The organism is Haemophilus sp. SZY H56, from assembly GCF_054332415.1.
The window spans coordinates 1-57,671 of record NZ_JBTGNX010000014.1; the positions used below are offsets into that span (position 1 = coordinate 1).

The 57,671-nt window shown below is 39.2% G+C and carries 58 protein-coding genes and 3 pseudogenes (1 of these 61 running past the window's edge); 24 read left to right on the forward strand and 37 right to left on the reverse strand.

The features are described from left to right. Window positions 1–111: 111 nt before the first annotated feature. Together bamC and dapA are read right to left on the reverse strand one after the other, a co-directional pair. Window positions 112–1,113: an outer membrane protein assembly factor BamC gene (gene bamC, locus ACXVWP_RS09650; RefSeq protein ID WP_289901593.1), complete on the reverse strand. Its 1,002-nt coding sequence runs from the start codon at window positions 1,111–1,113 to the stop codon at window positions 112–114. Window positions 1,114–1,215: 102 nt separating this feature from the next. Then, window positions 1,216–2,112, reverse strand: a complete 897-nt coding sequence (dapA, locus tag ACXVWP_RS09655) for a 4-hydroxy-tetrahydrodipicolinate synthase (RefSeq protein WP_297569038.1) — start codon at window positions 2,110–2,112, stop codon at window positions 1,216–1,218. Between the two features lie 116 nt (window positions 2,113–2,228). Here dapA and bcp point away from each other — a divergent pair, with 116 nt between their 5' ends. From bcp to ACXVWP_RS09675, 4 genes are all read left to right on the forward strand, one after another. After that, window positions 2,229–2,696 carry a thioredoxin-dependent thiol peroxidase gene (bcp, locus tag ACXVWP_RS09660; RefSeq protein WP_289901595.1) on the forward strand — a complete coding sequence of 156 codons (468 nt, stop codon included), beginning with the start codon at window positions 2,229–2,231 and terminating at the stop codon, window positions 2,694–2,696. A 177-nt stretch (window positions 2,697–2,873) separates the two neighbouring features. Beyond that, window positions 2,874–3,326 carry a TonB-system energizer ExbB gene (exbB, locus tag ACXVWP_RS09665; protein WP_297569041.1) on the forward strand — a complete coding sequence of 151 codons (453 nt, stop codon included), beginning with the start codon at window positions 2,874–2,876 and terminating at the stop codon, window positions 3,324–3,326. Window positions 3,327–3,328: 2 nt separating this feature from the next. Continuing rightward, entirely contained in the window at window positions 3,329–3,805 is a 477-nt protein-coding gene (exbD, locus tag ACXVWP_RS09670) for a TonB system transport protein ExbD (protein WP_014064738.1), read from the forward strand. After that, entirely contained in the window at window positions 3,802–4,602 is an 801-nt protein-coding gene (locus ACXVWP_RS09675) for an energy transducer TonB family protein (RefSeq protein WP_297569045.1), read from the forward strand. The genes exbD and ACXVWP_RS09675 overlap by 4 nt, the downstream gene beginning before the upstream one ends. A gap of 46 nt (window positions 4,603–4,648) precedes the next feature. Here ACXVWP_RS09675 and fis read toward each other — a convergent pair whose 3' ends face one another. The 15 genes and pseudogenes from fis to menB form a co-directional block, all read right to left on the reverse strand. Continuing rightward, the gene (fis, locus tag ACXVWP_RS09680; RefSeq protein ID WP_005696908.1) at window positions 4,649–4,948 is read right to left on the reverse strand and encodes a DNA-binding transcriptional regulator Fis; all 300 of its coding nucleotides are present in this window, start codon (window positions 4,946–4,948) and stop codon (window positions 4,649–4,651) included. Beyond that, entirely contained in the window at window positions 4,942–5,922 is a 981-nt protein-coding gene (gene dusB / locus ACXVWP_RS09685) for a tRNA dihydrouridine synthase DusB (RefSeq protein WP_049368236.1), read from the reverse strand. Before dusB ends, fis begins: the two co-directional genes overlap by 7 nt. Before the next feature lie 164 nt (window positions 5,923–6,086). Continuing rightward, the gene (locus ACXVWP_RS09690) at window positions 6,087–7,100 is read right to left on the reverse strand and encodes an acyltransferase family protein (RefSeq protein ID WP_289901599.1); all 1,014 of its coding nucleotides are present in this window, start codon (window positions 7,098–7,100) and stop codon (window positions 6,087–6,089) included. A gap of 20 nt (window positions 7,101–7,120) precedes the next feature. Then, window positions 7,121–8,023 carry a 50S ribosomal protein L11 methyltransferase gene (gene prmA / locus ACXVWP_RS09695; RefSeq protein ID WP_289901600.1) on the reverse strand — a complete coding sequence of 301 codons (903 nt, stop codon included), beginning with the start codon at window positions 8,021–8,023 and terminating at the stop codon, window positions 7,121–7,123. A gap of 12 nt (window positions 8,024–8,035) precedes the next feature. Further along, window positions 8,036–8,911: a DMT family transporter gene (locus tag ACXVWP_RS09700; protein ID WP_289901601.1), complete on the reverse strand. Its 876-nt coding sequence runs from the start codon at window positions 8,909–8,911 to the stop codon at window positions 8,036–8,038. Further along, on the reverse strand, window positions 8,893–10,353 hold the full coding sequence (gene panF / locus ACXVWP_RS09705) for a sodium/pantothenate symporter (protein ID WP_289901602.1): 1,461 nt from the start codon (window positions 10,351–10,353) through the stop codon (window positions 8,893–8,895). The genes ACXVWP_RS09700 and panF overlap by 19 nt, the downstream gene beginning before the upstream one ends. Continuing rightward, window positions 10,353–10,607: a YhdT family protein gene (locus ACXVWP_RS09710; protein ID WP_049356072.1), complete on the reverse strand. Its 255-nt coding sequence runs from the start codon at window positions 10,605–10,607 to the stop codon at window positions 10,353–10,355. Before ACXVWP_RS09710 ends, panF begins: the two co-directional genes overlap by 1 nt. Before the next feature lie 12 nt (window positions 10,608–10,619). Then, window positions 10,620–12,068: pseudogene (locus ACXVWP_RS09715) on the reverse strand (surface lipoprotein assembly modifier). A gap of 64 nt (window positions 12,069–12,132) precedes the next feature. Next, complete coding sequence (locus tag ACXVWP_RS09720) at window positions 12,133–13,326, reverse strand: transferrin-binding protein-like solute binding protein (RefSeq protein WP_297569051.1); 1,194 nt, start codon at window positions 13,324–13,326, stop codon at window positions 12,133–12,135. Between the two features lie 123 nt (window positions 13,327–13,449). Then, the gene (accC, locus tag ACXVWP_RS09725) at window positions 13,450–14,796 is read right to left on the reverse strand and encodes an acetyl-CoA carboxylase biotin carboxylase subunit (protein WP_289901604.1); all 1,347 of its coding nucleotides are present in this window, start codon (window positions 14,794–14,796) and stop codon (window positions 13,450–13,452) included. A 60-nt stretch (window positions 14,797–14,856) separates the two neighbouring features. Continuing rightward, window positions 14,857–15,315: an acetyl-CoA carboxylase biotin carboxyl carrier protein gene (accB, locus tag ACXVWP_RS09730; protein ID WP_049356078.1), complete on the reverse strand. Its 459-nt coding sequence runs from the start codon at window positions 15,313–15,315 to the stop codon at window positions 14,857–14,859. Between the two features lie 159 nt (window positions 15,316–15,474). Next, window positions 15,475–15,927 (reverse strand): type II 3-dehydroquinate dehydratase, encoded by a 453-nt coding sequence (gene aroQ / locus ACXVWP_RS09735; RefSeq protein WP_049356080.1) that lies wholly within the window; start codon window positions 15,925–15,927, stop codon window positions 15,475–15,477. A gap of 60 nt (window positions 15,928–15,987) precedes the next feature. Continuing rightward, window positions 15,988–16,977: an o-succinylbenzoate synthase gene (gene menC, locus ACXVWP_RS09740; RefSeq protein WP_289901606.1), complete on the reverse strand. Its 990-nt coding sequence runs from the start codon at window positions 16,975–16,977 to the stop codon at window positions 15,988–15,990. 57 nt (window positions 16,978–17,034) lie between these two features. Next, window positions 17,035–17,805, reverse strand: a complete 771-nt coding sequence (locus ACXVWP_RS09745) for a glycosyltransferase family 25 protein (RefSeq protein WP_080969746.1) — start codon at window positions 17,803–17,805, stop codon at window positions 17,035–17,037. A gap of 95 nt (window positions 17,806–17,900) precedes the next feature. Next, on the reverse strand, window positions 17,901–18,758 hold the full coding sequence (gene menB, locus ACXVWP_RS09750) for a 1,4-dihydroxy-2-naphthoyl-CoA synthase (RefSeq protein ID WP_005698319.1): 858 nt from the start codon (window positions 18,756–18,758) through the stop codon (window positions 17,901–17,903). A 152-nt stretch (window positions 18,759–18,910) separates the two neighbouring features. Between menB and ACXVWP_RS09755 the strand changes: the two genes are divergently transcribed. The 3 genes from ACXVWP_RS09755 (at window position 18,911) to ACXVWP_RS09765 (ending at window position 22,626) form a co-directional block, all read left to right on the forward strand. Beyond that, window positions 18,911–19,480, forward strand: a complete 570-nt coding sequence (locus tag ACXVWP_RS09755) for a DUF5358 domain-containing protein (RefSeq protein WP_289901607.1) — start codon at window positions 18,911–18,913, stop codon at window positions 19,478–19,480. Between the two features lie 160 nt (window positions 19,481–19,640). Further along, window positions 19,641–20,783: an FMN-dependent L-lactate dehydrogenase LldD gene (gene lldD / locus ACXVWP_RS09760; RefSeq protein ID WP_049356086.1), complete on the forward strand. Its 1,143-nt coding sequence runs from the start codon at window positions 19,641–19,643 to the stop codon at window positions 20,781–20,783. A 184-nt stretch (window positions 20,784–20,967) separates the two neighbouring features. After that, window positions 20,968–22,626, forward strand: a complete 1,659-nt coding sequence (locus ACXVWP_RS09765) for a phospho-sugar mutase (protein ID WP_289901608.1) — start codon at window positions 20,968–20,970, stop codon at window positions 22,624–22,626. 60 nt (window positions 22,627–22,686) lie between these two features. Here the strand turns inward: ACXVWP_RS09765 and murQ are convergent, their stop codons facing one another. The 8 genes from murQ to ACXVWP_RS09805 all read right to left on the reverse strand — a co-directional run bounded on the left by murQ (window position 22,687) and on the right by ACXVWP_RS09805 (window position 31,364). Beyond that, window positions 22,687–23,595, reverse strand: coding sequence for an N-acetylmuramic acid 6-phosphate etherase (murQ, locus tag ACXVWP_RS09770; protein WP_289901609.1), 909 nt, complete (start codon window positions 23,593–23,595; stop codon window positions 22,687–22,689). A gap of 3 nt (window positions 23,596–23,598) precedes the next feature. Continuing rightward, window positions 23,599–24,717: an anhydro-N-acetylmuramic acid kinase gene (locus ACXVWP_RS09775; RefSeq protein WP_297569071.1), complete on the reverse strand. Its 1,119-nt coding sequence runs from the start codon at window positions 24,715–24,717 to the stop codon at window positions 23,599–23,601. Between the two features lie 97 nt (window positions 24,718–24,814). Further along, complete coding sequence (locus tag ACXVWP_RS09780; RefSeq protein WP_297569075.1) at window positions 24,815–25,513, reverse strand: LutC/YkgG family protein; 699 nt, start codon at window positions 25,511–25,513, stop codon at window positions 24,815–24,817. A 5-nt stretch (window positions 25,514–25,518) separates the two neighbouring features. Continuing rightward, window positions 25,519–26,931 carry a LutB/LldF family L-lactate oxidation iron-sulfur protein gene (locus ACXVWP_RS09785; RefSeq protein ID WP_297569077.1) on the reverse strand — a complete coding sequence of 471 codons (1,413 nt, stop codon included), beginning with the start codon at window positions 26,929–26,931 and terminating at the stop codon, window positions 25,519–25,521. A gap of 1 nt (window position 26,932) precedes the next feature. After that, entirely contained in the window at window positions 26,933–27,664 is a 732-nt protein-coding gene (locus tag ACXVWP_RS09790) for a (Fe-S)-binding protein (RefSeq protein ID WP_297569080.1), read from the reverse strand. A 96-nt stretch (window positions 27,665–27,760) separates the two neighbouring features. Continuing rightward, complete coding sequence (locus ACXVWP_RS09795) at window positions 27,761–29,362, reverse strand: lactate permease LctP family transporter (RefSeq protein WP_297569083.1); 1,602 nt, start codon at window positions 29,360–29,362, stop codon at window positions 27,761–27,763. 290 nt (window positions 29,363–29,652) lie between these two features. Further along, entirely contained in the window at window positions 29,653–30,492 is an 840-nt protein-coding gene (ygfZ, locus tag ACXVWP_RS09800; RefSeq protein ID WP_289901615.1) for a CAF17-like 4Fe-4S cluster assembly/insertion protein YgfZ, read from the reverse strand. A gap of 8 nt (window positions 30,493–30,500) precedes the next feature. After that, a complete protein-coding gene (locus tag ACXVWP_RS09805; protein WP_014064720.1) occupies window positions 30,501–31,364 on the reverse strand; it encodes a YicC/YloC family endoribonuclease in 864 nt (287 codons plus the stop codon). 176 nt (window positions 31,365–31,540) lie between these two features. On the opposite strand from ACXVWP_RS09805, the gene ACXVWP_RS09810 reads away from it, so the two are divergent. The 7 genes from ACXVWP_RS09810 (at window position 31,541) to glmS (ending at window position 38,538) form a co-directional block, all read left to right on the forward strand. Continuing rightward, the gene (locus ACXVWP_RS09810) at window positions 31,541–32,755 is read left to right on the forward strand and encodes an aromatic amino acid transporter (protein WP_289901616.1); all 1,215 of its coding nucleotides are present in this window, start codon (window positions 31,541–31,543) and stop codon (window positions 32,753–32,755) included. A gap of 107 nt (window positions 32,756–32,862) precedes the next feature. Further along, window positions 32,863–33,657 (forward strand): NAD(+) diphosphatase, encoded by a 795-nt coding sequence (nudC, locus tag ACXVWP_RS09815; protein ID WP_289901617.1) that lies wholly within the window; start codon window positions 32,863–32,865, stop codon window positions 33,655–33,657. Window positions 33,658–33,667: 10 nt separating this feature from the next. Further along, the gene (hemE, locus tag ACXVWP_RS09820; protein ID WP_289901618.1) at window positions 33,668–34,732 is read left to right on the forward strand and encodes a uroporphyrinogen decarboxylase; all 1,065 of its coding nucleotides are present in this window, start codon (window positions 33,668–33,670) and stop codon (window positions 34,730–34,732) included. A gap of 11 nt (window positions 34,733–34,743) precedes the next feature. Next, the gene (locus ACXVWP_RS09825; RefSeq protein ID WP_297569089.1) at window positions 34,744–35,334 is read left to right on the forward strand and encodes a YjaG family protein; all 591 of its coding nucleotides are present in this window, start codon (window positions 34,744–34,746) and stop codon (window positions 35,332–35,334) included. 139 nt (window positions 35,335–35,473) lie between these two features. Beyond that, a complete protein-coding gene (locus tag ACXVWP_RS09830) occupies window positions 35,474–35,746 on the forward strand; it encodes an HU family DNA-binding protein (RefSeq protein ID WP_297569091.1) in 273 nt (90 codons plus the stop codon). Between the two features lie 126 nt (window positions 35,747–35,872). After that, the gene (locus tag ACXVWP_RS09835) at window positions 35,873–36,655 is read left to right on the forward strand and encodes a DeoR/GlpR family DNA-binding transcription regulator (protein ID WP_297569094.1); all 783 of its coding nucleotides are present in this window, start codon (window positions 35,873–35,875) and stop codon (window positions 36,653–36,655) included. Between the two features lie 50 nt (window positions 36,656–36,705). Next, a complete protein-coding gene (glmS, locus tag ACXVWP_RS09840; protein WP_054419027.1) occupies window positions 36,706–38,538 on the forward strand; it encodes a glutamine--fructose-6-phosphate transaminase (isomerizing) in 1,833 nt (610 codons plus the stop codon). Between the two features lie 64 nt (window positions 38,539–38,602). On the opposite strand, the gene lpxH is transcribed toward glmS, so the two are convergent. Next, the gene (lpxH, locus tag ACXVWP_RS09845; RefSeq protein ID WP_297569100.1) at window positions 38,603–39,307 is read right to left on the reverse strand and encodes a UDP-2,3-diacylglucosamine diphosphatase; all 705 of its coding nucleotides are present in this window, start codon (window positions 39,305–39,307) and stop codon (window positions 38,603–38,605) included. 87 nt (window positions 39,308–39,394) lie between these two features. Between lpxH and ACXVWP_RS09850 the strand changes: the two genes are divergently transcribed. Together ACXVWP_RS09850 and ACXVWP_RS09855 are read left to right on the forward strand one after the other, a co-directional pair. After that, window positions 39,395–40,117, forward strand: a complete 723-nt coding sequence (locus ACXVWP_RS09850) for a 1-acylglycerol-3-phosphate O-acyltransferase (RefSeq protein WP_289901622.1) — start codon at window positions 39,395–39,397, stop codon at window positions 40,115–40,117. A gap of 1 nt (window position 40,118) precedes the next feature. Then, the gene (locus ACXVWP_RS09855; protein ID WP_289901623.1) at window positions 40,119–41,528 is read left to right on the forward strand and encodes a multicopper oxidase domain-containing protein; all 1,410 of its coding nucleotides are present in this window, start codon (window positions 40,119–40,121) and stop codon (window positions 41,526–41,528) included. Window positions 41,529–41,661: 133 nt separating this feature from the next. Here the strand turns inward: ACXVWP_RS09855 and ACXVWP_RS09860 are convergent, their stop codons facing one another. Beyond that, complete coding sequence (locus ACXVWP_RS09860) at window positions 41,662–42,375, reverse strand: 7-cyano-7-deazaguanine/7-aminomethyl-7-deazaguanine transporter (RefSeq protein ID WP_289901624.1); 714 nt, start codon at window positions 42,373–42,375, stop codon at window positions 41,662–41,664. Between the two features lie 253 nt (window positions 42,376–42,628). On the opposite strand from ACXVWP_RS09860, the gene ACXVWP_RS09865 reads away from it, so the two are divergent. Together ACXVWP_RS09865 and ACXVWP_RS09870 are read left to right on the forward strand one after the other, a co-directional pair. Beyond that, on the forward strand, window positions 42,629–44,380 hold the full coding sequence (locus ACXVWP_RS09865; RefSeq protein ID WP_297569107.1) for a FepA family TonB-dependent siderophore receptor: 1,752 nt from the start codon (window positions 42,629–42,631) through the stop codon (window positions 44,378–44,380). Beyond that, a pseudogene (locus ACXVWP_RS09870) lies at window positions 44,347–45,519 on the forward strand (TonB-dependent receptor domain-containing protein); the annotation flags it as partial. The gene ACXVWP_RS09865 and the pseudogene ACXVWP_RS09870, both read left to right, overlap by 34 nt. A 99-nt stretch (window positions 45,520–45,618) precedes the next feature. On the opposite strand, the gene ACXVWP_RS09875 reads toward ACXVWP_RS09870, so the two are convergent. From ACXVWP_RS09875 to ACXVWP_RS09900, 6 genes and pseudogenes are all read right to left on the reverse strand, one after another. Next, entirely contained in the window at window positions 45,619–46,953 is a 1,335-nt protein-coding gene (locus ACXVWP_RS09875) for an NAD(P)/FAD-dependent oxidoreductase (RefSeq protein ID WP_297569110.1), read from the reverse strand. Window positions 46,954–47,053: 100 nt separating this feature from the next. Continuing rightward, complete coding sequence (locus ACXVWP_RS09880) at window positions 47,054–47,677, reverse strand: glucose-6-phosphate 1-dehydrogenase family protein (protein ID WP_297569113.1); 624 nt, start codon at window positions 47,675–47,677, stop codon at window positions 47,054–47,056. Window positions 47,678–47,686: 9 nt separating this feature from the next. Then, window positions 47,687–48,514 (reverse strand): bis(5'-nucleosyl)-tetraphosphatase (symmetrical) ApaH, encoded by an 828-nt coding sequence (gene apaH, locus ACXVWP_RS09885; protein WP_289901629.1) that lies wholly within the window; start codon window positions 48,512–48,514, stop codon window positions 47,687–47,689. Window positions 48,515–48,529: 15 nt separating this feature from the next. Further along, the gene (rsmA, locus tag ACXVWP_RS09890; protein ID WP_297569117.1) at window positions 48,530–49,393 is read right to left on the reverse strand and encodes a 16S rRNA (adenine(1518)-N(6)/adenine(1519)-N(6))-dimethyltransferase RsmA; all 864 of its coding nucleotides are present in this window, start codon (window positions 49,391–49,393) and stop codon (window positions 48,530–48,532) included. Window positions 49,394–49,435: 42 nt separating this feature from the next. Further along, a complete protein-coding gene (locus ACXVWP_RS09895; RefSeq protein WP_297569119.1) occupies window positions 49,436–50,467 on the reverse strand; it encodes a glycosyltransferase family 9 protein in 1,032 nt (343 codons plus the stop codon). Further along, window positions 50,460–51,136, reverse strand: a pseudogene (locus ACXVWP_RS09900) (glycosyltransferase family 25 protein). The gene ACXVWP_RS09895 and the pseudogene ACXVWP_RS09900 overlap by 8 nt, the downstream one beginning before the upstream one ends. 345 nt (window positions 51,137–51,481) lie before the next feature. Here ACXVWP_RS09900 and infA point away from each other — a divergent pair. From infA to rplI, 5 genes are all read left to right on the forward strand, one after another. After that, complete coding sequence (infA, locus tag ACXVWP_RS09905) at window positions 51,482–51,700, forward strand: translation initiation factor IF-1 (protein WP_005627617.1); 219 nt, start codon at window positions 51,482–51,484, stop codon at window positions 51,698–51,700. A 188-nt stretch (window positions 51,701–51,888) separates the two neighbouring features. Then, a complete protein-coding gene (gene rpsF, locus ACXVWP_RS09910; protein ID WP_005627620.1) occupies window positions 51,889–52,266 on the forward strand; it encodes a 30S ribosomal protein S6 in 378 nt (125 codons plus the stop codon). Further along, complete coding sequence (priB, locus tag ACXVWP_RS09915) at window positions 52,253–52,579, forward strand: primosomal replication protein N (RefSeq protein ID WP_005627623.1); 327 nt, start codon at window positions 52,253–52,255, stop codon at window positions 52,577–52,579. The genes rpsF and priB overlap by 14 nt, the downstream gene beginning before the upstream one ends. Window positions 52,580–52,590: 11 nt before the next feature. Continuing rightward, window positions 52,591–52,821 carry a 30S ribosomal protein S18 gene (rpsR, locus tag ACXVWP_RS09920; RefSeq protein WP_005696867.1) on the forward strand — a complete coding sequence of 77 codons (231 nt, stop codon included), beginning with the start codon at window positions 52,591–52,593 and terminating at the stop codon, window positions 52,819–52,821. Window positions 52,822–52,835: 14 nt separating this feature from the next. Then, window positions 52,836–53,285 (forward strand): 50S ribosomal protein L9, encoded by a 450-nt coding sequence (gene rplI, locus ACXVWP_RS09925; protein WP_014064775.1) that lies wholly within the window; start codon window positions 52,836–52,838, stop codon window positions 53,283–53,285. Window positions 53,286–53,438: 153 nt separating this feature from the next. Here the strand turns inward: rplI and frdD are convergent, their stop codons facing one another. The 4 genes from frdD to frdA are packed head-to-tail and all read right to left on the reverse strand — an operon-like array spanning window position 53,439 to window position 56,778. Then, on the reverse strand, window positions 53,439–53,783 hold the full coding sequence (frdD, locus tag ACXVWP_RS09930) for a fumarate reductase subunit FrdD (protein ID WP_014064788.1): 345 nt from the start codon (window positions 53,781–53,783) through the stop codon (window positions 53,439–53,441). A gap of 11 nt (window positions 53,784–53,794) precedes the next feature. Beyond that, window positions 53,795–54,205: a fumarate reductase subunit FrdC gene (frdC, locus tag ACXVWP_RS09935; protein ID WP_204697728.1), complete on the reverse strand. Its 411-nt coding sequence runs from the start codon at window positions 54,203–54,205 to the stop codon at window positions 53,795–53,797. A 10-nt stretch (window positions 54,206–54,215) separates the two neighbouring features. Continuing rightward, entirely contained in the window at window positions 54,216–54,986 is a 771-nt protein-coding gene (locus ACXVWP_RS09940; RefSeq protein WP_005696861.1) for a succinate dehydrogenase/fumarate reductase iron-sulfur subunit, read from the reverse strand. Next, window positions 54,979–56,778: a fumarate reductase (quinol) flavoprotein subunit gene (frdA, locus tag ACXVWP_RS09945; protein WP_289901633.1), complete on the reverse strand. Its 1,800-nt coding sequence runs from the start codon at window positions 56,776–56,778 to the stop codon at window positions 54,979–54,981. The genes ACXVWP_RS09940 and frdA overlap by 8 nt, the downstream gene beginning before the upstream one ends. 278 nt (window positions 56,779–57,056) lie before the next feature. Here frdA and epmA point away from each other — a divergent pair, with 278 nt between their 5' ends. Next, window positions 57,057–57,671, forward strand: the 5' portion of a protein-coding gene (gene epmA, locus ACXVWP_RS09950; protein ID WP_297569128.1) for an elongation factor P--(R)-beta-lysine ligase. The gene runs 369 nt beyond the window's last position; the window shows 615 of its 984 coding nt (coding positions 1–615); it begins with the start codon at window positions 57,057–57,059; its stop codon lies beyond the right edge, outside the window.

Below are 57,671 nucleotides of genomic sequence, written 5' to 3' on the forward strand. Positions count from 1 at the left end.
ATTAAAAGGACTGAGTCCGGTACAATATCGAAAACAATCCTTTAAATAACAGTCTAACTTTTTGGGGTCAGATCAAATTAAACCGCACTTTTTATTTATCAACTTATTATATTATTGCGCAAGTAACACACCTAGCGCGGAATAGAGCGATTGCGCCGCTTCATTTGGTAATGCCTTGCCATCTTCATCAGTGATCACGACCGCACTTTGTTTACCCACTGCGGAGATTTGCATTTGGTAAACCCCTTTTTCTAGATTAGGCGGATTCACACCTAAACGTAACCACTCTTGTTTATCCAATGGTTTATATTTCAATTCACGATGACCACGGCCTGCAGATTCAGATGTTGCTTTAAAGCCTAATTTCGGTAGGGCCGAACCTAAACGTTGCCATGCTTGACCAAAGCTTGCATCCATACCCAATGCCATTCTGCCATTCGTATCAGTAATTAAACCAGATTGGAAAGGTCCTACAGAAGCACTACTTAAATCTTGTTGTTGCTTGTTATAAGCGCTAGTGAGCGCCGAAACAAAACGATTTAAACGATCAGATGCATAGCGCTGCTTATCAGCTTGATTTGGCGTATAAATCACACCATCACGACGCATTTGTTCGACAGAAACCGCTAACGCACTTGCATCTTGCGCCGTAACTTGTTCAATTTTATAACGGATCTCTGTATTGGCTTTATCATCTGCACGACCCGTTGGCGCCCAATCGCTAATTAATACCGCACCATTTAAAGTTGAATTCGTGCCTTCTTCTTTCAATAAACGCTCAATTTGTTTGAGGTTATAAAGCTCTGCTTGTGCATCCGTATAAACAATCAATGCACGTTCGCCATCAAATTGTGTTAAAGAATTTTTAATAATCGCTAATGGGGTTGAAGGCGGACGAATATCCACGCGTTCTTTTTTCGCATTAAGCTGAGGAAGTTCATAAGTCGGATCAGCTTGCGGCAATGTTACCCCACCACTTGCTAAAGGAGAAAAGCTCGGTATTTCACGATCAGAATTTTGATAAGTGTCATTAGCCGTCTGCATTTTTTCTACGCTGTTTGAACATGCCGATAACAATGCTGCTGCGACTAAACTCAGTACGATTTTTTTCATTCCTTCAATCCTTTCAATAAAAAATAATTAGAATAATGACCGCTCTTTGACAAATAAAAGAGCTGAAAGTTTAAAGGGCTGTAAAAACAACCCTTTAATTCATTAAATTAATCCTGCAACTTTTAATGCTTCTTCTACTTTGACTTGCGCGCCTTCGCTTAACACGGTAAGTGGTAAACGTAAGTATGGAGTCTTAATTAAGCCTAAACGATATGCTGCCCATTTGACAGGGATTGGATTTGATTCAATAAATAAATTCTTATGTAAAGGCATTAAACGGGCATTAATTTCTTCTGCTTTCGCAAAATCGCCCGCTAAAGCATAACGACACATTGCCGCCATATCTTTTGCTGCGAGGTTATTCGTCACCGAAATAACACCTTCACCGCCTAATTTCATGGCTTCTAAACCTGTTGCATCATCACCGCTTAACACGATGAAATCTTTACCTGCTAATTCTTTAATAGCAGTAACACGTGAAACATCACCCGTCGCTTCTTTAATGCCCACAATGTTATCAATTTGAGCCAAACGCGCCACGGTTTCAGGTTTCATATCACTACCGGTACGACCTGGTACGTTATAAAGAAGTTGTGGTAGGTCCGTGCATTCTGCAATCGCTTTAAAATGTTGGAACATGCCTTCTTGAGTTGGCTTATTGTAGTAAGGCACAACAGATAAGCAACCCGCTACTCCGCTATCTCGTAGCAATTTTGTCATGACGATGGCTTCACTGGTTGCATTTGCACCTGCGCCGGCAATAATTGGAATGCGCCCTTTTGCAAATTCAACCGCCTTCTCAATTACTCGAACATTTTCATCAATGCTTAAAGTGGCTGCTTCACCCGTTGTTCCCACAGAAACAATCGCATCGGTGCCAGAATTGATATGAAACTCAACAAGTTTTTCTAGCGTTTCAAAATCGATGTGTCCATGATTATCCATTGGTGTCACTAAGGCAACGATACTGCCCGAAAATAAAGGATTTTGCGTAGTCATAAGCACTCCATTTACATCTATTCTATTTTTTAATCATAACATTTGAAAATGCCTAGTTATAATGGCTAAAATAACCCAAATTTACAAATTATTTTTGATATTTTTAAGGATTTTTTATGAAAACATTACAAGTGGGTGACTTAGCACCGCAATTCACCCTTTTAAATCAAGACAATCAGCCAATTTCACTTAGCGACTTTAAAGGTAAAAAAGTACTCGTGTATTTTTATCCAAAAGCCTTAACACCAGGCTGTACAACTCAAGCCTGTGGTTTGCGTGATGCTAAACGTGAGTTAGAAAAATTAGGCGTAGTTATTTTAGGCATCAGTACAGATGCACCCAAAAAACTCGCTCAATTTGTAGAGAAAAAAGCACTCAATTTCACCTTACTTTCCGATGCAGATCACCAGGTTGCCGAGAAATTTGGTGTATGGGGCGAAAAGAAATTCATGGGCCGTGTTTATGATGGTATTCACCGCATTAGCTTTCTCATTGATGAACAAGGCAAAATCCAGCACGTTTTTGATAAATTCAAAACGGGCGAACATCATCAAGTTGTCTTAGATTACCTACAATCCCGTTAAAATACCTCTCAAAAACAACCGCACTTTTCTGATTTATCTCAAAGTGCGGTTAAAAAAACACTCATTTTTTTAATTTATATTTACGCTCTATTTTCCATTTGATAGAATTCACATCTAATTGAAATTCATTCTCGATTCAATTTGTGTTTTTTTTATTACCCATATAAGGACTATCAAATGCTACAACTTTTTGAGTTTTTAGAACAATATAGCGATTACGTGATTATTGGAATTCTACTTCTGATGAGTGTGATCATGCTCACTGCCGTAATTGAGCGTTTTCTCTTTTTAAAGAGTGTGAACGTAGCGAAATATTCCAATATTCACGCACTTGAAATTGATTTAAATCGTAATATGACCGTAATCTCCACTGTTGGTGCTAATGCGCCTTATGTTGGTTTACTCGGTACAGTAATTGGGATTTTATTAACTTTCTACCAAATTGGTCATGGCGATGGCGAAGTCGATGCAGGAGCCATTATGATGCACCTCTCTCTTGCATTAAAAGCAACTGCAATAGGTATTTTAGTCGCGATTCCTTCCATGATGTTCTATAGCGGTTTAGGTCGTAAAGTAGAAGTAAATTGCTTGAAATGGAAAGTATTAAACGCTCAAAAAGATAAGGAATAATCGTGAAAAAATTTGATGAAATCAACATTATTCCTTTCATCGACATTATGTTGGTGTTATTAGCGATAGTGTTGGTCACCGCATCCTTTATTTCCCAAGGGAAAATTAAGGTAAATGTTCCAAAAGCCAGCTCTACGGTCGCATTCAAATCAGATGAATTAACAAAATTATTAACGGTTACGGCTGATAAACAACTTTATTTTAACGATAAGCCCATTTCACAAGAAGCGCTTGAAAAAGAAATTATGAGTTGGAATAAAGACCAAAAAGTAACGTTAAAAATTGATGCTGATGCCTCTTTCCAAGATTTCGTGACCATTACCGATATGTTATCGAAAAATGAAATCAAAAATGTCGCCATTGTTTCCATGAAAGATAAAGGCGCCCCGAGCAAAACGACTCAAGGAAATGAATCAAAAAATACGCCTGAAGTAGGTGGGGTTGCAAGCGGAGGCGTTGGAGTAGGACGTAGTCAATGAACAGCCAACAAACCAAACGATCATTATTAGGTTTGCTTATTTCTTTATTGGTTCATGGTAGCATCCTTGGAGCATTATTTTGGAACTGGCATACGCCACATGAAGCGGCGAGTAATGCCCCAGGTGAAATATCCACGACAATATCAATGGAAATGATTCAAGGGATGAGAGTGGAAGAACCCGCTCCTGAGCCGGAACCCGAGCCTCAACAGGCAGAACCGGAACCTGAAAAACAGGAAGTCGTCGCTGATCCAACGAAGAAACCAGAGCCTGAGAAGAAAAAAGAACCTGAGAAAAAGCCAGAAAAACCAATAGAAAAACCGAAACCAAAACCGAAAGAGAAGCCAAAAGAAAAACCTAAAAATGAGGTAAAAGCAGAGAAAGCGGTGGAAATGCCGAAGAATTTACCGATTGGCGATAAGAATATTAATTCAACGGCTACGGCAAATTCTAAAGCGACGACTACGGGTCAACCTGGAACAAATGGTATTCAAGGTGGTTCTGGTGCCAATACAGATGAACATAATGCCTATCGTGCGGCTATTCGACGTGAAATCGAACGGCATAAGCGATATCCTGCTCGTGCTAAAATGATGCGTAAACAAGGTATTGTTAACGTCAGTTTTAGTGTTGGAGGAGATGGTTCTCTGTCTGGAGAGCGTGTCACTAAATCTTCTGGTGATGAAAGCTTAGATAATGCAGCACTTGAAGCTGTAAGAAGTGCGAGACCTGTCGGTCCAAAACCTGCTGGATTTGCGTCTTCAGTAAACGTGCCAATTAGTTTCACCATTCAATAAATAAAAAGGCGAACATCATGTTCGCCTTTCTTTTTGCTAATTTTAATTAGCCCATACCGTATTTTTTCAATTTCTTACGCAATGTACCACGGTTGATACCGAGCATATTAGCTGCACGGGTTTGGTTACCGCGGGTGTATTGCATAATCATATCTAACATCGGGTGTTCAACTTCCGCTAATACTAATTCGTAAAGATCATTCACATCTTGACCATCTAATTGTGATAAGTAATTGCGTAAAGCTTGTTTTACTGAATCACGTAATGGTTTGTTTGTTACTTGTGATTGAGAGTTTAAAACTGAAACGGTTAACGCTTCAGACGGACTACGTTGTTGTTCTAACATTTTTCTTTATCCAAAATTGAATTTAAAAAATCTTCCAGCACAATTAACTGCTCTTTCGGTTCATTAATTGCGTTAAAAGTCTGTCTAAAAACGGAATCGGGTTGAATTCCCTGTAAATACCAAGCAACGTGTTTGCGGGCTATTCGATAGCCTTTTTGCTCGCCATAGAACTGATGGAGTTCCTGAATATGACGCAAAATATGACCGCACTTTTCACGCAAACTTGGTGTTTGAATTATCGAATCATGTTCCACTAAAGCCTCAACGGCTTGAAAAAGCCATGGATTGCCTAGTGCGGCACGACCGATCATTATTGCATCAGCACCTGTATACTCAAGTACCTTTTTCGCTTTCGAGGCAGAATCAATATCACCATTCGCAATGACTGGAATTGAAATTGATTGTTTCACTGCTCGAATATTGTCGTATTCCGCTTCACCTTCAAATAAGCATTCTTTCGTCCGCCCGTGAATGGTTAAAGCCTGAATACCAGATTGTTCTGCAATTTTGCCGATTTGCACACAGTTTCGATTTGCTTTATCCCAACCAGTGCGAATTTTTAACGTCACAGGCACATCAACGGCATTCACGACTTCTTTTAAAATTTTTTCCACTAAATCGGGAAATTGAAGAAGTGCAGAGCCCGCCAGCTTTCGATTCACTTTCTTTGCGGGACAGCCCATATTGATGTCGATAATTTCAGCGCCATAGGCTACATTAATTGCTGCAGCTTGGGCCATTTCTAAAGGATCAGAACCTGCGATTTGCACCGCATTTAATCCTAGCTCTTCACTATGTGCTAAACGAAGTTTCGATTTCTCTGTATGCCAAACTTGTGGATTAGTAGACATCATCTCTGAAAACGTTAATCCCGCGCCGTAATGGGCACATAAACGTCGAAAAGGTTGATCCGTAATACCTGCCATTGGCGCCAATAAAATACGATTTTTTAATTCGTAAGAACCAATTCGCATTTATATTATCCTCAATGACAAATTCTAATCTCTCGTAAATCTGGCAACAACAGTCACCGACAAGGGCGGCTATATTACGCAAATTTGCTTTTTTTTGCAAAGGGAAATTTGTTCAAAAAACGCACTTTTTTAATTGACAAAATTCGATCTGCATAGTATCACGCCTATAAAACCTTTTTTAATACGATATTTTTTATATTGAAAAAAGTTGTTGAAAGCATCCTTTCTATAAACTCAATTACTATTGCGCTTAAATATGAAACAATCAATAAATTAATTAAAATAAATATTGAATATTTAGGTGAATAAATAAACTCTCCAGCAAAATGATAGCAATAAAATGAATGAACAAGCCAAATTATTAAACATTTCCTACCTATATCAGCTATAATCTTACGAAAAATTAATGGCGTAATTCTGTAAAGCGTTTTTATTAAAAAAATCATTAATGGTATAAGAAACACCATACTTTCAAATCCAAAATTATTCATTCCATAGTTCATAATAAGATAGAACACTATAGATAACAGTAAGGAAAAAATAATGTTAGAGTTAAATTTACTTAAATTAGTGGATAATACACCAAAAATAAATCCAATAATATAGGCAATAGCCCACCAGAAGAAGTGGCCAATTATCCCATTACCAGACATATTGTGGATAATAATCGCCATTGCAAATAGTGAGACTAAATGATGACGAAGTTTATGTAATAGCGGTGTAATTAATACTAATAAGATATAAGGAAATAGAAACCACCACTCTTCATTATAATTGGAATGAAATCCTATTGCATTCATTAATATAGATTTTGAATTTAGATCCGATATTACATTTTCAACATGGAAATAAATATCAATAGGAATATAAATTAAAAAAACAATAAAAACTTTTCGATATATTGAAACTATTTTAGTTGTATAATATTGCATAGGTTTATCCTTTAAAAAAGAATAACCATAGCCGCTTATAAATAAAAATATAGCAACACAATATTTTCCCCACCAACCTAACGACACCTCAAATTGATTATCACCAAAGAGCCAGATAATTTCAGCCGATTTAGGGATACGATCAGCAAATGGGAAAAGATGATGAATTAACATCAGAATAACGGCGCAGCCTTTTATATACAAAGACTCATCTTTTGTTATAAATTCCCGTGTTATATTATTCAAAATATTCTCCCAATAAAGAACTAGTTCGAAGAATTTGACGTTATGGCTAACTTACCTGTAATACGACACCATTCTTCTTTTACGGCAACAGGATCTAAATCAAACGATTGCGCATAAGCATCGCATACCGATTGCGCTTGCGTTTCTAAAATGCCTGATAATCCAAGATCACCACCCTCTTTCACTAATTGAGATATAATCGGGTAAAGTTCTTTTAATGGTCCAGCCAGAATATTTGCCACAACAACATCTGCTTTTAAATCAGCAAGTTTATCATCGGATAAGAAAAGTTGCAGACGATCTACAACACCATTCTGTTCCGCATTATTACGACTGGCAAGAATCGCTTGTGGATCGATATCAATACCAATTGCATTTTTAGCCCCTAATTTAAGGGCTGCAATGGCAAGAATTCCTGAGCCACAGCCAAAATCGATGACGGTTTTGTCTGTTAAATCCAAGCCATCTAACCACTCTAAACAAAGTGCAGTTGTCGGGTGGGTCCCTGTCCCGAAAGCTAAACCAGGATCAAGCATCACATTAACCGCATTTTGATCCGGCACTTCACGCCAGCTTGGGCAAATCCATAAACGTTGACCAAATTGCATTGGGTGGAAGTTATCCATCCATTCACGTTCCCAGTCTTTATCCTCGATTTGCTCAATTTTGTAAGCAGTATGTTCATCTAAATGATGTGCTTGTTTAAGCAAACTCACAATTTCATTCATATCGGTTTCAGCATCAAACAATGCAATCACATCCGTATTTCCCCACAAACGTGTTTCGCCTGGAAGTGGTTCAAAAATCGGCGTATCTTGGCTATCCATAAATGTGACCGAAATTGAGCCAATTTCTTCTAAAAAGTCGCTAATTTTCTCGGCTTTTTCATTTGTACTATTTAAGCGAATTTGAATCCACGCCATCTTCTTTTCCTTTTAATTAATTTCTTTGTGTAACCATCTGGGTAATAAACTTACGCCCAGGGCTGAAACCACAATAATGATAATCCCAAGCGCTGAAACAAGTGAAACCTCTTCGTTGAGTAATAATACTGCCAAAAAGACACCAAAAATCGGCTCAAGTGCGGTCAAAATTCCCGAGATTTTTGCATCCACTGAATTTAAGCCTTTATTCCATAACCAAAAAGCAAACCAACTACATGCTACGCCGAGATAAATCAAACCGAAGAAACCAAGCCAGTTAAAATGGATATCCCAGTTTTCCGTCAGCAATAAAGTAAATGGCAGCATGGTGATGCTTGCTAACACAATCGAAATGGATGTATAGGCTTGTGCTGAAACCGTTACCACCACTTTTTTCGTCCAACGCAAGCAACAAGCAAACACAATACTTGCCGCCACCACTAAGGAGCAACCCAATAAGCTAATTTCACTTACGCCTTCATTGCCCTGCCCGCCTAGAATTAAAATGGCCACGCCTAAAAAAGCAAAAGCCCCACACACCCAATGATACCATTTGGCACGATCTTGAAAGAAAAAATGTCCTACAAAAATCACACATAATGGCTCTAATCCAATCATGGTCGTTGCGCTCGCCGCGCTCGTATATTTTAAACCAATAAATTGCAGCAAAAAGGTCGCGGTATAATTGAAAAAACCTAGCCACCAAAGCTGTTTTCGTATCGGTTTAGACACGCCTTTCCAACGACGAAAAAAAAGTGGCATCACAATAATCGCCGCCATTAATAAACGAGCTTGGATCATCAAAATGGTGTCCATCATTGTAAAGGTGTATTTAGCGGCAACAAAGGCACTACTCCAAATAAACAATGCTAGGATTTGATAAACCATAAAGTGCGGTCCATTTTTACTGTTTTTTTTGCGCCGAATTGGTTACCCAAGATGAAAGCAATCAAGCCAAATACAAGTGCAGGCACAATCGCATTAAACCCCAATAATTTGATGCCAAATTGAGTCAGCAGCACATAACTGCTTAATCCCACCACCATTGAGCTTATTGCCCCTGCTGCATTTGCTTTATCCCAATAAATGCCTAATACAATCACCCAAAGGAATGCCGCTTCTAATCCCCCGAAAGCAAATAAATTCAACCAAATAATCATATCAGGTGGATTGAGAGCAGCGAGAATTAACAACGCCGATAAAATCAGTGTAATGACCGATGAAATACGGCTAATTCGTTTTTCATTCTTCGCGGCTTCAGGTTTGCTTGCAAGATATAAGTCTTTCACAAAAATTGAGGAGGATTGAATGAGTTGCGCATCAACTGTGGACATAATCGCCGACATCGGCGCGGCTAAGAAAATCCCTGCAACAATAGGAGGAAGCACTTCCAACATTAAGGTTGGAATGACTTTATCTGACACCGTTAAATCTGGCACAACGGCACGCCCTAAAGCGCCCGCCAAATGCATCCCTAACATAATGACTGAAAGGACAATCGTACCAATGAGCATGCCTCGATGTAAGGCTTTACTATCTTTGAAAGCCATACAACGCACGGCTGTATGTGGTAAACCAACCACACCGAAACAGACTAGGATCCAAAACGATGCCATAAATTGAAAATCGAGCATCTCATTCGGGCCGTAAGGACTCACTAAACTCGGATCAATTTCAGTTAATTTATTGACCGCACTTTCTACGCCACCAAGATGGTAAATAACGCCCACTAATAGCACGATTGTGCCAAAAATCATTACCGTACCTTGAATCGTATCAGTTAATACGACGGCTCGGAAACCACCAATAAACGTATAAATGCCAACCGTTAAGGCAAAAATAAGTAAGGCGTGAGTATAAGGAATCCCTATCGTGGTTTCGAGCAATCTTGCTCCACCAATAAATTGCACAACCATAGCAGCAAAGAAGGCAAGCAACAATGCTAGACTGGAAATCCAAACGAGATATTTATTTTTATAACGATAGAGAAATAAATCATTGATAGTAAGCGCATTGGTTTCGCGAGAAAGTAATGCAAACTTTTTGCCCAATGCACCTAAGGCTAACCACACAGCCGGCACTTGGATCATGGCGAGTAATACCCAACCCAGCCCGTATTTATAGGCAGCCCCTGGTCCACCAACAAAAGAACTGGCACTGGCATAAGTGGAAGCCGTTGTCATCGCAAGGACAAAGCCCGTCATTGAGCGATTTCCCACATAATATTCAGTCAAAAAATCACCTTTTACGCGTTTGGTATAAGCAAATAATGCGGCGCCGAAAATAAAAGCTAAATAGATAATTAATGGAAGAATAATACCTAAATTCATTATTTATTCTCCTTTGGCTCAACATCTAGTGGAATATCTAAAAAGACAATTTTGACAATCCAATACCCAATGACGACAAACAAAATAGGTAAATAAATGCAGGATAATTCAAACCACAACGGAAAACCTATTGGCCCAGGCGAGTCCTTAGGTAAATAAGCACAAACACACCATCCTATGACATAAAGAATAGCTAAACCTAATGCCCAACGCGCCTCCTTAGCGGCTTGTTTATAACGTTGTGATAAATCCATAATTACCTCCAGTTAGAAAGTCTTACCCATTTCTAAGAAAATACGATTTTTATCATAGCGATAAAATAGGTGATTACTTGACACTTTTTGATAAGACCATGTAATTTTAGGCGTGATTCCTAAAAAGTAAAGATCACGATGCCATAATGTTACTGCTGATTGATATTCATTATTTTTCTGACGAATATTAAATAAATCAGCACCTTTATAAATTCTACGTGCATACGCAAGGGAAACTCGGGTTGAAATCCCCCATCCCCACTCTTGCCCCCAACCTAAACGGAGGTTTTTACGTTGATAAGCATTGTCTTCATCTCGCGTATTTTCACGATTATAATCAGCACCTATGAACCAAAATTGACCACTCTTAGGAAAATAAGATAACGTATTCGACCAAAGATAATTATTACCATTCAAGTGTTTACGAGTGTTATAACGCTGTTCACCATATTCAAGTGCGGTTGAAATTTGCCACTTTTCATTCAGCCAATAAGTTAAATCTAAACGAGCACCTGAATTCTTCGAATACTGCTTCATTGACTCACTCCCTGATGAGCCTCCTGCATACCATCTTCTTTCTGTAAATGGCATTAATGACATCTCGAAACGCGCTGTTTGGTAGCCTAATCCAGCGCCGATTCTAGCATTCAATTCATTATATTTTTTGTTATCCCAGTAATATTTTCCATAGCTCTCAATAGCAAATTTAACGAAATAACTGCGTGGTAGTGACCATTTTTTCTCTGCATCCGCAAAATAAGAAAAACCTGTGGCACTTTCGCGCGCCCAGGCATTCCAATTTCCAATGCGAGTGCCTGCTTTTGGTGCATTGTTAATATTACTTTCGTTTAAGAAACTCAGACCACCCTGAAACTTCCACTGATCTCGGCGATTAAGCGCCGAAAGATATTGGTCGATCATGACGATAGACTAAGGTGAAACTTGTTCAGCTCTCAGTTTTTGGAATTGATCTTTGGCCGCCTCATTATCATTGTTTAAAAAGAGTGCCTGTGCTAACTGATAACGCAATGGCAGAATGGTCGAATCTTGAGAAAATAGAGTACGATAACGAGTTACCGCCTCCGAAAAACGACCATTTTCACGAGCATTAATTGCATTTGCCCACTCAAGTAAAAATGGATCTTGTTTTGGCAAATTTTGATACAACGGCAGTAATAGTTGAACGACGTCACCGTTATTTTGCAACACTGCAGGAATCAATCCACGTACGATCAAATCAGGGTGTTTTGCTAATTCTTCTTTCGTCATAGAAAGTGTATGTTTATCATCACGTTTTTCTGGAATTTGTGGCTTTTGAGTGGATAAGTCAGGTTTCGCAAGCTGAAGCTGATCATCAAACCGCTCATCCCGAGGTTGAGGAGACTTCTCTAGTGCAAAAGAGAATGAACTAAGCAATAATGAAGAGCTTAAAAATAAAATAAGTTTAGATTGTGAAGTCATTTTTTATTCCTATAAAGAAAAATAAAGCAAGCCAAAGGCTTGCTTTAAAATTTACAAAAATTTTCTAATTTTTTCTAGCACCAAAAACACCAAATTTATCATTTCCTTGATAAGTTCCAGCCACTTCGTCTGCATCTTTTCCATAGAAGCCACCTTCAACCTGAACACCTTGGCTATTTATTCCACTAAATTGATTGCCTTGAATTTTGGCAGATAAGGAAACATCATCAAAATGTAGATGAGGAGGAAGAGCGCCTCCAGCAATATCATTTGATACGAGGACATCATTAAAACCTGTTTTCGCTAAAGAAATTGTTCCATTTAGTGTTTTATCTGCAAAATTTGCAGTAAGTCTGGCTGATGATAAGAAATATCCCTCTTTTTTAGCTGCCTCTAAATGACTACCATATCCAGTATAATTGACTATACCTGATTGAGGCATTTCTGTTGTTGGATTTACACCGAATGCAACATGATAATAAGAGTTCAGCGAAGGATCTGTAAATGTACCCCAACGAATGTTCTTATAGTTTTTACCGCTAACACTACGTTGCGATTTAGGAGAAAACTCCTCTAGCAGTTCTTTTGCATTAATTCCAATGAATCCGGGACGTTCATAATACCCTGATGGAATAATTTCAATTTCTTGACCTTCAACATTAACGAGATTCACATTATTGTCATCATGTATTTGTCTTTCAATTGTAGTAATTACTCCATTCTCTTTGTTAACTTCAAATCCTACTCGACTAAGCACAATTTGTTCTTCATTTTTTGGTTGTTCAGCTGGTTTTACTAGCTCACTTGGTTTTACTAGCTCAGCTGGTTTCACTGTCTCAGCTGGCTTTACTGGCTCAGCTGGTTTTACTGGCTCAGCTGGTTTTACTGTCTCAACTGGTTTCACTTGCTCAGCTGGTTTCACTGTCTCAGCGGATTTCACTGTCTCAGCGGATTTCACTGTCTCAGCGGATTTCACTGTCTCAGCGGGTTTCACTGTCTCAGCTGGTTTTACTAGCTCAGCTGATTTTACTAGCTCAGCTGGTTTTACTGGCTCAGCTGTTTTTACTGGCTCAACTGGTTTTACTGACTCAGCCGGTTTTACTAGCTCAGCTGGTTTTACTAGCTCAGCTGGTTTTACTGGCTCAGGTGTTTTTGCTTGATCAGCTGGTTGAGTATTGCTACCACCACTACTTCCACAGGCAGCTAACGTTACAGTTGCAAGAATTATTAAACTTAATTTAGAGAGATTAAATTTCATTGTTTTTCCTTAGGTAAAAATAAATAGGTACACATTATAAAGAGATTTAAAATATCTTTTCAAAGAAAATATATTAATTATCAAAAGATATAAAAATGGCTAACTTACGTTAGCCGTTTCATGTTAATCATACATCCCTAATTTCTTCTCTAAATAGTGGATATTCGCACCACCTTTTTGGAAGTTTTCATCTTCAAGAATGAGTTCATGAAGTGGGATATTTGTTTTGATACCATCAATGATCGTCTCAGATAATGCATTTTGCATACGACGGATTGCGACATCACGCGTATCACCGTATGTGATTAATTTTGCGATCATAGAATCGTAGTGTGGTGGAACGGTATAACCAGCATATACATGAGAATCCCAACGAACCCCTAAACCACCTGGTGAGTGCAAGTGAGCAACTTTACCTGGAGATGGTAAGAATGTTTTTGGATCTTCTGCATTGATACGACATTCAATTGCATGACCTTTCACTTTGATATCTTCTTGTTTATAAGAAAGTGGTAAACCAGCTGCAATGCGCAATTGTTCTTTCACTAAATCTACACCGGTAATCATTTCTGTTACTGGGTGCTCTACTTGAATACGGGTATTCATTTCAATGAAATAGAATTCACCATTTTCATACAAGAATTCAAACGTACCTGCACCGCGATAGCCAATTTCAACACAAGCATTCGCACAACGAGTGCCGATGTCACGACGAACTTCTTCTGTAATACCCGGCGCAGGTGCTTCTTCCACGACTTTTTGGTGACGACGTTGCATAGAACAATCCCGTTCTGCAAGATAGATTGCATTACCGTGTGTATCCGCTAAAACTTGAATTTCAATATGGCGTGGATTTTCTAAATATTTTTCCATGTAAACCATATCATTGTTAAACGCGGCTTTTGCTTCAGCTTTTGTCATCGCAATAGATTCTTCAAGTGCATCTTCGCTACGAACGACACGCATACCACGACCACCGCCACCGCCAGATGCCTTGATAATAATTGGATAGCCAATACGTTTTGCAATTTCTTTATTTTTTGCGATATCGCTGCCTACTGGACCATCTGAACCCGGTACACAAGGCACGCCCGCTTTTTTCATTGCTTTAATTGCAGAAACTTTATCCCCCATCAAACGAATGACGTCTGCAGTTGGGCCAATAAAAATAAAACCAGAACGCTCAACTTGCTCTGCAAAATCTGCGTTTTCAGAAAGGAAACCATAACCAGGGTGAATCGCATCCGCACCGGTTACTTCTGCTGCGGCAATAATGGCAGGGATATTTAAATAACTTTTTACAGATGGCGCAGGTCCGATACAAACTGTTTCATCTGCAAGTAATACGTGTTTTAAATCACGATCGGCGGTAGAGTGAACCGCCACAGTTTTAATGCCTAATTCTTTACAGGCACGCAAAATACGCAGTGCAATTTCACCACGGTTAGCAATCACAACTTTTTCTAACATAACAATTTCCACTTGGGTGAAAAAATGGCGAGAAAGCTCGCCATTTCAGATTGATAGGGATTATTCGATAACGATTAATGGTTGATCAAATTCAACCGCTTCGCCATCATTCACTAAGATTGCTTTAACCACACCAGCTTTGTCTGCTTCGATACGATTCATCATTTTCATTGCTTCAACGATACAAAGTGCATCGCCTACTTTGACTGTTTGTCCCACTTCAACGAAAGCTTTCGCTTCTGGACTTGGGCTACGATAGAACGTACCTACCATTGGTGAACGCACTTGGTGGCCAGAAACTTCAGCGACTGGCGCTTCAGCAGGTGCAGCTGCCGCTGGAGCAGCTGCAGGAGCCGCAACGGGTGCGACAGGCGCCGCTGCATATTGAATTGCAGCAGGTACAACAGCTGGTGCCGCACGACTAATACGTACTGTACCTTCTTCTTCTTGCACTTCTAATTCAGTGATACCCGATTCTTCTACTAATTCAATCAGTTTTTTGATTTTACGAATGTCCATACGCTCTTCCTAAAAATAATAATGAATTGTTAACCGCACTTTCAGAATTGATTTCTAAAGTACGGTCATTTTGAAACCTGTTTTTGTGTCGGCAAGATTACCGCAAAATCACGCACTTTGCGATAAATTTCTGCGAAAATCTGTAAATTTTGTGAAATTTTATGCTTTTTTATTTAAAAAATCTAACGCAAATTGAAGAGCAAACTCATAACCTTTCGCACCTAAGCCACAAACCACCCCTTCAGCCACATCACTAAAGTAAGAATGGTGACGGAATGGCTCGCGCTTATGTACATTAGACAAATGGATTTCAACAAATGGAATTGACACAGCAAGCAAGGCATCACGCAATGCAACACTGGTATGCGTATAAGCCGCAGGGTTAATTAAAATAAAATCCACTTTCTGAAAACTTTGATGAATCTTATCGATTAACTTTTCTTCGCTATTTGCTTGAAAGCACGCCAAATTCACATCATACTGCGCCGCAAGTTTTACCATATTTTCTTCAATGGCAGATAACGAAAGCGAACCATAATGTTTCGGTTCCCTTGCCCCCAACATATTTAAGTTTGGGCCATTTAACAGCAAAATATTAAATTTTTTTGACATTTTCACATCCTTTAACTTGTGCGAATTATAGCGATTTTTTGTGTAATGGTGGTCGTATCTCTAGACGATTTTGGTAATAAATTCTGAATTTAAATCAATTAGCGGTAAATCTGAGCCTGGCCACGCACGTAATACTTGATGTTGCATTAAATTTAACGTATCTAATCCTGGCGTCACATTGGGTGTATATTGTGCCGCGATACGAGCGAGTTGCGTTAATCCAAGGCTACTTTCAATGCTCGAGCTAATCACTGCTTTTATGCCTAAATAATGTGCTTGTGCGATCAGCTTTTGACAATCTTGTAGCGAACCAACCAGTGTTGGTTTAATCACAATGGCACTTAAGTGTGGTTCTTTTTCTAAAAGGAAGCCTGGCTCACGCACACTTTCATCCCAAGCAATATTAATGCCTGTTTGAGCTGCAAACTGACGGCTTTCTTCACGAGTTTTACAAGGTTCTTCCAGAAATTGAATACGAGAACGATGTTGCAGTTTTACTTTCTCCGCAAATTTTAAGGCTTTTTCTAAAGTCCATTGACGATTCGCATCTAGACGTAATTGCAAATCAGGAATGGCTTCCAAAAACATGTCGGCAATTAAACCATCACGATTCGTTTCATACATGCCGACTTTGATTTTAGCGACTTTGTCACCTGGCATTTGATTCAATTCTGAATATAACTCATCAGGATCACCATAGCACAAAGGTGCAGTGTGATAGTTACCTTCCTCATTTAAATAACGTTTCATCTCATCCATCGCCGTGCTAATACCGAAGGCAACAGAAGGATAACAACCGTCAAGGGGGACTCTTGGTGCTTCGCAGCTTGCATGACACCAATTCGTCAGCCATTCAATGGCTTGCTCTTGCGCTTGTTCGATGGTTTCTTCGCTAAACCCAGGCAAAGGTGCAATTTCGCCCCAGCCATCACGGCTGCAAGCAACACGTACAATCAAACCTTCTCGACGTTTCAAAAAGCGTCCACGTAAAATTAATTGGCTGTCGACGGGAATAGAATAACGATAAAGATTAAATGATTTGGTTTTCATCTTGTTCTCCTTGATAGCAAAAGTGCGGTTAAAAATAATTTTTTAACCGCACTTCCCTTATTTAAAAGGCACGTGTTTCATAAATAATTTACGCTTTAATCTTATAATTTCTTTTCTTATTCTTTCAACCACTGAAAATTTTGTCTGATTTTCATGAACTAAATCTCTACCTTTTTGCAAGCTGCTTTCAAAAGGTTTATCTGGATTCACAACAAAATCTTGTACACAAATACCGGGTGAAAGCTGTACCACGTTGTAATCCTTTAAATTTAAAAAATCCTCAAAGATAAGAGAATCAATTGCAATTTCAAGCGGTTTATTTTTTACCTGTTTGAGAAGGTATTTCGCACCTTTTGCCATGACTGTATAACCTGCAGTTCCTGACTGCTTAAATGTGATAGGATAAATCTTTCTATGACACTTTACTACTTTAGGCCTACGAAATACCATTTTTCCATTAGCCTCAAGCTTTAGCACATCAACATCATCAGGCAAATAATCAATCTCTAATAACTTCTTCGCATTCTCACCTAAGTGAATATCATCTTCAAAAATATTGATATAATCTAAATTATTTTCTACTGCCAGATCCCATAACGCAATATGACTTAATGCACAACCAATTTCACCATCCGATAATTTGGCGTTTGGTGACCTATCTAAAGTAATATTAAATTTCTTTGCAACATCCTCAATACGATCTGGTGTGACCGCATCAAAAAATGAAAAAGGGATTTTTTGCTGACCAAATTCTTGTTCAATATGTTTGCGACGTTTAGTTTCTTTGATTAAACTAATCACATAATTATATTGTTTTTCGCAACCCATAAAAATATTTTCCAAATAGCAATAAAGATTTCAATATATTTTCAAAAGTGCAGTTAAAAACACACTGATTTTGAACCGCACTTTTTATGTTCAAATTAAGGATTACGTCTGAATTTGCTGAAGTCTGGTGCGCGTTTTTCGTTAAATGCGTTACGCCCTTCTTGACCTTCTTCAGTCATATAGAACAACATGGTTGCATTACCCGCGAGTTCTTGTAAACCTGATTGACCATCACAGTCCGCATTCAATGCAGCTTTCAAGCAACGTAACGCAATTGGGCTGTTACGTAACATTTCACGGCACCAACGCACGGTTTCTTTTTCTAAATCAGCATAAGGCACGACAGTATTCACTAAGCCCATATCTAATGCTTCTTGCGCATTATATTGACGGCATAAGAACCAAATTTCGCGTGCTTTTTTCTGACCCACTAAACGCGCCATATAGCTTGCACCCCAGCCACCGTCAAATGAACCTACTTTAGGACCAGTTTGACCAAAGATTGCATTGTCTGCTGCAATGGTTAGATCACATAACATATGAAGTACGTGGCCACCACCAATTGCGTAACCTGCCACCATTGCTACAACTGGTTTTGGACAAGTACGAATATCGCGTTGGAAATCCAATACATTTAAATGATGCACACCGCTTTCATCTTTATAGCCGCCGTAGTCACCACGAATTTTTTGGTCACCACCAGAACAGAATGCTTTTTCGCCTTCACCGGTTAATACAATCACGCCAATTTTTTCATCGAAACGAGCGTTAGAAAAAGCATGGATCATTTCTTTAACTGTTTGCGGTCGAAATGCGTTACGCACTTCTGGACGGTTAATAGTAATTTTTGCAATACCATCAGTCGATTTGTGGAAACGAATATCAGTGTAACCTTCGCTATGATCAACCCACTCAACTGGTGCATATAAAACATCATCTTTTGGATTTTGCATTGTTCTTTCCTTTATAAGTGTAAAAAGTGCGGTCATTATAACGGAAGTTTTTTACTTCGGGAAAGAAAATCACGTCGCTATTAGATAATCACTTTACAATCAGATTGTTGTTGCTAAAATTTTGGCAATCTAGATATTATAAGGAAATTTAAGTGAGAAAATTTATTATTTTCGGCGCAACTGTACTCTTAAGTGCTTGTGGTTTATTTGGCCCATCACAATCGCCGATCCCCGCAGAATTTGCACAAGCGGATTACCTCCTTTCAGATGTGAATGCGAAAACATGGGCAACGTCAAGTAAACAAGCTGAACAATGTATCTATCCGAATTTGACCCGAATTCAACAACAACACTTCGCTAAAGAAGATAGCTACATTCATTCCCAATATGTCTTTTTCTATCCGTTAGAAAAAATCATCGGGGAAAACTATGTGAAAATGATTCAAAAAGATGAAAAATCAATGAATTACGCAACTTATCAATTTAAGAAATTCCGTACAGAAGTCGGGGATGTTGACTCGTTAGATCCTAAAGCATGTCAAATCTTACGAACTCAAGCCAAAGAAGATTTAGATGTCGTAAAAGGTCAATATATAAATGGCATGGTAGATGAAACCAAAAATGACGATGGTACATTGAAGAAAACGGGTGATGGTATTGCCACCAATCAAAACAAATTCTTCTTTGATATTATTAAATGGGGTTCAGCTCTCCTCCTTTAGTAATTTCACTCTTCACGATCAAAATCAATTAAATGCACGATTCGGATGGAAAATCGTGCATTTTTTATTGCCCAATTACAAATCTTCAAAAACTAATACCTTTATTAATGAATTTAACTTACAATGGAAGATAATAATTATCATTAATAATGAGGTAAATATGATTATTTCATCCGCAAACGATTATCGTCAAGTTGCTAAACGTAAGGTTCCTCCATTTATGTTTCATTATGCTGATGGTGGCTCTTATTCCGAACATACACTTACACGTAATGTAAGTGATCTATCTAACATAGCATTACGGCAACGTGTGCTCAATGATATGTCTCAATTAAATACTGAAATTGAATTATTCGGTGAAAAGCTTTCTATGCCGTTAGTATTGGCTCCTGTAGGTGCATGTGGTATGTACGCAAGTCGTGGTGAAGTTCAAGCTGCAAAAGCTGCCGATAATAAAGGTATTCCATTTACGCTTTCAACTGTGTCAATTTGTCCAATTGAAGAAGTAGCTCCAACACTCAAACGTTCCATGTGGTTCCAACTTTATGTTCTAAAAGATCGAGGCTTTATGAAAAATGCGCTCGAACGAGCAAAAGCAGCAGGTTGTAAGACATTGGTCTTTACTGTAGATATGCCAACCCCTGGTGCACGTTATCGTGATATGCATTCAGGCATGAGTGGCGAATATAAATGGCTTCGTCGAACATTACAAGGTTTCACTCATCCATTATGGTCTTACGATATGCTCATGAAGGGGCGTCCATTTACATTAGGTAATGTTTCTCAATATATGGGTAAACCGGTAGGGTTAGATGATTACATTGGTTGGTTAACTGACAACTTCGACCCTTCTATTTCGTGGAAAGATTTAGAATGGATACGTGATTATTGGGATGGTGCTATGGTTATCAAAGGTATTTTAGATGCTGAAGATGCTAAAGATGCTGTTCGCTTTGGTGCTGATGGGATCGTGGTATCCAACCATGGAGGTAGACAACTAGATGGTACGCCATCAACAGCTCAAGCTTTACCTTATGTCGCTGATGCAGTCAAAGGTAATATAAAAATTCTTGCAGATAGTGGTATTCGTAATGGATTAGATGTAGTACGTATGATCGCATTAGGTGCTGATGCTACTATGATTGGTCGTTCTTTTGTATATGCTCTTGGAGCAGATGGTCAACGTGGCGTAGAGAATATGCTCGATATATTTCATAAAGAAATGCGTGTAGCAATGACACTAACAAGCAATAAGAATATCACAGATATTACTCGTGATGCTTTGGTGGATTTCAGCAAATAAATTTTAAATTTCATAATCTAAAATCATTTAACAGCGTGAATATTTTACGCTGTTTTTATTTTATTAGAAAACGATTGCGATCAAAAAAAGCTTATCTTTTCAGGAAAAAAGAAAAATAGTCGTTTTAATCCGATCCATTTTCCGTTAGTCTATCCAGAATTACTTTTTACAAGGAGAAAACATCATGACAACGCTTTTTGATATTGCACAAAACTGGTTAAACCAAGATCCTGATGCAGAAACTCATGCAGAATTAACCGCACTTTTAACCGCGGCGAAAAATGGTGATAAAAAAGCACAATCTGAATTACAAGCTCGCTTTAGTAGCCGTTTACAATTTGGTACTGCAGGGCTTCGTGGACCATTACAAGCAGGCCCTATGGGGATGAACCGTGTTTTAGTAGCACAAGCAGCAGGTGGTTTAGCGGATTATTTAAAAGATTACGACAAACAACCTTCTATCGTGATTGGTTACGACGGTCGTAAAAACTCTGATGTTTTCGCACGTGATACCGCTGAAATCATGGCGGGGGCAGGCGTTAAAGCTTATTTACTTCCACGTAAATTACCCACTCCAGTATTAGCTTACGCAATTCAATATTTTGATACCACAGCAGGTGTTATGGTGACAGCAAGTCACAACCCACCAGAAGATAACGGTTATAAAGTGTATTTAGGCAAAGCGAACGGCGGTGGCCAAATCGTTTCGCCTGCAGATAAAGATATCGCTGCATTAATCGACAAAGTCGCAGTGGGTAATGTAAAAGATTTACCTCGTAGCCAAGATTATGTTGTGTTAGATGATGAAGTAGTTAACGCTTATATTGAAAAAACGGCTTCTCTTGCTAAAGAACCTAAAGCAGACATTAACTACGTTTATACCGCAATGCACGGTGTAGGCTATGAAGTATTAAGCAAAACCTTAACCAAAGCAGGTCTTCCACAACCTCATATTGTGGCAGAACAAGTATGGCCAGATGGCACATTCCCAACAGTAAACTTCCCTAACCCAGAAGAAAAAGGGGCATTAGATTTAGCCATTAAAGTGGCAAAAGAACACAATGCGGAATTCATTATTGCCAATGACCCTGATGCAGACCGTTTAGCAGTAGCTGTTCCAGATGCACAAGGTAACTGGAAACCTTTACACGGCAACGTAGTAGGTTGTTTCTTAGGTTGGTATTTAGCAAAACAATATCATGCAAAAGGTGAGAAAGGCGTATTAGCGTGTTCTTTAGTGTCCTCTCCAGCGCTTGCTGAAATTGCGAAAAAATACGGCTTCCAATCAGAAGAAACCTTAACCGGTTTCAAATACATCGGTAAAGTTCAAGGCTTATTATTCGGTTTCGAAGAAGCGCTTGGTTACTTAGTTGACCCAGATAAAGTACGCGATAAAGACGGTATTTCAGCGGCGATCGTATTCTTAGATTTAGTGCGTCACTTAAAAGCACAAGGTAAAACCTTAGCGGATTATGCCAATGACTTCACACAAGAATTCGGTGCTTATGTAAGTGGTCAAATTTCTATCCGTGTAAGCGATTTATCTGAAATCGGTAAATTAATGACCGCACTTCGTAACACGCCTCCAGCTGAAGTAGGTGGTGTTAAAGTGGCACAATTCATCGACCACACTAAAACTGATCGCCAAAGCGACATCCTTGTATTCGTATTAGAAAACGGTAGCCGCTTAATCGCTCGTCCATCTGGTACTGAGCCGAAAATCAAGTTCTACCTTGATGCTCGCGGTAAAGATCCAAAAGACGCGGATCAAGTTTTAGCACAATTTGATGAAGGCGTTCGTCAAATCCTTCGTCAAGATGCTTACGGCAAACAGGATTGCTAATTGAGCAAACTATTAAATAATAAAAAACGCTAGGTTTGATGCCTAGCGTTTTATTTTTGCTTATTTCAATGCAAGTTGTAGCTTGCCCTGATGTTTTTCTAATAAAGCCTCTGCTTGAGCACGATCTAATCCACTCAGAATCATCATAATCGCTAATTTCGCATTTTGATCAGCCTGCTTTAATGTCTCTTCTGCGAGAGCCTTATCGCAATCCGTGGCTTGCATGACGATACGAATGGCACGAGCTTTCAGTTTTTTATTACTTGCCTGCACATCCACCATTAAGTTTTGATAGCATTTACCCATTAAAATCATAGAAGCCGTAGTCAGCATATTCAGTACTAATTTTTGTGCTGTGCCTGATTTCAAGCGGCTCGAGCCAGTTAGCACTTCTGGTCCCACGACAGTATCAATGGCAATATCCACAATATTCGCCATCGCTGAATTCGTATTACTTGCAATCGAAACCGTCACTGAACCTAAACGTTTCGCATATTCCAATGCACCGATCACATAAGGGGTTCGTCCACTTGCAGCAATACCCACCAACACATCTTTTGAGGAAAAGTGAATTGTTTGTAAGTCCACCACGGCTTGTGCTTTACTGTCTTCCGCCCCTTCAATTGGATGACGTAATGCGCGCTCGCCGCCTGCAATAATACCTTTCACCATTTCAGGTGACACACCAAATGTTGGCGGGCATTCAGACGCATCGAGTACGCCTAATCGACCACTGGTTCCTGCGCCAATATAGACTAATCGACCGCCTTGTTGAAATGCAGCAACGATACGTTCAACCGCTTGGGCAATTTGAGGTAAACATTTTTCAATTGCCAAAGGCACTTGCTTATCTTCCTGATTCATTAACTGCGCAATTTCCAATGCAGATAAGCTATCTATATGCATGGAATTGGGATTTCGTTGTTCAGTAATTAGAGTTGAAAGGGTTTGTAATAAATTCTCTGCCATGGTTTATTCCTTTGGAAAAATCGCCCCTAAACTGACCGCACTTGTGGCGCCCGTCACACTCGGCAAATTAGCGGGTAAATTATGCATACGACGATAAGCCAACCAAGCAAAAGCTGCCGCTTCCACATAATCGATATCAAGCTCTAATTCCGTCGTCAGTTGAATACGCCAAGTTGGCAACGCCTGTTTTAAACCATTCATGATCGCCTGATTTTTAGCCCCCCCGCCACAAACAAGTAATCGACATGGTAATGTCGTCTGAATATTATTAAGGGCTAAAACAATGCTTTGCACGGTAAATTCAGCCAAAGTAGCTTGCACATCTTGTGGTAAAAGTGCGGTCGTTTTGCCTGCTATTTTTTGAATTTTCCTCTCTAGCCAAGCCAAATTAAATAATTCACGCCCCGTGCTTTTCGGTGGTGGAAGCTGAAAGAAATCTTCATCTAATAATGCCGCTAACAAATCTGGATTCACTTGACCTGAAACCGCCCATTCACCATTTTGGTCGTAAGCTTTGCTTTGATGTTTTTCGATCCATTGGTCAAGCAAGGTATTACCTGTTCCCGTATCAAAGCCAATGACAGGCTGTTCGGGTATCAATAACGATACATTACTTATACCACCAATATTCAGCACCACCGTTGTCCAATGAGGATCAAAAAATACCGCTTGATGAAAAGCGGGTACTAAAGGCGCCCCTTGTCCACCAAACGCCATATCTTTACGGCGCAAATCACCAACGACCGTAATGCCTGTTTTAGCGGCTAATAAATTCATATCACCAATTTGCATGGTAAACGGAAATTGACCTTTTGGGGAATGCCACACTGTTTGACCATGGCAGCCAATGGCATCAATCTGTTCTGGCTTTAACTGGTGTTTACGTAAAAAATCATTGACGCAATCGGCATAAAGCAAGCCAAATTGATGATCGAGTTCACCCAATGCTTGTAACGACGTTTCACCCGATTGAATAAGTGCGGTCACTTTTTCACGTAAATTTGTCGGCATCGGCGTAAAATCTGCCGCAATTAATTTGGTTTGATTCGATTGGATGTCAGTAAGGGCAATATCCACCCCGTCAAGGCTGGTGCCAGACATAATGCCAAGATAATAAGTCATAGTGTTCAATTCATGAGTTTTTCAGAATTATAGCGGATTTAAAAAAAATAAAAAAAGAGAGAACATTATAGTTCTCTCTTTTCATCATGGATGATTCTTATAAGTCATCAATGACTAAATAGATTTTTGCTACTGGACCATGTACGCCAATCACTTTAATCAATTCAATATCTGCGGTTGAACTTGGACCTGAGATAATATTGATACAAGATGGCATACGCTCGCCTTGTTGTGCTTTATCGTGTAACACTTTCGCCACTTGTGCAACACGTGGAAGTACTTGGCTTTTACGTACAACAACAATTGATTTTTCAGGTAATAAACTCACTGAACGTCCACGATCTGCGCTAGAGAATAAGACGATTCCGCCAGTTTCCGCCAAACCATATTCTGCATAAACCACACCAAGATTAGCTTTTTCAGAAAAACTAATATTATCTTGTGCTGTTTCTGGTGACCATGTATGGCAAGTATATTTCGCTTCAAGCGCCGCAGGAATACCAAGTGCGGTCAATCTTTCATCGGAATTAAGCACAACATTACCGCCGCCATATTTTTCACAGAGAGCAAGTAAGGTTTGTACTGCATCAGACTCTTTACACACATTTACGTCCACCATCATGGTTTTAGCTGAATTGGTAAATTCATTCGCTAAATCAACCGCGCTTAAATGGGTTAAACGCTCAGTTGGGTATGTATTGACTGGTGCGTCCATCGGTTCAGGTACGATAGCACGGGCTTTACCCATTTTCGCCGCTAATTTATTAAGAAAATTTTCGCGATTTTGTAAATCCATGCTTATTATCCTCTCTCTCTATTATTAAACCATTGACGGAAACTTTCACCATCTGCTTGTGGTAAATCTCGTGCTTTTGTCCATTCACCCAATGCGCCAAATGTGATTGGTGCTTTCCCATTTTTGATCAACTTACCCGCTAATTTTGCTCCAATATTCACACCAGCTTTCCATAGTGTTGGGTTAGCATTGGCTGTGGTGAAACCAAAAATAGATAAACGCTCCATCGCAGGAGTTTTACCTAACTCTACCATTTTCTCGCGGTGTTTTAAGATTAACTGTGCTAATGGAATACGCACCGGACAGACTGAGTTACACGCATTACATAATGAACAAGCATACGGCAATTCTTTAAACTCATCGTAGCCACCTAGTAATGGAGAAATCACTGCACCAATTGGACCCGGGTAAATAGAACCATAACCATGACCACCGATTTGACGATATGCCGGACAGGTATTCAAACAGGCGCCGCAACGGATACAACGTAAAACTTCTTGGAATTCAGAAGCTAAAATATCTGAACGACCATTATCCACGATAACCAAATGGAATTCTCCAGGTCCATCAGTTTCACCTGCAACACGAGGACCTGTTAACCACGTGTTATAACCGGTTAATTTCGCCCCTACCGCACTACGAGCAAGCATCGTAATTAACACATCCACTTCTTGGAAAGTTGGTGCTAAACGCTCCATTCCCATCACGGCAATATGTGTTTTTGGTAAAGTAGTGGCTAAACGTAAGTTACCTTCATTCGTCACTAAACAAACTGAACCGGTTTCTGCTACGGCAAAATTACAGCCACTGATACCAATATCCGCTTCTAAAAAATCTTGACGAATTTTTTTACGTACGAAACTCGTCATATCTTCTGGAGTTTCCTCACCTTCATAGCCGAGTCGCTCAGCTAAATCTTTGCGGATTTGGTGACGATCTTTATGAATTGCTGGCACAACGATATGGGATGGTTTATCACCTGAAATTTGTAAGAGATATTCCCCTAAATCGGTTTCGATCACTTGCATACCTTCTTTTTCAAGCACGTCGTTTAAACCGATTTCTTCTGTCACCATGGATTTGGATTTTACGATTTTCTTCGCATTTTTCTCTAATGCTACTTTGCGAATATAAGCACTCGCTTCTTCGGCAGTTTCAGCAAAATACACTTTACCGCCATTTTCAATCACTTTTTCGCTTAATTGATACAAATAAGCATCTAAATTAGCTAAAACATGGTTACGAATCTGTTTAGATAAATCACGCCATTCTTCCCAATGACCTAATTCGTCCACCATTTTTTGACGGTTAGCACCAATAGTTTCTTGGGCTTTCACTACCGCTTTACGCATGATAGTATTATGTACTTCGTGATCAACACGCGCTTTAAAAGGAAGATGACTGGTTTTTAGTGACATATTATTTCTCCCCTTGCATTAATACTTCCGCAATGTGCATCACTTTGATCTTGCTGCCTTCGCGTTGTAAACGACCACCAATGTTTAATAAACAGCTGACATCGGCACCAATTAAATATTGTGGTTCAACCTCTTCAATACGCTCAACTTTTTCTTTTACCATTTCGCCAGAAATCTCTGCCATTTTCACAGAGAAAGTTCCACCAAAACCACAACAAGTTTGCTGATTATGAATAGGAAGCAACTCTAAACCTTTCACTCCTTTTAAAAGAGCAATGGGCTCATCAACAATACCTAATTTTCGAGATAAGCTACAAGAAGGGTGATAAACTGCTTTACCTGGCAGATATGCGCCGACATCCGTTACACCAAGTTTATTGACAATAAAATCGGTTAAATCACAGAAACGAGCCACCACTTTTTTTGCGCGCTCTGCCCAATCTAACTCACCCACTTTGGTGAAATAGTCAGGATAGTTTTTAATCGCATAAACACAGGAACCTGCAGGGGCAACGATGGGATAATCGTTCACTTCAAAGGTTTTGACTAAGTTTTTCATGCCAGGGATGGCTTGTTTGGTGTAACCGCTGTTTAATGCAGGTTGCCCGCAACAGCCTTGTTTTTCAAGAAAGATAACATTACAACCGAGTTTTTCCAGTAGTAATACGGTGTTTTTCGCCACACCGCTTTTTACGACATCAGCAATACAGGTAACGTAGAAATTTACGTTCATAAATAATTACTCCAACAGTAATAGAAAATAAAAAGTAAAATATTCGATAAAAGTTAAGCAACCGCCGATAAAGTACGGTTGCTTTTTGCCTCTATTTTAGAGCGCGTAGAATAGCGGAATTAAGAAACTTGCGCAAAGGGCTGCAATGATACCGTAAACGACCATTGGTACAATCGTAGTCTTAATGATTGTTCCTTCTTTGTTTTGAATATTCAATACAGAAGAAACGGCTACGATATTATTAATACATACCATGTTACCCATCGCTCCACCAACTGATTGTAACGCAAGAATTAAGGTCACAGATAAACCGGTGGTTTCAGCGGTCGATAATTGTACGCTACCGAATGTTAAGTTAGATACCGTATTTGACCCCGAGAAGAATGCACCTACCGCACCTAAGAAAGATGAGAAGATTGTCCAGTCACTACCGGTCACTTCTGCAAAGGTACGACCGATGATTTTCACCATAGAATGCTCGCCACCTACTAACATCAAGTTTACCATAACTAAGGCTCCCATTAAGGCAATAAATGGATTTTTTACTTGGCTTAAGCTTGCACTAAAAATACCTTTTGCTCTGCTGAAGTTCACGCCGAAAAGTGGTAATGAAATTAATACGGTAATGACAAATGGGATTAACGCAGGCACATAAAGTAGTTTATAGCTTTCACTCACTTCTGAACCAAAGATATTTTTTAAACTAAAAATTAAACCTTTACTGACTTCAAATGTACCTAATGAACCTAACACGGTGGAGAACCACACATCTTTGTTATTCATTAAGCCTTTTAAGCCTAATTCAGGAATACGTGTAACAATTAAGAATAAAATTAATAAACCAGTAGGGAGTAATGCTTTAGCAACTTGGCCCGTACTAACCGCATTATTATCTAACTTGTTTTCAACTTTCGCTAAACCAATACCTTTATTCGCTACAAATACAGAAATAAAGAGACCAATTGCGCCACCCACTAATGATGGGAATTCATAGTTAAATTGAGCTATGATGGCGAAAGGAATGATACAAGAAAATACACTGATATAAATAAAAACAATATTTTGACGGATTTCTTTCCAGGTCACCATGATGCGTAATGCCATCAATGGAATCACTAATGCCGCAATGGAGTGAATAAACGCTGTCATCGAGCCAATTTCAAGAATCGATTTTGAATCTAATTTTAACGGACCAAAACCGAACCAAGTTGGTGTACCTACTGCTCCAAAAGAAACCGGAACTGAGTTCATCACCAAAGCTAACATGGCGACTTTTAATGGATTAAAACCTAATCCCATTAAAATTGGTGCGGCAATCGCAGCTGGCGTACCAAAGCCACTTGCGCCTTCAATCATAAAAGCAAATGCCCAGCCGATAATCATTAATTGTGCAACTGGGTTTGGGTTAATATTGCCTAACCATTTACGCATCGTATCGGTTGCACCAGATACTTCTGAAAATTTATTAAACAGAATTGCCCCAAAAATCACCGTAATTGGTGTTTGAACAGCCACAATAGCAGCGGTCACATTCGCACTAATCGTTACGATGTCGGTATTAAAATGAAGAAGGTGAACGCCCATCACTAAAGTTGCAATCCAAGGTAATGCAACATAAGAAGGTAATGCATTACGCTTTACCATTAAATAAATTAATAAAATGATGGGAAAAACACTAAGAATAAAAGATAGAGTCATACTTAATCCTCTTATGTAACTAAAAATTGCGCGTATTCTATGGTTTTTGAAGAAAAAGCCTATACCCTATTTAGTGAAATTTGTTAAAAATGTGACAAAGATCTCATAATTTTTTAACATTTTCACCTTTTATTGTAACAATTTTTTAACTATTCAAAAAATCTGATAAAAATACAGGAATTGTGATAGAAAATAAATTTTCATGATAAAATCATATAACGAAAAAATCCTTGCAAAGGCTGACTTTACCAAGGATTTTTAAGTGTAAAATAGATTAAAAGGAACTATTTTTAGCTATTTATGGAATAAGGAAGAGATTCAATTTTTAGAACAGTTCCATCTTCAGGTAAACGGAAATGCATCCCTTCTTCTAAATCGTTATTCATCACCACTTGTAACCATAAAACGCCGTCAAAATTAACCGCACTTACGATCGTGCCCGTTTTACGCCAAGTTGTTTCTAACTGCATTTCTATTTCGCTGCCGATTTTCGGTGTAACCGTGGTTTTTCCTGAAAGCACATACATCGCTCGTTTATTGGCGCCACGATATTTGGCTCGTGCGACAGTTTCTTGCCCGATATAGCACCCTTTAGTAAAAGAAATTGCTTGTTCAATCGCTTGTAGATTTAATGCCTGCGGGATAAATTCATTTTGCGTTTCCGCACTCAAGCTTGGTAAGCCCGCTTGAATATCCGCACAAAGCCATTGTTTTTCATCGCCATTAAAGGTGACATCTAACGGTGTAGGATTGAGCAAAATTGCACGATTTTCATCAATATCTAATTCAATCTGCGCATGAATTCGACCGCACTTTTCACCAATCAAGCCAACAATTTGCCAATCCAATACTTGGAAAGTGACTTTTGAAAACACCGCGTATTTTTTTAACTGATCGAGTGGAGCTAATAAAGCTTTCGGCATTAAAATCAAAAACTGCTCTGCTGAAAGCTTAATTAAGCGAAACAACGAGTGCATTTTGCCTTTAGGATCGCAATGCGCTGTAAGCGTTGAAGCGCCAGCTGCTAAATGCACCACATCACACGTTAATTGGCCTTGCAGATATTTCTCCGCATCGACGCCAGCCACTTCCACCAAATCATAGTGGTTTAATGAAATAAATGTTGCCATGATTTTTCCTATTCAAGGTTTTGAATTTGCTCACGCATTTGTTCGATTAATACTTTTAATTCCACGGCGGAAGCGGTGATATCAGCATTAATGGATTTTGATGCCAACGTGTTAGATTCACGATTGAGCTCTTGCATCATAAAATCTAGTTTACGACCCACTGCCCCACCTTTTTTCAAGATGTTGTTGGTTTCTTTCACGTGCATTTGCAGACGATCTAATTCTTCCGCCACATCCACACGTTGCGCCAATAAAATCATTTCCTGTTCAACACGTTGTGGGTCAAGTTGAATCTTCGCTTCTTCAAAACGTTGCAATAAACGCTCACGCTGCCATTGTAAAACGGCCGGCATTTGTGACCGCACTTTTTCGGCTTCTACCGTAATACCATCTAGACGTTGCTGAATAATGGCTTGTAGTTTTTCGCCTTCACGCCCACGCATTGCAATAAATTCCACCAACAATTCATCAAAAGCTGTCAACAAATCTTGACTGATGGCATCAAGATCTTGCTCAGCCGCTTCCACCACGCCAGGATAACGCAACACATCCGTTAAATTGATTTCGCCCTCGCCAGCTTGCGACTTAATCCATTGTAAAGATTGGATAACTTGATTCGCTAATTCTTTATTTAAATTGAGCTCAGCCGCCGCTTGTTTTTTGCTATCAATACGCAATGAACATTCAATTTTACCGCGAGTGAGATTTTGACGAAGTTTCTCACGCAAAGCATTTTCCAAGCCACGGAATTGCTCCGGCAAGCGAAAAAAGTTTTCCAAATAACGTTGGTTAACCGAACGAATTTCCCAAACTGCATCGCCCCAATCTTTCTTAATTTCAAGGCGTGCAAAGGCTGTCATACTATAAATCATAAGCGCTCTCCTACTATTGTCTCTTGTCTTAATTGATTTGCCGGCTATTTTATCGGGAAAGTGCGGTCATTTCTACCGTACATTTTGTAGAAGAATTTTGTTTCTCCTACTTTACACACTGTAAAGATTAAAATACAATCATCGTAAATTTATTATTACAACCTAAGGAAGATAAAATGAACAAGACCGTGGGAAGTACCTTGCTTGTGGCAGGAACCATGATTGGGGCGGGGATGTTGGCAATGCCTCTCACCTCTGCGGGGATTGGCTTAACGGCGACTGTTTTCTTATTGCTTGGATTGTGGGCTGTGCTTACTTTCACCGCACTTTTATTCGTAGAACTGTATCAAACCGCTGACAGCGATGCGGGGATCGGCACACTTGCTGCACAATATTTTGGTCAAGCAGGGCGAATTATTTCCACTGCTGTTTTAATTGTCTTCTTATATGCCTTAATTGCTGCTTATGTGAGTGGTGGTGGTTCCTTATTAATGGATTTACTCCCAGCCATGGGCGATAAAGACACCATGAACAAAATCGCGGTGCTTGTATTCACCATTTTCTTCGGTAGTTTTATTGTCATCGGCACCCACAGCGTGGATAAAATCAATCGCGTATTATTCTTTGTGATGATTGCTACTTTTATCTTAGTGCTCGCATTAATGCTACCAAACATCAAATTTGATAACTTAATGGCGATGCCAATTGATAACGCTTTAATTATTTCTGCAAGCCCTGTATTTTTCACGGCATTTGGTTTCCACGGTTCCATTCCAAGCTTAAATAAATACTTAGACGGCAACGTAAAAGCCTTACGCATTGCGATTTTAGTGGGTTCCGGCATCACGTTATTTGCTTACTTTTTATGGCAGCTTTCGACGCACGGCTTACTCAGCCAAAATGAGTTTTTACAAATTTTACGTGAAGACGCCACGTTAAATGGCTTAGTGAAAGCGACCTTAGAAATCACTCAAAGCCCAATTATTGCTAACGTAGTAAAAATCTTCTCCACTTTAGCATTGGTCACTTCATTCTTAGGGGTGGCATTAGGTTTATTAGAATGTATCGAAGACTTACTCAAACAATCTTTTGATATTCATGCAGGGCGTATTTCATTAGGTTTAATGACCTTTATTCCTCCAGTGCTATTCTCCCTTTTCTATCCGGAAGGTTTTATTCTCGCGCTGGGTTATGCCGGTCAAATGTTCGCGTTCTACGCAGTGGTTTTACCGGTAGCATTAGTTTGGAAAGCACGTGCGATTCATCCTAACTTGCCATACCGAGTATGGGGCGGTAACGCATTGTTAGTACTTGTATTGGTACTCGGTGTGATGATTACTTCGATTCCTTTTGCTATCCGAGCGGGTTACTTACCTTTTGTCGTGGGTTAAAATGAGCGAAAAAAAGACTGCACTTTTAAGGTGCGGTCTTTTTTTATTCGTTTTATTAAAAATCCCTTTTATAATGACCGCACTTTTGAAATAAAAAAGAGAAAAATATGAAAGCAATTCAGCCCGAAGATCAGGGATATTGGCTATTCACCAAAGGATCGACTATTTATTGGCAGGAAAATGATCTGCCTTTTGGAACAGCAAAGGAACTCGGCCTCATAACGCAAAAAGCAATGTTGCTCAGGAAATGGAAATCACAACCTTTATGGCTTGTGGCAGAAAATGATCAAGATGAACGAGAATACCTTTCCTTACGAAGTTTGTTATCTTTACCAACTGAAGATTTTCATTTATTAAGCCGAGGTGTGGAAATCAATCATTTTCTGAAAACCCATCAATTTTGCGGAAAGTGCGGTCAAAAAGCGGAACAAACTCACGATGAGCTAGCGGTTCAATGCACAAGTTGCGGCTATCGTACTTACCCCGTTATTTGCCCTTCGATTATTGTCGCCGTTCGCCGTGGCACAGAGATTTTGTTAGCCAATCATCAACGCCATTACACGCCAGGTAAAGCGCGTATATACACCACGTTAGCGGGCTTTGTGGAAGTGGGCGAAACCTTTGAAGATGCGGTTCGCCGCGAAGTCTTTGAAGAAACGGGTATTCGCATTAAAAATATTCGCTATTTCGGTAGCCAACCTTGGGCATTCCCTAATTCACAAATGGTGGGATTTTTAGCTGATTACGACAGCGGAGAAATTCAACTGCAAGAAACAGAACTGCATGATGCACAATGGTTTTCTAGCGCTGCCCCCTTGCCAGAATTACCGCCAACAGGTACTATCGCACTCAAATTAATTAATGCTACGCTTGAACTTTGCAAAGCGGAACAAAATAAATAAAGGAAAGTCCATGTCTGAATTAAAAAATGATCGTTATTTAAAAGCCTTATTACGTGAACCAGTGGATATGACACCCGTATGGATGATGCGCCAAGCTGGACGCTATTTGCCTGAATATAAAGCAACACGTGCAGAAGCGGGCGATTTTATGTCTCTTTGCTGCAATGCGGATTTAGCTTGTGAAGTTACCTTACAGCCACTTCGTCGTTATGCTTTAGACGCGGCTATTTTATTCTCAGATATTTTAACTATTCCTGATGCAATGGGCTTAGGCTTAAGTTTTGGTGCAGGTGAAGGCCCGAAATTTGCTCGTCCAATTGAAAACAAAAGTGCGGTCGAAAATTTACCGATTCCTGACCCTGAAGGCGAACTTCAATATGTGATGAATGCTGTGCGTACAATTCGTCGCGAACTAAAAGGCGAAGTGCCACTGATTGGTTTCTCTGGTAGCCCGTGGACACTGGCTACTTATATGGTTGAAGGTGGTAGTAGCAAAACCTTTAATAAAATCAAAAAAATGATGTATGCCGAACCGCAAACCTTACACCTTTTATTAGATAAAGTAGCGGATTCCGTGATTTTATACCTAAACGCACAAATCAAAGCAGGTTCACAAGCGGTCATGGTGTTTGATACTTGGGGCGGTGTATTAGGTCATCGTGAATATTTAGACTTCTCTCTGCAATATATGCATAAAATCGTTGATGGTTTAATTCGTGAACACGATGGTCGTAAAGTACCGGTAACCTTATTTACTAAAGGCGGCGGGTTATGGTTAGAAGCCATGGCTAATACAGGCTGCGATGCGCTAGGATTAGACTGGACAGTTAATTTGGCTGATGCAAAAGCGCGTGTAGGTCATAAAGTGGCGCTACAAGGCAATATGGATCCAAGTGTGTTATATGCACCTGCAGAGCGTATCGAGCAAGAAGTGCGGTCAATTTTATCCGATTTTGGTCAAGGCAGCGGACATGTATTTAACTTAGGTCATGGAATCCACCAAGACGTGCCGGAAAGTGCACCAAAAATCTTCGTGGATGCCATTCACGAATTTTCTAAAGCCTATCATAAATAAGCGAGAAAAAAATGCGAAACCCAATTCACAAGCGTCTCGAAAATGTTGAAAGCTGGCAACATCTGACCTTTATGGCCTGCTTATGCGAACGTATGGCGCCGAATTTTACCTTGTTTTGTCAAATGACCGAACAGGAACAAGCAGAAAAGACCTATCACAACATTTTAAATTTAGTGTGGGAATTTCTAACCGTTAAAGGGGCGAAAATCAATTTCGAAAACCAATTGGAGAAGCTCGAAGAGATTATTCCTGATGTGAATAATTATGACTTCTTTGGTGTGGTACCCGCTCTCGATGCTTGTGAAGCGTTAGGTGAATTATTGCATGCCATTATCGCAGGCGAGACGCTCGAAAAAGCGATTCAAATCAGCCAAATTTCGTTAGGCACAATTTGTTCCTTGTTAGAAACCCAAGAAAACCGTAATCTTTCTGAAATCGAACTGAAAAGCCATGAAGAAATTGAAGAAGAACTTGATCTACAATGGCAAATCTATAGATTACTCAAAGACTGCGAAAAACGAGATATCGATCTAATTTTATCTCTCCGAAACGAGATTAAGCAGGACGGAATCTCCAACATTGGTATAAAAATCGAGCAATGACGTGAGATTTGTCACAATTTTTACAAATCATGCTTTTATTTCCTAAAAAGTTCGATTATCCTTTACCGAGCCGTTAGCGAATAACGGCTAGACTTAGCTAAATAAAATCAAATTTTAATTTAACAGAAGGTACAAATTTATGAACAAAACAGATTTAATTGATGCGATTGCAAGTGCAGCTGAATTAAACAAAAAACAAGCTAAAGCTGCATTAGAAGCAACTTTAGACGCTATCACCAACAGCCTTAAAGAAGGTGAACCGGTACAATTAATTGGTTTCGGTACATTCAAAGTTAACCAACGTGCAGCACGTACTGGTCGTAATCCACAAACAGGTGCAGAAATCCAAATCGCCGCATCGAAAGTACCTGCTTTCGTATCTGGTAAAGCATTAAAAGACGCAATTAAATAATTTGTTTTAAAACGAATTAAAATTAAACCCTGCTTTGTCAGGGTTTTTTATTGTCTAAATTTTAGCTTTACAATCATAATTTTGTCGATATAATTCCGAACCGAAACTTATTACGGAACATAAATAATGAAACGAAATATTCAACACCGAAATACCCAACAACGCAGACATGCCATTATGCAACTGCTACAAGAACAAGGTGAAGTCAGTGTAGAACAGCTAGTACAGTTATTTGACACCTCTGAAGTGACAATTCGAAAAGATCTCACCGCATTGGAAAGTAATGGTTTTCTTCTTCGTAAATACGGTGGTGCTATTTTAATGCCACAAGAAATCATCGAAGAAGAACAAGATAATGAACTTTCGCAACGAAAGTTAGTCTTAGCAAAGGCAGCTGCAGAACGTATTCGTGATCACAATCGCATTATTGTGGATAGTGGCAGTACAACCGCCGCATTGATTAAACAACTTAATCGCAAGCAAGGATTAGTTGTGATGACAAATTCGCTTTCGGTGGCAACCGAATTACGCTCACTCGAAAATGAACCGACGCTCTTAATGACGGGAGGTACTTGGGATATGCGTTCTGAATCCTTCCAAGGCAAGATTGCCGAACAAGTGCTACGTTCTTATGATTTTGACCAATTATTTATTGGAGCCGATGGCATTGATTTAGAACGTGGGACAACAACATTCAATGAGTTAGTTCGCTTAAGCCAAGTGATGGCTGAAGTATCTCGTGAAGTGATTGTGATGGTGGAATCACAAAAAATTGGCAGAAAAATGCCAAATGTGGAATTAACCTGGCAGCAAATTGATGTACTGATTACCGATAACAAATTATCTCAGGCCGACAAAGACGCCATAATGGCACAAGGCGTAGAAGTAATTTGTGTAGATGTGGCATAAAGTGCGGTCAGAAAAACAAGACTTTTAATTTGAGTAAATAAGGAAAAACTATGTGTGGTATTGTTGGTGCGGTAGCACAACGTGATGTAGCAGAAATTTTAATTAATGGTTTACACCGCTTAGAGTATCGTGGTTATGACTCTGCGGGTGTTGCTGTCGTGGATCCAAACCATGAATTACACCGTGTGCGCTGCTTGGGTAAAGTAAAAGCCCTTGATGAAGCAGTTGCAGTAAAACCATTAATCGGTGGTACAGGGATTGCGCACACACGTTGGGCAACTCATGGTGAACCATCTGAAGCCAATGCTCACCCACATACTTCGGGTAACTTTGCTGTCGTCCATAATGGCATCATCGAAAATCATGAAGAATTACGTGAATTGCTTAAATCTCGTGGTTATGTGTTCAATTCTCAAACCGATACAGAAGTGATCGCTCACCTAGTTGAATGGGAAATGCGTTCAGCCTCTACTCTACTTGAAGCCGTACAAAAAACCGTAAAACAACTTACCGGTGCATACGGTATGGTGGTATTAGATCGCGAACATCCAGAACATTTAGTTGCAGCACGTTCAGGCAGTCCATTAGTAATTGGTTTAGGGATTGGTGAAAATTTCCTGGCATCTGACCAACTCGCGTTATTAAGCGTAACTCGTCGTTTCATTTATTTAGAAGAAGGCGACATTGCCGAAATTACACGTCGTACCGTAGATATTTACGATGCAAATGGTCAAAAAGTAGAACGTGAAGTACACGAATCTAACCTTGAAAATGATGCTGCAGAAAAAGGCAAATTCCGCCATTTCATGCAAAAAGAAATCTATGAGCAACCAAATGCATTAATCAATACCATGGAAGGTCGTATCCTTCACAATAACGTGATTGTGGATGCTATCGGTAATGGCGCATCAGAAATTTTAGAAAAAGTTGAACACATTCAAATTGTGGCTTGCGGTACCTCTTATAATGCGGGTATGACGGCTCGTTACTGGTTTGAAGCACTAGCGGGTGTGAGCTGTGATGTCGAAATCGCGTCTGAATTCCGCTATCGCAAATTTGTCACACGTCCAAATAGCTTGTTAGTGACTATCTCTCAATCAGGTGAAACGGCGGATACTCTTGCCGCACTTCGTCTTGCAAAAGAAAAAGGTTACATGGCGGCCTTAACGATCTGTAACGTATCAAGTTCATCTTTAGTACGCGAATCTGATCTTGCCTTCATGACACGTGCAGGCGTTGAAGTCGGTGTGGCATCAACCAAAGCGTTTACCACTCAGTTGGCTGCATTATTAATGTTAGTCACTGCAATTGGTAAAGTAAAAGGCAATATCTCAAACGAAAAAGAAGTGGAAATTGTGAAAGCATTACAATCACTTCCAGCTGAAATTGAAAAAGCCCTTGCGTTTGATAAAGACATTGAAGCATTAGCAGAAGACTTCGCAGAGAAAAACCATGCACTTTTCTTAGGTCGTGGCGAGTTCTACCCTATCGCGGTGGAAGCTTCATTGAAGTTAAAAGAAATTTCTTATATCCATGCTGAAGCTTATGCAGCAGGTGAATTAAAACACGGTCCATTAGCGTTAATCGATGCGGATATGCCGGTTATCGTGGTGGCACCAAACAATGAATTGCTTGAAAAAGTGAAATCAAACATTGAAGAGGTACGTGCGCGTGGTGGTCAGCTTTATGTGTTCGCAGATAAAGAAGCAGGCTTCACACCAAGTGAAGGCATGAAAATAATCACTATGCCAAAAGTGAATGAAATTATTGCACCAATTTTCTACACCGTTCCAATGCAATTATTGTCATACCATGTGGCATTAATTAAAGGAACCGACGTGGATCAACCTCGTAACTTAGCGAAATCGGTAACCGTAGAATAAAGTGCGGTTGAAAATCAGCACGTTTTAATACAAAAAAGCACAGATTTAATCCTGTGCTTTTTGTTTAAATAAACCGATAACCGTTTTCTGTTACTTCCAAAATGGAGGCATAATCCTTTCGCCAATCGCCTAACACAATTCGCGTGTATGTTTCTTCCTGATGAATGGCTTCTCGATGTGTATGGCCGTGAATTAACCGTTCAACACCAAATTCTTTCAGTGTTTGTGCCGTAAACGCTAAATTCACATCCATGATATCCAGCGACTTATATTGCTTATCCTGTTTACTCTTCGCGCGAATTTTCTCTGCAATTTTTAACCGCACTTTTAGTGGCAAACATAAAAACAGCCTTTGTCGCCAATTTTGATGCACTTTTCGACGAAATTGCTGATATTTCACATCATCAATACATAAGGTATCGCCATGACAAATTAAGGTTTTCACACCATAAAGATCAACACAATGATAGTCAGGCAATAACGTTAAACCACAATCTTGTGCAAATTTTTTCCCGACGAGAAAATCTCGATTGCCATGAATGAAATAACAAACAATGCCCTTTCCTGTCAGGTTTTTAATCAACTGTTTTACTTGTGAGATTAAAGGTGAAGTTTCATCGTCACCAATCCAAAAATCAAAAAGATCCCCCAAAATATAAATCGCTTGGGCTTCTTGTGCCTTGGTTTTCATAAAATCATTAAAAAGTGCGGTTAATTCCGGATGCGTTTCGCTCAAATGAAGATCTGCAATAAAATAAATGGGTTTCATAACTATTCCGTCATTTTTTTCATTAGATTAGCACACATTTTTGTGTAATTTGCTATACTTTCCAAAAATTTTAATTAGGTATTTTCTATGTTAAAAATCGCCAGAATTCTCATCGTTGCACTTTGTTGTATTTTAATTTGTGTGCTCGGTACGATCTATTCCTTTATTCGTTTCAAAAATCCAAGCAATGTGGGCATTGTGGCTCGCTGGTTTGGTCGCTTATACCCTTTATTTGGCTTAGAAGTAGAACACCGTTTTCCACAAAATAAAGAGAATATGCCGCGTTGTATTTATATCGGTAACCACCAAAATAATTTCGATATGGTGACCATCTCTTACATGGTATTACCTCGCACGGTGAGTGTAGGTAAAAAAAGCCTGATTTGGATTCCTTTTTTCGGTATTTTATATTGGGTGACGGGCAATATTTTCTTAGATCGTGAAAATCGTTCTAAAGCACACAGCACGATGACGGAACTTGCTCGTCGTATCAATAAAGACAACCTGTCAATTTGGATGTTCCCTGAAGGCACTCGTAGCCGTGGTCGCGGCTTATTGCCATTCAAAACAGGGGCATTCCATGCAGCAATTGCAGCTGGCGTACCAATTGTCCCCGTTGTGTGTTCAACGACGCATAACAAAATTGATTTAAATCGTTGGGATAACGGTAAAGTGATTTGTGAAATGATGGATCCGATTGATGTATCATCCTACACAAAAGACAATGTTCGCGAACTTGCTACTTACTGCCACGATTTAATGGAAAAACGTATCGCTGAACTCGATGCTGAAGTTGCACAAGGAAAATAATATGTTGCGTCTTTCTCGTCGCCAATTATTAAAAACTACCGCAATTTCAACCGCACTTGTTGCCACTCCTCAATCAGTATTAGCGGCATCCCGCGAAAAATTAACTATTCCCCCGTTGATGGAAGCGAAACGTGGTCGCCCCATTATTCTTAATATGGAAGAAACCGGCTATAAGCTGGATGGCTCCCATAGTGTCAGTGTATGGGGCTTTAACGGCAATTATCTTGGGCCCACAATTCGCATCAAATCGGGTTCCTTTGCAAAACTCAATTATCACAACAATTTGCCACAAAGTATTGCTCTCTCTATTCAGGGATTACAAGCCAGTGGCGAATTATTTGGTGGCGCGGCAAAAGTCCTCAAAAAAGGGGAATCTTGGGCACCAATTATTCCAATAGAGCAACCTGCCGCGACTTGCTGGTATCGCTCTGCCACCCTGGCAAACTCGGCCTATCAAACCTATCGCGGCATTGTGGGAATGTGGTTAATTGAAGATGATCAAAGCCTAAAATCACAACTTCCTCATAAATATGGCGTGGACGATATTCCATTAATCTTACAAGACATGGAATTTAACGGCGACGGATTACAATTATTTAAGCAAAATCAACCGCACTTTGTCGGTAATCGTCTATTCGTTAATGGACAAGAAGCGCCTTATCTTGACGTCCCTCGCGGCTGGGTGCGTTTGCGTTTGCTCAATGCGTCATTAGCAAGAGCCTATGATCTCCGTTTAGATAATGAACAAGACATGTTGCTCATTGCGAGGGATTTAGGTTTTTTACCTCAAGGTAAAACGATTAATTCTCTCATTCTTGCACCGGGTGAACGAGCTGAAGTGTTAGTCAATTTAGATAAAGGTGAAAACATATCTCTCATTTCTGGAGCGAAACGTGGTATTTTCGACAAAATCAAAAATGTCTTCAGTTCGGGAAATGATTTTGCAGATAACACCGTTTTAGAACTTCGCCCACAAGGTCAAATCTCAGCTTTCAGTAAAAAAATGAATGAGCAATTTAATACTGATGCCACGGTTATGCTCGAAAGTAAAATCGCCCAAGAACGCACCTTTGAATTGGATGTCACGAATGGCTTAATCAACAAACAACGCTTTGACCCGCGCCGTGTTGATGTTTCGGCTAAAGTCGGTACTGTCGAACGTTGGATCATCAACAGCTCTCTGCCTGTCGGCTTTACCATTCAAGGCGCTAAATTTGTTATTAAAAGCCAAGATGACGTCAACGTCGATGTGTCGGAGCTTGCCTGGAAAGACACAGTTTGGGTGAAAAAGAAAGTACAAATTTTAGTAAAATTTGAACAAACCTCCTCAAATAGCCATCCTTTCTTATTTGGCGCATCAAATTTGATGTTAGCAGATATGGGTTGCCTTGGTATCATACTTGTTCAATGAGAGAATCAATGGCGTTATTATAATTATTCAAATAGTTATCGTAATACTTGATAATCTGTAATTCAATATTCCGAAGAAATATCTGTGCATAAACAGAAATAAAAAGACGTGTTTAACACGCCTTTTATTCTTGTCATATTTTCAATTCATGTTGAGAATTTGTCAGTGATTGAAGCTTACGCAAAATCATACCAAGCACCACGCCATAAGCGGGTACAAATAAGATAATGCCAACAAATAATTTAAATAAATAATCGACAAATCCAAGGCTAAACCAATGCTCTGCCATGAAAGGATCGCTGCTTTGATAGAACGCTACAGCAAAGAACATAAAAGTATCAGCAAGAGAGCCAAATGTCATTGAGCTACCCGGGGCAATCCACCACGTTTTTAATTGGCGCAAGCGATTGAAAACCAACACATCTAATAATTGTCCGAATACATAAGCACAGAAACTAGCAAGGGCAATACGAAAAACAAACATATTGAATTCACTTAGCGCCTCTAATCCTTGATAGTGCCCATCAGAAAAAATCACAGAAACGATATAACTCACAATAAGAGCAGGGAGCATCACCACAAAAATAATCCAACGAGCTTCTTTCGCCCCAAACACGCGAACAGTTAAATCGGTGGCTAAGAAAATGAATGGGAAGGTAAGAGTGCCCCATGTACTGTGGAATGAAAAATCATCAGCAAAGCCAAGTGCGGTCAATTTTAAATTGATTTCAAAGGGAATTTGAACGAAATAGTTACTGGCAGTGATGATGAAGATGTGAAATAAGCTTAATAAAATTAAAGCAAAACGTTTTTGTTGATCATTGAAGATCAGAGTATTAATTTTCATTTTAAGACCTTTTTAGTTAGTTAATCGGGGGTAGGGAACCCGACACGAGAAATAAACTCGCCAAATTGGCGAGCCGTGAATGATACTAGAATCTGTTTGGATTGCAAGAAAGAGCGGTCAAAAATTTTGGTATTTTTACCTATTCTAGTTAATGCACTTATTATAATGATAAGAATTATTATTTACATGAAAATAATGTTGTACTAAAATCCTCGGGCATTATTTATTCCACATATGCCAGGAGAGCATTTCAATGTATAAATCCAATCATTTAAAAACAACATCATTTTTCGCATTAAGCACATTAACCATCGCCCTTTTTTCAAGTTATTCTTACGCGGAAGAGCAACTTGAGGAAATTAAAGTGACAGCGGAAGATCAGGTAAAACAATCACTTGGTTCTTCTCTTGTGACAGCAAAAGATTTAGAGAAACGCCCTGCGACAAATGATGTTTCTGAAGTATTACGTACTATGCCTGGTGTGAATTTAACGGGGAACTCATCTACAGGACAACGCGGAAATAAACGTCAAATTGATATTCGTGGTATGGGACCAGAAAATACATTGATTTTAGTGGATGGTAAACTAGTCACCTCTCGTAATGCAGAACGTTATGGTGTGCGTGGTGAACGTAACTCTCGTGGCGACAGCAACTGGGTACCAGTTGAAGCCATTGAAAAAATTGAAGTATTACGTGGCCCTTCAGCTGCACGTTATGGCTCAGGTGCAATGGGTGGAGTGGTGAATATTATCACTAAACCTGTTACCAATGATTTACACGGTAGCTTAAGTTATTACACCAACCAACCAGAAGACAGCAAAGAAGGCGCAACGAACCGTGTCGGTTTTAATCTAAGCGGAGCGTTAATTAAAGACATATTGCAATTCCGTTTGTATGGTAACTGGAATAAAACACAAGCAGATGAAGTCGGTATTAATGGCGATCCGGCGATTGCTGGTCGTGAAGGGGTTCGTAATAAAGATATTAATGGCCGTTTAGTGTGGAATATCAATGAGAAAAATAAACTAACCCTAGATTCAGGTTTCAGTCGTCAAGGCAATATTTATAACGGTGATACACAAAATAGCTCAGCAGGGCTTTACAATAATAAAAACTATCCTGAAACCAAAACATTGGCAGGAAGCAAAGCTGAAACCGCTCGCTTATATCGTCAGAACTATGCTTTAACCTATGAAGGTAAATTCGATCATTTCGATAATAAAACCTATATTACTTTTGATAAAACTAAAAATAGCCGTTTACCAGAATATTTAGCGGGAGGTCCAGAGGGCAGTTATTCTAGTACATCTGCTTTTAGTGATTCTATCCTTAAAAATACGCGTTTTAGTTCTGAATTCTATCTCCCATTTACCTTGGGCGTAGATCATATGCTGACAGTTGGTTTTGAAGGTACACATAGCAGTTTAGATGATGACGCTTCTATGACACAGTTACTTGGTGGACGACGAGACAAAAAAACAGGGAAGGTGCTTTATGATTTGAAAGAACGCCTACCAAGCGGTATCTCAAATGTACGAGGAGGTCATAGTAGTCAAACTGAATGGGCTGTATTTATTGAAGATAATATTTCAGCAACCCAATCTACTATCCTAACGCCCTCTTTACGTTATGATTACAACAGTTATTCTGGTTCTAATGTAAGCGGTGGATTAAACTTCTTACAAAGCCTCAACGATGATTGGAGAATTAAAGGTGGGATTGCAAGAGCTTATAAAGCACCGAACCTTTATCAAACTAATCCAAATTACTTGCTATTTACCTTAGGTCAAGGTTGTCCAACGAATGTACCAAATAATAAAACTTGTTATTTCCAAGGTAATAGCGACATTAAACCGGAAACCAGCTGGAATAAAGAAATCGGAATTGAATATGATAAAAACGGACTTCTTGCTTCTGTGGCTTACTTCCGTAATGATTATCGTAATAAAATCGTATCTGATGGTGAATTTATCGGTTTACACAAAACGATACAACAAACATAGAGTGGAATGGTCAGGACATGGGCTTTGTAACAAATGCTAAAGCTAATGTATATCATTCTGTGATTAATCGTAAAGAACCAAGTGAGAATTCGAAAACACGCTTAATTGCGAATGGGGCAAATTTAAATTTAGAAAGCGCAGTGGGTCAGTCTCATCTTATTAAATACGGTGTGAATTATCGTGATCAAGAGGGTAAACCTAATTCGCTAACCGTACAAAACGGTGTTCAAATGAAAACTCAAAAGAAACGTGATGTCGGTGTTTATACAGAAGGTATTTGGGGTTTAGGTGCTTTTACTTTAACAACCGGATTACGTTACGATCACTTTGATTTCCGAGCAATGAATGGCAAAAAATCTCATAAGGGAAGCGTAAACCCAAGCGTTGGTTTAATTTATGAAGTAAATAATGATCTAAGCTTTAATGCGAGCTTAAACTATGCAACACGTAGTCCACGTTTCCATGAAGTGATGCTATCTTCAGGTGAAACGCGAGGTCGCTCAGCGGTTTACTCCATAGCATCAAATATTAAACCGGAGAAATCCCGTAATACAGAAGTGGGCTTCAATTACAAACTTGCCGATAATTTCTCCTTAAATGGAAGCTATTTTTGGCAAACGGTAAAAGATACACATGCATTTACACAAGTAAGCCCGGGTTTTTATGAAATCCAAAATGCAGGCAAGCTAAGAAACCACGGATATGAAGTCGGTGCAGCCTACAAATATGAAGGTTTAACATTACGTGCAGGCGTGGCTTATAGTAAACCTGAGTTAGATGGCAGAACAGTAGATAGTACCGTGACAGCTATTCCAATTGGACGTACTTGGACAACAGGTGTATCTTATCGCTTCACTCAGCCTGATATTGAAATTGGCTGGAAGGGTCGTTTCGTACAGCATACCAGTTATGACTCAACAACGAATAACCGTGGCGGTGGTGCAACAACCACTAAACGCCCAGGATATGGGGTAAGTGATTTCTATATAACATGGAAACCAGCTGAAAATATTAATGTGAACCTTGCTTTAGATAATGCGTTTAACAAATATTATCGAAGCCATAGCCAACGTGCAGGCGTATCAACATTGCCTGAACCAGGTCGAGATATTCGTCTAAATGTCAATTATACGTTTTAACTAAAATTAAAAGGCCTGACAACGATATAATATTGTTGTCAGGCCTTAACTCAATATCTCAGTTTCTAGAAACTGGTCATATGTAAAGTTAGTGTTCTCTTAATGTAATTTCAATCTTGGTTTTAAATAGTGATTAAGTTTATCCACTAAAATAATCAAGCCAATCTTAATACATCCATGCAAAGCATGTTGGTGCATACGATATAAAGACACATACGCAAACTGTGCAAATTTACCTTGAACAGTTAGTGGGTTTTTCCCAAATTTATTTGAAATGCTACCCAATGCGGTAAAGCTTGAAAGAGAAACCAAGGTGCCTTTATCGTTGTATTTGAATGCTTTTAATGGTTTTTGCTCAAAAAGTGCAAAGATATTTTTTGCACAAGCTTTTGCCATTTGGTGTGCAGCCTGTGCTCTTGGCGGGACTAATTTACCGTTTGATTGCATTAATGCCGCACAGTCACCAATGGCAAAAATACTGTCATCCACCGTAGTTTGAAGGGTATCTTTTACCACTAACTGATTGATGCGGTTAAGCTCTAATCCATCAAATTGCTGTGTCACGGTTGAGGTGCGAACACCCGCCGCCCAAACAATCAGGTCAGCTTTAATTTCTTCGCCATCTTTGGTAATAAGTGTATTTGGTTGGGCTTCTGTGATCATCGTATTTAATTTCACGTTTGTCCCCATTTCTTGCAATTCATCTAATACCGCTGCAGATAAATTTTCAGGTAGAGCCGGTAATAAGCGAGGACCTGCTTCAACTAAGGTGACTTGCAAGCAAGAATTATCAATTTTGCCGTAACCATAAGAAGATAAGTCTTCAGTGGCATGATAAAGCTCTGCGGTTAATTCCACACCAGTTGCACCGCCGCCAACAATCGCAATATTGACTTTGCTCTCATCGACCAATTTCTGTTTAAATTCTTCTTCACCAATATCGTCTAATGCACGGTTTTCTGAAAATTTAAGGAATAATTCCAACATTCTTTGTTGGAAGCGAAGTGCTTGATCAGAGCTATCTAAGAAAATACAGTTATCAGCGACGCCTTTTGTATTAAAATCATTCGATTTACTACCGATCGCAATCACTAAGTAATCATAAGGAATACGACGCGCAACCACGAGCATATCGCCTTCTTGCCCATAAACAGGGGCAAGTTCAACATATTTTTGCTCACGATTAATACGCGTGATTGAGCCTTGCTCAAAGCTGAAATGGTGGTTTTTCCCGTGTGCGCGATAGCTCAGAGAATCCGTGCCATCATCCATCACACCTGTGGCAATTTCATGTAATAAGGGTTTCCATAAGTGGGTCGCATTGCGATCCACAAGCGTTACTTTAGCCTGTTTTTTGCGACCTAATTTGTCGCCTAAAAATGTCGCTAATTCAATGCCGCCAGCACCACCGCCAACGATCACGACGTTTTTCATAAAGCTCTCCTAAAAGCAAAATTGTTAAAAATGTTAAACTGATGTAATGATAGCATAACAAATAAACAAGACGAAAAAATTTAATAGAAATAACCGCACTTTATTGATGGCAGCGTTCGTAAAGTGGTTGTAATTGTTGAATGGTTTTTGTGATAAATGAAACGGGATCAATTTGATAAAGCTCAGCTTTTTCAATGCTTTTCCCAATGCACCAAAAATCCTCATCTGAACGCAAGAGAAGATCTTTTTCAGAAATGCGCTTCACTTGGCGAAAATCATCATATTCGCTTTCATCTTCTCGCCAAATATCAAAATCAGCAAATTGTTTGAAATCAAATTGATCAAGCCACTGGTTATATTGTTGCAGATTAATTTGTGAGCGATCTGCACGATAGCAATGCCAATCTAAACATACTCTTAGTCGGCGACGATTTAATAACACTGAAAAAATGGCTGCAGAATTTTGATTAAACTCGTATTTAAAATAAGCAAAGAAATGCGCGCGTACCTGCCAGCCATTAGTCCAACTTTCAATATGCGGTTTCGCAAAAGGTGTGCCAAGCTGCTTTGCGACTTCTTGAATAATCGCTTTCCAGTTATCCCAATGTAATTTGTAATCCGCTTTAATCGCCGGAATATCTTCCGGACAGAATTTTTTCATTTGGGCAAATTGATAGAAAGGAATATTGAACAATTCACAAGATTCAGCCGTAAGCGAGAGCATAGTGTTTCCTTAAAAATTACTGTAATTTTTGACCGCACTTTGTGTGAAGAACTGTTTGTCTTCCCAACGCAACATAGTCATTCGATTATTCCATACACAACCGGTATCCAAGGCATAGATACCTTCCGGAGTCGGTTCATCGACTAAACTTGCCCAATGCCCAAAGACAATGGGAATTTGTTTATAAAGTGGGTTATCTAAATTAAACCAAGGTGTGAGTTCCGCAGGCGCATCTTTTAGAGGGGATTTGCAGGCAAAATCAAATCGATGATCGAAATAGCAAAAACGCATGCGAGTAAAAGCATTAATAATGTAACGATGACGCGCTAAGCCTTGTAAATCAGGCGACCAGCGATCAGGCTGTTCAGAATACATATTTTCAATGAGATAATGAAAATCGCCGTGCTGTAAAATCTGTTCAACTTCATCTGCACAAGATTTTGCCGTTTTCAAATCCCAATCAGGCGAAATACCGGCATGTGCCATCAGGAAGTTTAATTCTTCATTATACACAAGTAATGGCTGATGGCGTAACCAATGAATCAGCTCATCAAAATCGGGTGCATTAAAAATAGCATCAACACGATCACGCAGTTTCACTTTTTTAATACCCAGTGCAGTCGCAATTAAATGTAAATCGTGATTCCCCAGTACGGTTTGCGCTGCATTACCAAGTGATTTTACGAAGCGAAGACATTCAAGTGATTTATCCCCACGCGCGACAAGATCCCCCACAAGATAAAGTTTATCTTGCGTAGGATTGAAGCTCACACGTTCTAATAAAAGCTGTAATTCATCATAACAGCCTTGCAAATCACCAACGAAATAGGTTGCCATTTTTGACCGCCCTTTTTACTCTTCTGAATCTAAGATTTCGTCTTTATTAATATCAGCTGGTGGATTATCTGCCAACCAGTTCGCTAAGCGCGCATAATCTGCGATAGCCAAATTTTCTGCGCGTGCATTTAAATCAATACCAAGTGCGGTCAGATTTTCAAGTGAAAATAGTGTTGAAAGTGCATTGCGTAATGTTTTTCGACGTTGATTAAACGCTTGGGAGCAAACACGGTTCAACCAATATAAATCTTTCACTGGGTGTGGCAATTCTTTATGCGGAATTAAACGCACAACGGCTGAATCCACTTTCGGTGCAGGTTTGAAGGCCGAAGGTGGTACTTCAAGCACAGGCATCACTTGACAGAAGTATTGCGCCATAATAGTTAAACGACCGTAAGCTTTGCTATTTGGCCCAGCACATAAGCGTTTTACCACTTCTTTTTGTAACATGAAGTGCATGTCTTGAATCACATCATAATACTTAAATAAGTGGAACATCAATGGGGTAGAAATGTTGTAAGGCAAGTTACCAAATACACGTAATTTTTGCCCTTTTTCCGCTAAATTTTCTTTCGTATAAAGCGCACCAAAATCAAATTGCATCGCATCCGTTTCAATAACGGTGAGTTTTTGATGTAAAAATGGATGATGACGTAAACGTTCTGCAAGGTCTCGGTCAAGCTCTACTACAGTCAGATGGTCGACAAGTTCACCAACAGGCTCTGTTAATGCACCAAGTCCCGGACCAATCTCCACTAAGAATTGATTAGGTTGTGGGTAAATCGCCGCCACGATACCTTGAATCACAGAAGTATCATGTAAAAAGTTTTGACCAAAGCGTTTGCGGGCTGTATGGCCTAAATGTTTCTTTGAGTTCATAAAGATAGTCTAATAAATAATAAAGCTTGTGGTTTTATATCTTTAAATATCTAACCACTCTGGTTTTATTTCTCTCGGGGAGAGCTCATTCACATTATCGTTGTAATGCAGAATATGGCACACATTCTTGGAGTTGGGATGCCAATGTATAAAATTGTCTTTGTCTCGCGAATAAATACAAATCATCGCTTTATTTAACCCTGAAGCAATATGAACGGTGGATGTATCAACCGAAATAAGTAGAGCACAGTTTCTAATCAACTCAATTGTATGATAGATCGTTGTGTGAGGATTTGGATAAACAAACACATCATTAAATTGATTAGCGATTCTACTTAAATGCTCATAAGTATCAGGCGTTGAAAGTAAGACTAACTGATGTTTATGAGAGTCTCTAATATATGTTAAATAATCTCTAATGTGAGCATCATCAAACTTTCTATTTTTGCCATTTCCATAGAAGTTAATGGCAATAAAGTTATTTAACTTGTTGTCCGTAATAAACTGGAGAATTTCTTCTTTAATTAAGTCATCTTGCGGAATATCATAGCTATCATCACTTAAATTAATATTTGATTTAGCTAAAGCTTCTTTGTAAATTTCTGAAAAATGACCGTCTTTAGTAATATTTATATTAAAAATATTATAATCTGCTTTTCTATAGCCGATATAATTACGGGCATTGAGTATTCTCAATAACAACAAGTCTCGATTTCTAATGATGAGGGTTGGCTCAATAACAACATCATATCTTTCTTTTCTGATTAATAGTCCCTTTTTGATATAGTCTAAAATATTTCTTTTTTTTACAGTATAAATTTCATCAATATTTTTATTTTTTTGAAATAGATACGCGTTTTTTTTCGTACAGATAACACCAATTTTTATCAATGGATTAAATTTCTTTATCTCTCGAAAAACAAAAGAGCTCACGATATAGTCGCCAATTTTCCCATCCTGTCGCAAAAATAAGAAACTCTTAGGATGTTCTAAACTTTGGGGATTATTTACTCTCGATGATTTATCGAGTATCCATTTACCTATTTTTAACCTTAGGGCTTTTAACTTATTCATATCGCTCTTCAACTTGATTTATTTCAGAATCAATACTCAACCCTCTAAATACACAAGGTGGTTCGATTCCATAGGCATTCATTTTGTTTTTTTGAATAAGTCCTGTTAAGTAGTCTGAAGGCATTCGTACAGGATAAGCATAGTTAAGCAATTTTGAAGCCCCCAAATGTGTAATTAAATATGCAGCAGTACAGGTAATAAACCGCTTAGAATTTTTCGAAGGAGACTTATAATGTACAAGTCGATAGCCTTCATAAAGTTTTTTCTTACAAAGATGTGATTTGGCTTTTCCATGATCTAAAAAGATCAAATCATATTTTTTTCCAACTTTATTTAACGCATCCTGAACAATTTCCTCAAAATAATGTGAAACTATAGCATCATCTTCAAGAACAATAGCACTTTCAATATTGTTTTCTATAATATATTCATAAACATTAATATGGCTCATTGCGCAACCAATTTCACCGAGGTTAATGGCTTAGGTGATAAATAGTGTTTTGGATAGAAATCATAATCGACAGATTCTAATACAGAAGCGGATAGTTTTTTCCCATCTGTTGCATCAAAAAAACTGAAGTCCAACCCCAAACCGGAAAGGCGTTTAGCAATATTTTCTCTTCTTTTTGAATGTTTTAAACTAATTACAATTATTTTAGGTATAGCCATAAATAGCCCTTAGTTGAAGTCATTTGTTTACATATAATTTTATCAAACCATCATAAAATTGCTTTAGCTATTTTCAAAATAGCGCTGTTATCCTTTTAGAAAGGAAGGTGGCATAAGACTCAAACACCTTATCTTTTCTCTGTATTTTGTATGCTAAATGAAATTTTCTATCTGATCCAGCTTTGAAACATTATATATAATTGAATTATTAAAAAAAGAATGAGGATTTCAACAAAATACCATTTTAATCTTTCGTCTAACACCAAAAACGGCTATAATCCGCCCGTTTTTCATTTATAACCCGCAAAAAGTGCGGTCAACAAAATCATAATTTTAGAGGATAAAATGGCAAAAGAAGATTGCATTGAAATGCAAGGCACAATTTTGGAAACCTTACCAAATACCATGTTCCGCGTTGAGTTAGAAAATGGCCACGTAGTGACTGCACATATTTCTGGCAAAATGCGTAAAAACTATATTCGTATCTTAACGGGCGATAAAGTAACAGTAGAAATGACCCCTTATGACTTAAGCAAAGGTCGTATCATTTTCCGTAGCCGTTAATTTAGAAATAAAAGAAAAGCCGATATGTTAATATCGGCTTTTTTTGTTTGAAAAGCATACAAATTATTTGAAGTCTAGAAAAAAATCTGTATAATCAGCGCCCTAGCCACGTTCATTTTTTCGTTCCTTGCCTTTGCAGATTGGTGGCTAATCTACGTCAAAGGCTGATTAACCCGTAAGGAGCAGTAATGCGTCACTACGAAATCGTGTTTATGGTTCATCCGGACCAAAGCGAGCAAGTACCAGGTATGATCGAACGTTACACAGGTTCTGTTAAAGAAGCTGGTGGTCAAGTTCATCGCCTAGAAGATTGGGGTCGTCGTCAATTAGCGTACCCAATTAACAAATTACACAAAGCACACTATGTGCTTATGAATGTAGAAGCGCCTCAACAAGTCATCGACGAGCTAGAAACGACTTTCCGTTATAACGATGCTGTATTACGCAGTCTTGTTATCCATACTAAGCACGCCGTAACCGAAGCGTCCCCAATGAAAGCGGCTAAAGAAGAACGTAAACCTTTAGCTGAAGTTGAAAACAACGATTTTGAGGATGCTGAAGAGTAATTCAAAACTTGATAATCGCTTCTCGTTAATCGGCACAGTGTGTCAATTACCCAAGCGAAGCAAAAGCCCTAACGGGATTGCGCATTGCCAATTTTGGCTAGAACATCGTTCCGAACAAGTCGAAAGTGGTTTATCACGCCAAGCGTGGTTAAAGATGCCAGTTCAAGTCAGTGGCAATCAGTTAATAGAAAAAACTCAAAGCATTACGGTCGGCAGTAAACTTCTTGTGGTGGGGTTTATTACTTCACATAAAACCTCAAATGGTTTAACGCAATTAGTATTGCATGCCGAGCAAATCGAATTTATAGATTAGGAGACAGCCAAATGGCACGTTATTTCCGTCGTCGTAAGTTCTGCCGTTTCACAGCGGAAAATGTTGTTGAAATCGATTACAAAGATATCGCTACATTAAAGAACTACATTTCTGAAAGCGGCAAAATTGTACCAAGCCGCATTACCGGTACTCGTGCGAAGTACCAACGCCAATTAGCACGCGCAATCAAACGCGCTCGTTATTTAGCGTTATTACCTTACTCTGATTCTCATCACAATTAAGAAGGAGTTAGGAAATGCAAGTAATTCTTTTAGATAAAATCGTTCACCTAGGTAACGTAGGTGATCAAGTTAATGTTAAATCTGGTTTCGCTCGTAACTTCTTAATCCCACAAGGTAAAGCAGTTATGGCAACTAAAGCTAACATTGAACACTTTGAAGCACGTCGTGCAGAGTTAGAAGCAGCGGCAGCAGCAAGTCTTGCAGCAGCTCAAGCTCGCGCAGCACAAGTGACTGCATTAGGTTCTGTCACTATCGCATCTAAAGCAGGTGATGAAGGCCGTTTATTCGGCGCAATCACTACTCGTGATGTAGCAGAAGCAGTAACTGCAGCTGGTGTTGAAATTGCGAAAAGCGAAGTTCGTTTACCAAACGGTCCAATCCGTACTCTTGGTGATCACGATGTTCGTTTCCAACTTCACGGCGAAGTATTTGCAACATTAGATGTTATCGTTGTTGCAGAATAATTATCAAAGTTTTTGATAAAAGAAAACCCGACGTTATGTCGGGTTTTTTGTTTTTCTGAATTAAGAAAATATTTTAGTGATTCTTTGAGAATAAAAAAGTGCGATCAAATCAAAATGACCGCACTTTTATTTCTTCACTTTAGTACTTTAAAATTACAAACCTAATACGGCAAATAACACCCAAACAGTGTAAATGGTTGCGAGGCCGTAGAAGATAAATCCGCCTGCTGGCACGTGAATTTTAAGATCGTGCATCGCGTGATGGATACGGTGTAAACCACACCACATAGGAAAAATCGTTAAAACTAAGATAACTAATTTTCCGATCCAAGAATAAGCGAATGTAATTAGATTATGTGGATCAATTAATCCGAATGGTAACAATAAACCAAGGATTAAGATTACCACAGGGAAGAAAATCGCACTGACAGTCCCGCCAGCACCAAACATCAACCATACTGGTGGTTCACCAGAGCGTTTTGGATTTTGTTCGACCATTTTTTCTCTCCCTACATATAAACTAAAATTAATGCGACAACACTAACCACAGCTGTCACTGCCCAAAGTGCATTTCTTAACACGTGATGTGGTAAACGCTCATTTTTAACAATGATGTTCATCACTTTTGGGGTCATTACGAAATAAGTTGCAGTGTGATATAAGGTTGCAATTAATGTGATGATATTTAAGAACACCACAATTGGATTTCTTAAGAAGCCAATGAAATCAACAATACCTAAGCCAGGTACAGGATTGCTTGCAAGGCAAAGTACACCATAAAGCAATACAATGCAGAACCATACGGCAAAGATAGAGGTAGCTTCGCGCACCATATATGCTTTGTAGAAATCCAATTTTTGCCACCAAGTAGCCGTCATTGGGCGAACATATTTTTTGCGTTTACTTACTGTTACTGACATATTCTTCCCCTTAGCCTTTTGGTTTTAGCATTGAGATAACATAATCTTTGGCACTTTCCACTTTGCCTTGGTTGATTGCTGAAGCTGGATCCACGTGTTTTGGACACACTTCAGAACAATAACCCACGAAAGTACAGCTCCAAACACCGTTTTTACCATTTAATAATGGCATACGTTGTGCTTTACCATGGTCACGGTTATCAAGGTTGTAACGGTGCGCCATTGTAATCGCTGCAGGGCCTAAGAATTCAGGGTTTAAACCAAATTGCGGACAAGCCGCATAGCATAAACCACAGTTAATACACATTGAGAATTGACGATATTTCTCAAGCTGTGCTGGAGTTTGTTTCGTACGGCTTACTTGCAATTCTTTCGATGGATGTGGTTTACCATCTAATGCTGGCGCTTCGTTGCCAATAATATAAGGTTTAATTGCCTCTAAACTTTCGATAAAGTGACTTAAATCAACCACTAAGTCGCGTTCAATAGGGAAGTTTGCCAATGGTTCAATACGCATGTGGCCGCTGTAATCACGTAAGAACGTTTTACAAGCCAATTTTGGTTTGTTATTGACCATCATCCCACAAGAACCGCAGATCGCCATACGGCAAGACCAACGATAAGAAAGAGACGGCTCAAGTTTATCTTTAATGTAACCTAACGCATCTAAAAGAGAGGTTTGGTTATCATAAGGTACTTGATAAGAGCTTAAATGTGGCTCTTGATCGTTTTCTGGGTTGTAGCGTAATACTTCTACAGTCATTACCGGTGAATTAGCCATTTGCTTGCTCCTTAGCTTTCGCAGCCGCTTCTGCCGCTTCTGCTTCAGCACCATAAACACGTTTTGCTGGTTGAGATTTGGTGATTTTTACCGGGCTGTATTCAATACGCGGTGCATCATCGCCATTGTAGTAAGCAAGGGTGTGTTGTAAATAATTCACATCATCACGTTCAGTGTAGTCTAAGCGTTGGTGTGCACCACGAGACTCTTTACGTTCAATTGCAGAGTTGGCAATAGATTGTGCCACATCAAGGATGTAACCTAATTCTACAGTGTAAAGCACATCGGTATTGAATACGCTTGAACGGTCTGCAACACGGATACGTTTATAACGTTCTTTAAGCTCAGCAATTTTATCTACTGCTTTTTGCATGCTTTCTTGGTCACGGTAGATACCACAACCTTCTTCCATTACGGTACCCATTTCGTCACGGATTTCAGACCAAGATTCATTACCTTCTTGGTTGTAAAGTGCTTCAAGGCGAGCCACAACATCTTGAGCTTGCGCATCAACTGCTGCACGGTTTGCCGGTTGTGCTTCCGCTGCACGTTGTGCGGCATATTCACCTGCAACACGGCCTAAAACCACTAATTCTGCAAGCGAGTTAGAACCTAAACGGTTTGCACCATGTAAACCAGAAGACGCACATTCACCCACAGCAAATAAACCTTTAATGCGAGTTTCGCTGTTGTAATCTACTTCAATACCACCCATGGTGTAGTGAACAACAGGACGTACAGGGATTGGTTCATTAACTGGGTTTACACCTTCATAAGCACTGGCTAATTCACAAATGAATGGAAGACGTTCATGTAAGTATTTTTCCCCTAAGTGGCGTAAGTCAAGATGAACCACATCGACACCTTTTGCTGTTTTTAAGGTGTTGCCTTTTTTCCATTCTTGCCAAAACGCTTGTGAAACTTTATCACGTGGACCAAGTTCCATATATTTGTTTTCAGGCTTACCGATTGGCGTTTCAGGGCCTAGACCATAATCTTGTAAATAACGGTAGCCGTTTTTATTCACTAAGATACCGCCTTCACCACGACAACCTTCAGTCATTAAGATACCAGTATTTGGTAAACCAGTTGGATGGTATTGGACGAATTCCATATCACGAAGTGGAACACCGTGACGATATGCCATTGATAAGCCATCACCTGTTACGATACCGCCGTTGGTGTTAAATTTAAATGCACGACAGCCACCGCCTGTTGCAATCACAACCGCATTTGCGTTGATTTGAACAAGTGTACCTTCCATCATATTCATCGCAACCATACCACGAGCATGACCATCATCAACTAAGATGTCTAAAACGAAGTGCTCGTCAAAGCGTTGAATTTGTGGATATTGAATGGATGTTTGGAAAAGAGTATGTAATAAGTGGAAACCGGTTTTATCTGCTGCGAACCAAGTACGTTCGATTTTCATCCCACCGAAACGACGCACGTTTACATCACCATCGGCTTTACGGCTCCAAGGGCAGCCCCAACGTTCAAGTTGAGTCATTTCCACCGGAGAATGTTCAACGAAATATTCCACCACATCTTGTTCACATAACCAGTCACCACCGGCAACGGTATCGTGGAAGTGTTTATCGTAGGAATCTTCCTCTTTAATTACTGCGGCCGCACCACCTTCTGCAGCAACCGTATGGCTACGCATAGGATAAACTTTAGAAACTAATGCGATCTTTAAGTTAGGGTTTGCTTCTGCTGCTGCAATTGCTGCACGTAAACCGCCGCCACCGGCACCAACAATAGCAATATCGACATTAACCGTTTGCACGATATCCTCCAATTAAAAGTAAAAAAATGAAACGCCCTAATAAAAGCAATAGGGAACATACTACCATTCTGCCATTTTTGTTTACAAATTAGTAACCTTTTTTCCTGAATAAACGGATAAAATACTAAAAGTGTGATCTAACTCAAAAAAGTTAGTTTTTATATATTTTGGGATGATAACTGTTTTCGTTTATAAACCATTCAATTGGATTATTGAGTTAAAAATCGCTCTTGTTTACAATAATATCATTCCTCTTAGTGCCAAAAATGGAGAAAAAAATGACCGCACTTAGCGATAAACAAACACTATGGCAACCTTCTGCTCCAATAAAAAATTTACTGGCTCGTGCAAAAATTATTGCTGATATTCGCGAGTTCTTTACTGATCGTGGATTATTAGAGGTAGAAACACCTGTTTTAAGCGAATTTGGCGTAACCGATCTCCATCTTTCCACCTTTAATACCGAATTTATTGCACCTTTTGGCGAATTATCAAAAACACTCTGGCTTTCCACTAGTCCGGAATATCACATGAAACGTTTACTGGCTGCTGGCAGTGGGCCAATTTTTCAAATTAGTAAAGTATTCCGTAATGAGGAGGCTGGCAATCGGCATAATCCAGAATTTACCATGCTTGAATGGTATAGACCGTACTTTGATATGTATCGTCTGATGAATGAAGTGGATGATTTATTACAACAAATTCTTGATTGTAAACCCGCAGAAACCTTAAGTTATCAGTTCGTATTTCAAGAATATGTAGGATTAGACCCACTTTCTGCAACTCGTCAAGAATTAGTTGAAGCAGCTCGTAAACACCATTTCATGGCAGATGAAAATGAAGACAGGGACACATTATTACAATTTTTATTCAGCGAAGTGGTAGAACCTAAC

Bases quoted from the DNA above. Each gene is read 5' to 3' on its own strand.
- hemE (WP_289901618.1), top strand. From the start codon at position 33,668: ATGTCTGAATTAAAAAATGATCGTTATTTAAAAGCCTTATTACGTGAA.
- ACXVWP_RS09825 (WP_297569089.1), top strand. From the start codon at position 34,744: ATGCGAAACCCAATTCACAAGCGTCTCGAAAATGTTGAAAGCTGGCAA.
- ACXVWP_RS09855 (WP_289901623.1), top strand. From the start codon at position 40,119: ATGTTGCGTCTTTCTCGTCGCCAATTATTAAAAACTACCGCAATTTCA.
- rsmA (WP_297569117.1), bottom strand. From the start codon at position 49,393: ATGAACTCAAAGAAACATTTAGGCCATACAGCCCGCAAACGCTTTGGT.
- menC (WP_289901606.1), bottom strand. From the start codon at position 16,977: ATGAAAACCAAATCATTTAATCTTTATCGTTATTCTATTCCCGTCGAC.
- rplI (WP_014064775.1), top strand. From the start codon at position 52,836: ATGCAAGTAATTCTTTTAGATAAAATCGTTCACCTAGGTAACGTAGGT.
- fis (WP_005696908.1), bottom strand. From the start codon at position 4,948: ATGTTAGAACAACAACGTAGTCCGTCTGAAGCGTTAACCGTTTCAGTT.
- lldD (WP_049356086.1), top strand. From the start codon at position 19,641: ATGATTATTTCATCCGCAAACGATTATCGTCAAGTTGCTAAACGTAAG.
- ACXVWP_RS09675 (WP_297569045.1), top strand. From the start codon at position 3,802: ATGAACAGCCAACAAACCAAACGATCATTATTAGGTTTGCTTATTTCT.
- ACXVWP_RS09880 (WP_297569113.1), bottom strand. From the start codon at position 47,677: ATGCTCTCGCTTACGGCTGAATCTTGTGAATTGTTCAATATTCCTTTC.
- panF (WP_289901602.1), bottom strand. From the start codon at position 10,353: ATGAATTTAGGTATTATTCTTCCATTAATTATCTATTTAGCTTTTATT.
- murQ (WP_289901609.1), bottom strand. From the start codon at position 23,595: ATGGCAGAGAATTTATTACAAACCCTTTCAACTCTAATTACTGAACAA.
- ACXVWP_RS09765 (WP_289901608.1), top strand. From the start codon at position 20,968: ATGACAACGCTTTTTGATATTGCACAAAACTGGTTAAACCAAGATCCT.
- ACXVWP_RS09810 (WP_289901616.1), top strand. From the start codon at position 31,541: ATGAACAAGACCGTGGGAAGTACCTTGCTTGTGGCAGGAACCATGATT.
- ACXVWP_RS09775 (WP_297569071.1), bottom strand. From the start codon at position 24,717: ATGACTTATTATCTTGGCATTATGTCTGGCACCAGCCTTGACGGGGTG.
- accC (WP_289901604.1), bottom strand. From the start codon at position 14,796: ATGTTAGAAAAAGTTGTGATTGCTAACCGTGGTGAAATTGCACTGCGT.
- dapA (WP_297569038.1), bottom strand. From the start codon at position 2,112: ATGACTACGCAAAATCCTTTATTTTCGGGCAGTATCGTTGCCTTAGTG.
- ACXVWP_RS09835 (WP_297569094.1), top strand. From the start codon at position 35,873: ATGAAACGAAATATTCAACACCGAAATACCCAACAACGCAGACATGCC.
- accB (WP_049356078.1), bottom strand. From the start codon at position 15,315: ATGGACATTCGTAAAATCAAAAAACTGATTGAATTAGTAGAAGAATCG.
- ygfZ (WP_289901615.1), bottom strand. From the start codon at position 30,492: ATGGCAACATTTATTTCATTAAACCACTATGATTTGGTGGAAGTGGCT.
- dusB (WP_049368236.1), bottom strand. From the start codon at position 5,922: ATGCGAATTGGTTCTTACGAATTAAAAAATCGTATTTTATTGGCGCCA.
- priB (WP_005627623.1), top strand. From the start codon at position 52,253: ATGCTGAAGAGTAATTCAAAACTTGATAATCGCTTCTCGTTAATCGGC.
- ACXVWP_RS09720 (WP_297569051.1), bottom strand. From the start codon at position 13,326: ATGAAATTTAATCTCTCTAAATTAAGTTTAATAATTCTTGCAACTGTA.
- ACXVWP_RS09865 (WP_297569107.1), top strand. From the start codon at position 42,629: ATGTATAAATCCAATCATTTAAAAACAACATCATTTTTCGCATTAAGC.
- ACXVWP_RS09875 (WP_297569110.1), bottom strand. From the start codon at position 46,953: ATGAAAAACGTCGTGATCGTTGGCGGTGGTGCTGGCGGCATTGAATTA.
- nudC (WP_289901617.1), top strand. From the start codon at position 32,863: ATGAAAGCAATTCAGCCCGAAGATCAGGGATATTGGCTATTCACCAAA.
- frdD (WP_014064788.1), bottom strand. From the start codon at position 53,783: ATGGTCGAACAAAATCCAAAACGCTCTGGTGAACCACCAGTATGGTTG.
- frdC (WP_204697728.1), bottom strand. From the start codon at position 54,205: ATGTCAGTAACAGTAAGTAAACGCAAAAAATATGTTCGCCCAATGACG.
- ACXVWP_RS09850 (WP_289901622.1), top strand. From the start codon at position 39,395: ATGTTAAAAATCGCCAGAATTCTCATCGTTGCACTTTGTTGTATTTTA.
- menB (WP_005698319.1), bottom strand. From the start codon at position 18,758: ATGCAAAATCCAAAAGATGATGTTTTATATGCACCAGTTGAGTGGGTT.
- ACXVWP_RS09940 (WP_005696861.1), bottom strand. From the start codon at position 54,986: ATGGCTAATTCACCGGTAATGACTGTAGAAGTATTACGCTACAACCCA.
- rpsF (WP_005627620.1), top strand. From the start codon at position 51,889: ATGCGTCACTACGAAATCGTGTTTATGGTTCATCCGGACCAAAGCGAG.
- exbB (WP_297569041.1), top strand. From the start codon at position 2,874: ATGCTACAACTTTTTGAGTTTTTAGAACAATATAGCGATTACGTGATT.
- ACXVWP_RS09780 (WP_297569075.1), bottom strand. From the start codon at position 25,513: ATGGATTTACAAAATCGCGAAAATTTTCTTAATAAATTAGCGGCGAAA.
- ACXVWP_RS09710 (WP_049356072.1), bottom strand. From the start codon at position 10,607: ATGGATTTATCACAACGTTATAAACAAGCCGCTAAGGAGGCGCGTTGG.
- rpsR (WP_005696867.1), top strand. From the start codon at position 52,591: ATGGCACGTTATTTCCGTCGTCGTAAGTTCTGCCGTTTCACAGCGGAA.
- prmA (WP_289901600.1), bottom strand. From the start codon at position 8,023: ATGGCGTGGATTCAAATTCGCTTAAATAGTACAAATGAAAAAGCCGAG.
- apaH (WP_289901629.1), bottom strand. From the start codon at position 48,514: ATGGCAACCTATTTCGTTGGTGATTTGCAAGGCTGTTATGATGAATTA.
- ACXVWP_RS09860 (WP_289901624.1), bottom strand. From the start codon at position 42,375: ATGAAAATTAATACTCTGATCTTCAATGATCAACAAAAACGTTTTGCT.
- ACXVWP_RS09895 (WP_297569119.1), bottom strand. From the start codon at position 50,467: ATGAATAAGTTAAAAGCCCTAAGGTTAAAAATAGGTAAATGGATACTC.
- ACXVWP_RS09785 (WP_297569077.1), bottom strand. From the start codon at position 26,931: ATGTCACTAAAAACCAGTCATCTTCCTTTTAAAGCGCGTGTTGATCAC.
- ACXVWP_RS09745 (WP_080969746.1), bottom strand. From the start codon at position 17,805: ATGGGTTGCGAAAAACAATATAATTATGTGATTAGTTTAATCAAAGAA.
- ACXVWP_RS09795 (WP_297569083.1), bottom strand. From the start codon at position 29,362: ATGACTCTATCTTTTATTCTTAGTGTTTTTCCCATCATTTTATTAATT.
- glmS (WP_054419027.1), top strand. From the start codon at position 36,706: ATGTGTGGTATTGTTGGTGCGGTAGCACAACGTGATGTAGCAGAAATT.
- bcp (WP_289901595.1), top strand. From the start codon at position 2,229: ATGAAAACATTACAAGTGGGTGACTTAGCACCGCAATTCACCCTTTTA.
- bamC (WP_289901593.1), bottom strand. From the start codon at position 1,113: ATGAAAAAAATCGTACTGAGTTTAGTCGCAGCAGCATTGTTATCGGCA.
- ACXVWP_RS09830 (WP_297569091.1), top strand. From the start codon at position 35,474: ATGAACAAAACAGATTTAATTGATGCGATTGCAAGTGCAGCTGAATTA.
- ACXVWP_RS09700 (WP_289901601.1), bottom strand. From the start codon at position 8,911: ATGGTTTATCAAATCCTAGCATTGTTTATTTGGAGTAGTGCCTTTGTT.
- ACXVWP_RS09790 (WP_297569080.1), bottom strand. From the start codon at position 27,664: ATGAACGTAAATTTCTACGTTACCTGTATTGCTGATGTCGTAAAAAGC.
- infA (WP_005627617.1), top strand. From the start codon at position 51,482: ATGGCAAAAGAAGATTGCATTGAAATGCAAGGCACAATTTTGGAAACC.
- aroQ (WP_049356080.1), bottom strand. From the start codon at position 15,927: ATGTCAAAAAAATTTAATATTTTGCTGTTAAATGGCCCAAACTTAAAT.
- ACXVWP_RS09805 (WP_014064720.1), bottom strand. From the start codon at position 31,364: ATGATTTATAGTATGACAGCCTTTGCACGCCTTGAAATTAAGAAAGAT.
- lpxH (WP_297569100.1), bottom strand. From the start codon at position 39,307: ATGAAACCCATTTATTTTATTGCAGATCTTCATTTGAGCGAAACGCAT.